The sequence below is a fragment of the Enterococcus sp. S86.2 genome, assembly GCF_059834485.2.
Window position 1 is genome coordinate 1,895,344 of sequence record NZ_CM206813.1, and the last position, 57,671, is coordinate 1,953,014.

Sequence of the window (57,671 nt, forward strand, 5' to 3'; positions counted from 1 at the left end):
CGTTCCAAGTTGGTTGTTGCATCTAAGTGAGCAAATGCTGTTGCTGGCGCAGGGTCAGTGTAGTCATCGGCTGGTACATAGATCGCTTGAATAGACGTAATAGAACCTTTTTTCGTTGAAGTAATCCGTTCTTGCAGTTGTCCCATTTCAGTTGCTAGTGTTGGTTGATAACCAACAGCAGATGGCATCCGACCTAACAAGGCAGATACTTCTGAGCCGGCTTGCGTAAAACGGAAAATATTATCGATAAAGAGCAATACGTCTTGACCTTCTACATCACGGAAGTATTCCGCAATTGTTAAACCAGTCAACGCAACCCGCATCCGGGCACCTGGTGGCTCATTCATTTGGCCAAAGACCATGGCAGTTTTTTCAATAACGCCAGACTCTTTCATTTCATAATACAAGTCATTACCTTCACGGGTACGTTCACCAACACCGGTAAAAACAGAAATCCCGCCGTGTTCTTGGGCAATATTATGAATTAATTCTTGGATTAAAACGGTTTTACCAACACCGGCACCACCGAACAACCCAACTTTACCACCTTTTAAGTAAGGGGCTAGTAAGTCGATAACTTTAATCCCAGTTTCCAAAATTTCTGTACTAGTGCTTAATTCATCAAAATCAGGTGCTTTTTTATGGATACCACTACGTTTAGCATCAGCTGGAAAAGGTGCTTCCAAGTCGATTGTATCCCCCAAAACGTTAAATACACGACCTAAAGTATCTTTACCTACTGGCACAGAGATTGAGCTGCCAGTGTCGACAACTTCCATTCCCCGCTGCAAACCATCGGTAGACTCCATGGCGATAGTTCGAATTACACCATCACCTAGTTCCAAGGCAGCTTCTAATACAATCTTGGTTTTTTGCTCGTCGTTTTTATAGACAACCAAGGCATTGTTAATGTCTGGTAATGATTGATCTAAAGAAAATTCCACGTCAACAACGGGACCGATTACTTGAACAATCTTGCCTGAACTCATCTGTTTTCCTCCATTCACTCACGAAATCATTAATCGAGTGCCGAAGCTCCCGCTACAATTTCGGTAATTTCTTGGGTAATTGCCCCTTGACGTGCGCGATTATAAGAAATCGTCAAATCACCGATAATATTTTTCGCATTGTCTGTTGCTGTCTTCATAGCTGTCATTCCGGCTGCATGTTCAGCGGTTTTCGCATCAACAATTGCACCGTAAATTAAACTTTCAGCATATTGTGGTAACAAGTGATCTAGAATTTCTTCTTTGGAAGGTTCAAACAAATATTCTTGTTCATAACTTTCCGCTTCTTCTGGATCCAAGTCAACAATTGGCAACATTTTTTCAACTCGAAACTGACTCGTTAATGAATTAATATGGTGATTGTAGCACACATATAATTCATCAAAGACTTCATTTTGATACATTGTTGTTGCCATGGTAACGATTTTACGAACCTCTTCAAAACTTGGTTGGTCAGACAAATTACGCAATTCATATGCCAAATTAATTCCCCGTGCTTTAAAAAAGTCAGCTCCTGTCGCGCCAATAGCTACCATCACGTATTCATCGGCTGATTGGTGGTCTTCTTTTAACATCGACATCATTTGTTTTAAAATTGAACTATTGTAGCCACCAACTAAACCACCATCAGAGGTAATCACGATGTAGCCGGTTTTTTTAACCGGACGGCTAATCAGCATGCTATTGTAATTCACCCCATCTTGTGGGCCGGCAGAATAAATATCATTTAACTGTTGTGCAGTCAAATGCGTTACTACTTCCCGAACTTTTGAGGCATAAATTTGAAACTGTTTTGAGTGAGCTTCAGACTTGGTCAATTTAGCCGCCGATACCATTTGCATGGCGTTGGTGATTTGACTGGTTTTCTTCGTTGAAGCAATCCGTTGCTTAATCTCGTTTAAGGAAGCTCCCATTTATCTCACCTCTTTTAAGAACGTTCGTTTTCGATTGAAGCGACAGTTTCTTTGGCAGAACCGCTACTACTATTGCCGGCAGCCATAAAGATATCTTTTGCTTCTTTAATTGCTGCATCCACTTGATCTTCAGCCGGTAAATCTTTGGTTGTACGAATAGTTTCAAAGATATCAGCATGGTTTGCATCAATATACTCAAACAAGTTTTCTTCAAAATCCAAGACACGGTTAACTGGGATACTGTCAATAAAACCGTGGGTTAAGGCATATAAGATGATAACTTGTTTTTCAACAGCTAATGGTGCATGTAATTTTTGTTTCAAAATTTCTACGGTACGGCGACCACGATTTAGTTTTGCTTGGGTCGCTTGGTCCAAATCAGAACCAAACTGTGTAAAGGCTTCTAGTTCACGATAACTAGCTAAGTCCAAACGGAGCGTTCCCGCAACTTTTTTCATTGCTTTAATTTGAGCAGAGCCCCCAACCCGTGACACTGATAAACCAGCGTCAATAGCAGGTCGCACACCAGAATAGAACAAATCATTTTCTAAGAAAATTTGTCCATCGGTGATTGAAATCACATTGGTTGGGATATAAGCAGAGATATCTCCGGCTTGCGTTTCCACAAATGGTAACGCGGTCATTGAACCGCCACCTAATTCATCAGAAAGTTTGGCCGCCCGTTCCAATAGACGAGAGTGCAAATAGAAAACATCCCCTGGATAAGCTTCACGACCTGGTGGACGACGTAATAGTAAAGAGAGTTCACGATAGGCAACAGCTTGTTTTGATAAGTCATCAAAAACAATTAATACGTGTTTGCCGTTATACATGAATTCTTCACCCATAGCCGTACCAGCATACGGTGCGATGTATAGTAATGGAGCTGGTTGTGATGCCCCAGCAGAAACAACGATTGTATAATCTAAGGCACCATATTTACGTAATGTTTCCACTTGTGCACGAACTGTTGAATCTTTTTGTCCAATTGCCACGTAAATACAAATCATATCTTGACCTTTTTGGTTGATAATTGTATCAATCGCAATGGATGTTTTACCGGTTTTTCGATCCCCGATAACAAGTTCCCGTTGACCACGACCAATTGGCACTAAAGCATCAATGGCTTTTAACCCAGTTTGCATAGGTTCAGAAACGGATTGTCGTTGCATAACACCTGGTGCTAATGTTTCCACTGGGCGTGTTTTATTGGTATCAATTGCACCTAGACCGTCGATTGGTTGACCTAATGGATTTACAACCCGACCAATTAAAGCATCCCCAACTGGTACTTCCATAATTTTCCCAGTACGTTTTACTTTATCGCCTTCGCGGATGGTCTCAAAGTCGCCTAAGATGATAATCCCGACGTCGTTTGTTTCTAAGTTTTGCGCCATCCCAAATGAACCATTGGAAAATTCTAGCAATTCACCACTCATGGCATTTTCCAAACCGTGAGCCCGGGCAATCCCGTCACCAACGTAAGTTACAGTCCCAATTTCTTCGACTGCTAGTTCACTCTGGTAATTTTTAATTTGTTCTTTAATCAGAGCACTGATTTCTTCTGCTTTGATGGCCATTTGTTTCACCTCTTTAATTAAACTTATCTACCAATCATCGATCGTAGTTGTTCTAATCGGCTTTTTACACTGCCGTCAATTACTTGATGGTTGGCTTCCACCACGACCCCGCCTAAAATATTGGGATCAACTTTTTCAACCAAATTTGCTTTTTTATAGCCCAATAAGCTGGCAATTTTTTCTTCTAATTGTCCTTTTTGCTCACTAGACAAAGTCACGGCGGTTGTCACCGTACCCAAAACTAGGCTTTGGGCTTCATCATAACGGCGTTCATATTCATCGATGATTAAAATTAAATCATCCATGCGATTATAACGGAAAACAACTTCTAAAAAGTTTTTGGTGATTCCGTCAAATTCGGAAACGATTTTGTCCATTAAAGCGCGTTTTGCTCCTAAGTTCAAACGAACATCACTCAGCATATTACCAAGATCAGGAATTGCTTCATAAACGTTTTTCAAACTAAGCAAATCTTGGTAGACAGCATCGGTAACCCGTTCTTCTGCCGCCAGCTCAAACAACGCTTTACCGTAGCGTTTGCCTACCGTGTATTTATCGAGTTTCATGGTTGCCCAATCCTTCAATATAGTGATTAATTAATGCTTCATGGGCTTCTGGCGATAGCTCTTTGTTCAAGATTTTTTCGGCAATTTGTAAAGAAAGTTCAGCTACATCGTCTTTAACACTTGTCATTGCAGCATCTCTTTCCATGGAAATATCACTTTTTGCCTTATCTTTCAAACGAGATACCTCTTCTTTGGTTTCGTTTAAAATATTTTGACGGCTGAGCTCGCCGCTGTCTTTAGCATTTTTGATGATTTCAGCTGCTTCGCTTTTGGAAGACATCAATTGAGTTTGACGTTCTTGTTCAAGCTTAGCTGCTTTAGTCCGGGATTGTTCAGCGGAATCTAAATCGTTAGCAATTTTATCTTCCCGTTTTTTCATCATGTCTGAAATTGCGCCCCAAGCAAAGTGCTTTAAAAGTGCAACTAACAATAAGAAAGAACCGGATACAACGACGATACTACTGATAGTTGTATTCCCGACTTCTGCTAATACAATATTTAGCATAAGCGTAAGCTCCTTTTCTACTATTTAAGGTTGCCGTATCATGGCAAAAAAGCAAAAACAGTTTGCATCCGTTTCTGCTTTTCTCGTGGTTTTAGCCCATGAACACAAGTAACAAAGCAATAACCACACCTAAAATAGGCACAGCTTCTACTAACGCAACCCCGATGAACATTGTGGAACGTAATTGACCAGACATTTCTGGTTGGCGTGCCATAGATTCGATAGTTTGTGAGATAACTTTCCCGTTACCATAACCAGCTCCGATAGCTGCCCCGACGATTGCGATACCTGCTGCGATAAAGTTCATAATTTTTTTCCTCCTAAATTATAAAGTTGAGACGACCGGATAAATGTTTTTTGCATTTTGTCGTCAAACCAGTTGATAAATGTCTTTTGAATCTACTCTTCTGTTTCCAATTTGTGACCCATAAATACCATGGATAAGGTGACAAATACGTACGCTTGGATGGCGCCTATAAATAATGAGAAGCCAATCCAAATCATCTCTAATGGAATAACTACAGGAAGTGTTAGCCAGCCAACATTGTTTAACATGTCAACAATTAAGCCAAGCAAAACTTCACCGGCGAAAATATTCCCGTAAAGACGTAAACCCAGGGTAATGATGTTGGTAAATTCTTCGATGATTTTAATTGGTAGCAAAAAGGCCACGGGTTGTAAAAATGATACTTTAAAGTAACCTTTCAACCCAAATTTTTGCACCCCGAAGAAATGGGTCATCGCAATCATCATCAATGCCAATGTCAATGTCACAAAGGGATCCGCGGTTGGACTTTTCCAAAAAGTTGTTTCACCGACAACAATTTTCGTCACAAGACCAATCTCATTGGCGACAAAAACAAATAGAAACAAGGCAAATGATAATAAATGGAAGTTGTTCACTTCGTTACTTGGGAGGTTATCTCCTAAGATACCGCGAACGAAATCAATTACCCACTCAATAAAGTTTTGTTTGCCCTTTGGTTTTAACTGTAAATTCCGTGTACAAACAAAAACTAGTGTAAAGACAATAACACACGTGATAAGTGTCATTAAAAGGATGGTGCCATCAAACCAGATGGGACCAATATTGAAAACGAGTGGTTTTTCTTTCAATATTTCTCACCTCTTTTCATACGTATGCTCCAGCTAAAAAAGCTGGTAAATAAGTGCTGCTAATGCTTTTGGCATGATAACCAATGGGTATCATACCACCACGGATAGAAAATTTCAAAAGATTTTCAGTAAGATTTGACAGTTTTAGCAAAATGACTAATAGAAATGTGTAATACCTATAATCAGTAAAACGAATCATTAACTAAAAAAGCGAAATTTGACACACCGTCTGAGTAAATGCTATCAAAAAGACCCAACTTTATAAAGCAATAGCCCCTGTTAAATGCAAATTTCTTCAATAGTTTTTTAAAACGCGGCTTATTTGTCTTTCTTGATCCTTACGTTTTAATGTTTCACGTTTATCATACTCTTTTTTCCCCTTAGCAAGGCCAATTAAGACTTTGGCAAAACCGTCTTTTAAGTAGACTTTAAGCGGGACTACGGTCATCCCGGCACTTTTCATTTCACCATATAAACGATCAATTTGTTTACGGTGTAATAAAAGTTTTCGTGTCCGCAGTGGATCATGATTGAATAAATTGCCTTGTTCATAAGGTGAGATGTGGACATTGTATAAGAATGCTTCCCCATTGCGAACACGAACAAAACCATCTTTTAAATTAATGCGGGCATTGCGGATTGACTTAATTTCTGTCCCTTGTAAAACAATCCCAGCTTCTAACGTATCAATAATTGTATAGTCGTGGCGGGCTTTTTTATTTTGAGCGATCAATTTACCTTCGCCTTTTGGCATATAAGCCACCTCCTGTGCTTTTTTATTTATAAAGGCCGCTAAAATTTCCCCAAGAAAAAACATTGATCTGACTGCCTTAGCACTGTCAGAGCTTTCTAACAAGGGCTGAGACATTCCTATAATACCTGCTTTTAATTACAGATAAGCCCAACGCCTTTGTCCCAACCGCTTTTCATTATTTATGTTTTTTCTTTTTGACTCCTTTATAAAACGGTTTTTTACCTTTTTTCTTCTTATTATTTCCTAAATCAACTTTTAGTTGACCTTTTTTATCACCGGTCTTAGCTTTAGTTGTAGAATTTTTCTTGCGGAAGTTAGCAGGATTCGTGGTTTTTTTACCACCGCGATTTTTCCGACTCGTTTGTGGACGTGGTAATTGGGTAACTTCTTCTGCTGAAACCAATTCAAAATCAATTTCTCTGGTTTCAGGATTTGCATTGGTCACTTTTACCCGTACTTTTTGGCCAATTTTAAAAGTCATTCCTGTTCTTTCGCCAACGAGTGCCAGCTGTTGTTCAACAAAATGGAAGTAATCATCTTTTAAATTACTAATGTGAATCATACCTTCAATTGTATTCGGTAATTCAATGAAGATACCAAATTTCGTAATCGAGCTGATAACTCCGTCAAAGTCTTCACCAATATGTGCTTGCATGAACTCAGCTTTTTTCATAGCGTCAACTTCACGCTCGCACAAAACAGCCCGACGTTCCATATCAGAAGAATGATGGGCAATTTCTGGCAGCTTTTCTTGCCATTTACTTTGCATCTTTTTATCCGTAGTGCTTGCATAACTTCTAATTAAACGATGCACAATTAAATCGGGATAGCGCCTAATCGGTGAAGTAAAGTGTGTATAATAATCTGCCGCTAAGCCATAATGGCCTGCATTGTGTTCAGAATATTTTGCCTGTTGCATACTACGTAACAACATCATGTTCACAACCATTGCTTCGGGACGTTCTGCCACATCAGCAACAACTTTTTGCAAATCTTTTGGTGTAATACTTCCTTTAGTATGTTTAACTACCATCCCCAAAGCGGCAGTAAAATCAAAGAAGCGTTGCAATTTTTCTTCTTTTGGATCTTCATGAATACGATAAATAAACGGCAAATGCAACTTATTATAGTGCTCTGCTACTGTTTCGTTGGCTGCTAACATGAAAGATTCAATTAAACGTTCCCCAATGCCGCGGCTCCGTAAAACAATATCTTTGGGATGACCATCTTCATCTACTAAAACTTTTGCTTCGCGATCTTCAAAGCTAACCGCTCCTCTTTGTATCCGGCGTTGTTCCAAAATATGGTGTAACTCCGCCATTTCAAAAAACATCGGTACTAATTTTTCATACCGTTGGGAGACTTCTGGGTCATGATTTTCAATAATCGCGTTCACTGCCGTATAGGTCATTCGTTCACTAGTTTGGATAATACTTGGAAAAATAGCGTGTTTGACAATTTTCCCACTTGAATCAATCTCCATTTCACAACTCATAGTGAGGCGAGGCACGTGCGGGTTTAGTGAACAAATACCATTTGACAGCCGTTGGGGAATCATTGGAATAACGCGATCGGTTAAATAGACACTAGTTCCTCGCTCATAGGCTTCTTGATCCAGCGGGCTACCTTCTGTTACATAATACGAGACATCTGCGATATGCACACCTAAGAAAAAATTACCGTTTGCTAATTTTTTTACAGTAACTGCATCATCTAAGTCCTTTGCATCTTCGCCGTCAATTGTCACGATCAATTGGTCGCTGCGATCAATCCGCTCTGGAAAATCAGCAGGGTTGATTGTCTCAGGTACTTTGTCTGCTTGGGCTAAGACATTAGCTGGAAAACTGGTTGGAATACCATGGCTGATAACGATGGATAAAATATCCATGCCTGGGTCGTTTTTGTGGCCGATAACTTGTTTTATGATACCTTCAATGCTAGTCGGATAGCCTTTTTCTGGGTAATGGGTAATCTCCACAATGACAATACTGCCGTCTACTGGTTTAATACCCTCAGCAGCAACTAAAACTCTTAGGCCGTTAAAATTTTTATCCTTTGGTTTCACGCTGCCGTACAAATCACTTTCTGCGATTTCACTTTCATCAAATAACGTGAATTCACCCACGATTTGTTTGACCGCCCGTTGTCTAATTTCGACGACTTGCCCTTCGGCACCACGATCAGAAAAAGGATCAGAGACCTTCACAATATCAATGGCAACTGTATCGCCATCCATGGCAAAACCTGTGGCTTCTTTTGGAATAAAAATATCATCTTCTTCAGGATCGATGGTCACAAAACCAAATCCCCGCTCATTGGCGCGAAAAGTCCCCTCCACCAATACTTTTTGAGGTGGTAATTTAATTTTACCTTTTTTATTAAAGACAATAGTCCCTTCTCGTTCCATCACAGCGATTGTCTGGATGAGCACTTTAAAATCATTACTTTTTTGCAGCTTTAAACCTTCGGCAATTTCTTCGGCAGAAAAACTTTTCTTATTACTTGTAGCTAGAGAAGTTAAAATCTGCTCTTTGATTGTTGCTTTCATTTTCTACCTCTTTTCATTTAGCTTAGTTAAGAAGTGGATAACATCTTTTTCAAATTGTTGGTGCACCGGATCAACGGTAATGACGTGACCACTTTGGGCGTACCAGTCCAATGTTACATCTACTTGTCTTAATGCTGCGGCAGTTTTATATGCCGTTTTTGCATCAATCATTTCATCGGCACCGCCTTGGGCCAAGTAAACCGGCACCTGTACAGAAGAAAGATTTTGACTAACTCGCGCTCCTAGCGCTTCAATATTTTGCAATTGTTTATTTACTAGTGGTCTTAGCTCACTGAGCTTTGCTGCTAGTATATCACCACTAATTTTTTGACGTTGATAAATTTGTTTAGCATATAATAGGAAGTTTTCTTCGACATTATTTTCTGTTTTAAATAAAGGCGAGCAAAAAGCACCACCTGCTACAATCTCTGGGTAGCCTTTGGTTAATAAGTCCATGGCAAAAATCCCACCCATCGATAGGCCAAAAACAGCAATTTCTTCAAAGCCTTCTTTAACTAATGTAGAAAAAGCATTTTCGGCATCTTCTTCCCATCTTTTAAAATCTGTCATTAAAATTTCTTTGGGCTCCATAGTACCGTGCCCCAAAAAAAGTGGTGCATAGACAGTATAGTTTTCTTTTTCCAATGCTCGTGACAGCATTCTGACGTCATTGGGGCTGCCAGAATATGCATGAAAGAGCAAAACAGCTTTCTTTCCTTTTTTTGTAAAAAATGATGCTGGTTTTTTTTCCACGATTTCTCACCTCAATAGCCCAATTTTACCATAAAAACAAAAGAAGGCTGAAACCTGACGCTGGATACGCCATGAGTTTCAGCCAAAAAATGATCGGTTTTATCCGTTTATTTTGATGATAAAAAGGCTAATACAAATAACAAAATTAACCAAATAGCGCCCAAAACTGCTGTTGTACGCTGCATCACGGCTTCAAAACCGCGGGCTTTTTGTTTACCAAATAATTGGTCGGCACCGCCGGTAAAGGCACTGGCTGCACTATTTTGTTTGCTCGGCTGCATCATGATAGCGATAATAATGATGATTGAAAGCACAATCACTACGCCTAATAAAAAATTATACATTCGCCGCTTCCTCCTTAAATACAATTCATCTAGTTTACTTTAGCATAAATACTGCTAGATTGCCACAAGGAATAGTTTTAAAAAAAGACTTTAACCTTACCTCCTCCACCTAAAAACAGCACAACGAAGATAACCTTCGTTGTGCTGTTTAATAGGTAAAGATTATTTGCGTAATACGTCACCGTATTCTGGTTTTTCAGCAAATTCTTTTTTGGCAAATGGGCATAGTGGAATAATCTTTAAATCATCCCGACGTGCACGTTCTACGCCATGCAATACCAATTGTTCAGCAATTTTTTGGCCACGATATGCTGGGTCAACAAAAGTGTGATCGATAATCATCATATTATCAGCAGGTGACCAAGTCATTTCACCAATTTCTTTTCCATCGTCATATACTGCAAAGCGGTCTTTTTCTTCTTTAAATTCCATTTTAAACATCCTTCCGAATAAATTTTAATGCCCCTGTCGGACATGTATTAATAACGCGTGCATCTTCATCGGCGCTGGCATTGTCTGCTAAAATCCACGGTCTGCGCCCGACTTCAAAGACTGCACCATTTCCGCGAACACAATTGCCAACATGGGCACAAATGTCTTTGTTATAATAAATATCGATATCTTTGCCGGAGTACTTACGATACCCATCAGCAACTAGCATTTCTTCTGTGACTTCTTGGCCACCGATTTTATTACCTTCCATCTGATTGCCTCCTTTAATTTAAGTGTCGCTACTCTAATTAATGCGTATTAATCAGAACTATAACCACTTACATTTTATCAGTAGTGTCATTTTTAGACAAATAATTATCCTTTTAAAAAGATCCTGTCACTTTTACGTTACACTACCCTAAATTTTTTTCAATAAATGACCAAATTGTTTGCCAATAAGCTTCAGGCTGTTCTTTTTTAGCTTTTAAGTGCCCTACTCCTGCAAAAATTTTAAGCTCTTTTTTATCGGCGGTGGCTTCCATTAAGGTAACCGTTTCTTTCACTGGAATAAATTGATCTTCTTGGCCATGAAGAAACAAAACGGGCAAATGATTGCTCCCCAACTGTCGGCTGACAGATGCCTCTAGTAATGAATAGCCATTCCTTTTTTTGGCATATTGATTTGCCAGACCCATAAAGCGATTAACCGGATAGTTGGTTAAGCGGTGGAGTTGATATTTAAATGCACTATAAACGGAAGTGTAACTACTGTCGGCAATTAATAGCTTTACTTGAGGCGGTAATTTTTCCCCACTGGCCATCAATACCGCAGCCGCTCCCATCCCTTCACCATGTAAGATGATTTCTGCTTGTGGGTTATTTTCTGTAATTAAATTAATCCAAGTAATTAAATCTAGACGGTCTAACCACCCCAGGCCGATAATTTTGCCACTGCTGCGGCCATGGGCTCTAAGGTCTGGGACTAAAACATTATACCCTGCTTCAAAATACGTTTTAGCTTGGGCTGACATTTCATCAAAGCCCGTGCTCCGATAACCATGGACACAAATGACCCACCGGCTACTATCTTGCAAAAAAGTTGAAGCCACTAATTTTTCTTGGTCAAAACTAAGTGCGCCCCATTCATATTCAGTTAACCAAAAATTGTAAAGATCATCGGTAGGCTCTTCTTTTTTTGCATCTGGATTTAATGACGGCTGTCCTTTTGACAAATACCAATGATTGTCTCTTTCGACAATGGCATCGACAAAAAAACGCGCCCAACGCCTTAAGTAATGGTAATAAAACAGCAACCCAATTACTATTATTCCTAAAACTATTCCAATAATCATCAACATCCACGTCACCTATTTCTATCTAAACTCAACAATTCAGCTGCCCGCATAAACTTTCTCTTTGCATTTAGTTTATCATTTCAAAAATCAAACCACCATAAATAACCCTCTTCTTTGTCAGAAGTTAACTTTTTGCCCAAAAGCAAGTTTGTCATATAATAATAATATGAATGAGGAAAGAAGGTTAGCAAATGAAATACAAATTAAGCTCTACTTCGGTTTTTCCCTTAGTGGATATTGCACTACAAGAAGGTGAAGAAGTTCAAATCGAACCAGGTTCAATGGTTTATCACAATGGTTTAGTTACACTTGAAGGTCACATGAATAGTAATGGTAAAAAAGGAATCGGCGGTATGATGAAAGCCCTTGGTCGCTCATTGTCCAGTGGTGAAAGCTTCTTTATTACTAAAGTAAAAGGAAATGCAGAGAATGCCCAAGTTACGATTGCGCCTTCGACTCCTGGTACTATTCGAGAATTGCCAATTGGTCCAACACAATGGCGTTTAAATACTGGGGCCTTTTTAGCCAGTGAGAGTAGTGTCTCTTATACGATGCAACGCCAAAAATTAGAAGGTGCCTTATTAGGCGGTACTGGTGGTTTATTCGTTATGGAAACCGCTGGTGAAGGGATGATGCTGATCAATGGATTTGGCGATCTCGTAGAAATCACGATGGATGGTAGTCAACAGTTTGTTGTTGATAATGAGCATGTCTTAGCTTGGAGCAAGTCCCTTGATTATCACATTGAATTTGCTTCTGGCACTTTTGGTTTTAAAACAGGTGAAGGGCTAGTGAATCGCTTTTCTGGTCAAGGAAAAATTATTATTCAAAGTCGAAATATTGAAGCTTTTGCAGGCTTAATTGCGCCTTTTATTCCCACAAGCAGTAATTAAGTAAATGATTGCAGGCGTTTTACTTACTTTGAGTAAGATTATTGGTAATTTTTTTTAATTGGCGGTAACATAAAGACAGGTCAATAAAACGAGCGTTCTTTAAAGCGCGCGATATAAATAAGAAAGAAGTGTTTAAAATGACAAAAATCAATGCCGGCGTCGCAATGTTAAAAGTCATGGAAGATTGGGGAATTGATCATTTATACGGATTACCTGGTGGTTCCTTCAACTCCACAATGGATGCTTTATTCGATGAACAAAATCATATCAAATATATTCAAGTCCGTCATGAAGAAACTGGGGCACTAGCCGCTGCAGCTGATGCAAAAGTAACTGGCAAAATCGGTGCTGTCTTTGGTTCTGCGGGTCCTGGTGCAACACATTTGATCAACGGTCTATATGATGCCCAAATGGATCACATCCCTGTTTTAGCCTTACTTGGTCAAGTTGCATCAACAGCTATGAACACCAACGCTTTCCAAGAATTAAATGAAAATCCAATTTTTGCAGATGTTAGTGTTTACAATCGGACGGTTATGAATGCTGAAAGTTTGCCATTTGTAATCGATGAAGCAATTAAAGCAGCTTATCGCCACAGTGGTGTCGCTGTCGTTACTATTCCCGTTGATTACGGCTATGCTGAAATTGAAGACAACTTCGTTTCAACGGCTGCAACATATCAAACTGCAACAATTCAACCAAATGAAGCTCAATTAAAAGCTGCCTTGCCACTAATTAAAGAAGCAAAACAACCTGTTTTATATATCGGCCAAGGAGTTCGCGGTGGCGCCGACGTGGTTAAAGCTTTTGCTGAACACTTTAGTATGCCGGTTGCAGCCGCAGTTTTAGCTAAAGGTATTATTAACGATGACTATGAAAATTATTTAGGCTCTGCTGCACGTGTAGCAACTAAACCTGCTAATGAAGCCTTACTTAGTGCTGATTTAATTATTTCAGTTGGTAGCAATTTCCCATTTGGTAACTTTATGTTCAACAAAGGCGCTAAATTCATTCAAGTAGATATTGATGGTTCAAAATTTGGACGTCGTCATGATGTTGACGTTGCGATTTTAGGTGATGGTATTTTAACTTTACAACGTTTAACTGAACTTGGAGAAGCGCGCTCTGCTGACAATTGGTACAAAGCAAACCAAGAAAATATTAAAAACTGGCATAATTGGCGTCGTAGTTTCTACGATGATGCCCGCAAACCAATGCGTCCAGAACCCGTTTACAAAGAAATTAATCGAATTGCTGAAGATGACGCAATTTTCGTTGTTGATGTCGGGAATGTTACGACACATTCTGTTCGTCATTTGGAAATGAATGGCAAACAACAATTTACAACTTCTGGTTGGTTTGCTACGATGGGCTATGCGGTGCCAGGTGCAATTGGTGCTAAATTAAGTTACCCAGATCGTCAAGTCTTCACAATCAATGGTGATGGTGGTTTTGCTATGAATATGCAAGATATCATCACGCAAGTAAAATACAAATTACCAATCATTAACGTGATCTTAACGAACGATTCACTTGGTTTCATTGAAGCAGAACAAGAAGAAACCAATAAAGCAATCTTTGGTGTTGATTTATATGACGTTGATTTTGGTAAAGCAGCCGAAGCAATGGGAGCAAAAGGCTTTACAATTACAGACTACGATCAATTAGCCCCCGCTTTTGATGCGGCAAAAGAAAGTGATCGTCCGGTTGTTATTGAAGTGAAAATTGCAAACGATCGTCCATTCCCGGTTGATGCAATGGAACTTGATCCAAATAACTTCTCAGCAGAACAAATCAAAGCATTCAAAGAACGTTATGAAATTCATGACATGCCAAACTTAGCTGACTTATTAAAAAAGTAAAGTGAACAAAAAAGCAGTAGCGAAATTTCGCTACTGCTTTTTTTACGTTTTAAGCAAGCGTAATAATCCAACCTGCCGGCGCCTTTTTATCACCAAATTGAATGCCAGTCAATTCATCATATAATTGTTGTGTAACGGGTCCGACTTCTTTTTCAGAATAAAAGACGTGAAAATCATCCCCAAATTGAATACCACCAATCGGTGAAATAACCGCGGCCGTGCCGCAAGCCCCAGCTTCTTTAAAACGGTCTAAGTTATCCATTGGCACATCTTCTTCTAAAGCTTCTAATCCCAAGCGCTCTTTTGCTAGATACAATAAAGAATATTTAGTGATACTTGGTAAAATCGATGGTGATTTTGGGGTTACAAACTCATTTTCTTTGGTAATTCCAAAGAAATTGGCAGAACCGACTTCTTCAATTTTTGTGTGCGTTTCGGGATCTAAGTAAATACAATCCGAAAAGTTACGTTCTTGTGCTTTTTCTCCTGGTAATAAGCTAGCCGCATAGTTACCACCAACTTTGGCAGCTCCGGTTCCATTTGGCGCAGCGCGATCATAATCAGAAACAATAAAATTCGTTGGCGTCAAACCACCTTTAAAATACGCTCCCACCGGCATACAAAAAACAGTAAAAATATACTCTGGTGCTGCGTGAACACCAATATTTGGTCCCACGCCAATTAATAATGGACGAATGTATAACGTACCACCAGTACCATAAGGTGGCACAAATTCACGGTTTGCTGCCACAACTTGTTTAATTGCACCAAGAAAAAGCTCTTCTGGTACCTCAGGCATCAACAAGCGCCGCGCACTCCTATTCATGCGGGCACTATTTTGATCGGCTCGAAATAAATTTACTTTTCCATCTTTTCTGCTGTAGGCTTTTAAACCTTCAAAACATTGCTGACCATAATGTAAGGCAGTAGAGCCTTCGTGAATGGGCAAATATTCATCTTCTGTTAATTGACCCCTGTCCCACGCGCCATTTTTCCAATGGGCGATAAAACGATATGGTAATTTAATATAATCAAAACCCAATTCATCCCAGTTTATTTTCATGCCAAACCACTCTCCTTTGACCTATTCTTAAGGTGCTTTTTGCTATGGTACAACACTTTCAGGATTTTGTCATGAATTTTTTGAAAATTTCAACAATTATCCAAAAATAATAAGCCCAATAGGAAAAGCTGAAGGAATCATAAAACAGAGCCCTTTGAAAGACCAGACAGCGCTAAAACGGTCCAATCAATGTTTTTCTTGTAAAAAAATACTACTTTTAGACAAAAAAAGAATCTAAGCAGTGCCCACCTTGCCACTGCTTAAATTCTTCTTACAGGTTTCATATTTAAAGCTTCTTCAGCACAACTTAAACGCCAACCCCACTTTTATTCAAACATCTTTTTAGCGGCTCGTAATAAAGTTGGTAAATCTTTGTCGTAACGCGGTGTTTTAACCAAACGACTCATTGGAATACCTGCAAAATGGAAAGCCGCAATTTCACCAGAGCGCACAGCACTTTGTTCTGTGAAAATCATTTGGTAAGGTTGTTCCACAAATTCACCCGTGAAAGCCAAGTTGGTACTGTGTTTAGGAATTACTTTAGGACGGTCAACTTTCGCCCGATTGTTAAATAAAGCCGAAGCATAAGGCATATAGACAGGGATATTATTAATGATACTGTCCAAAATCTCTGCTTCTCGTTCTTTAATATTGACCGGACCTGGATCAACTTTTGATAGTTGACCAATCAATTCTTGCGCCATTTCTTTGCCTGTCATTTTAATGTATTGTTTATCGACAAATTCACCTCTGCGGCGTGGATATAAGAAGTAGCCCCAAATTACGGTTTCATTTGGTTTTTGCGTCGTAAAATGCGGTTGATGGTGGACTACAATCGACATATTTACATCCACTTGATTTAACGGCGTAATCGGAGTTGTTGATAAGAAAGAATTCAAGGCATTACCAGGTTCTTGTGTAGTAATTCGCGCAATCTCATTTAATAGCAAATGGTCTTTTGTTGTCAATGTAAAGCTGACCCATTCACTAGCGTCACGATCGGCAAAAAATTTATCTGGATTTCCAAGATTATAAAAACGTTCAGCCGCTTTTTTCCAAAGACTAGAGGCTGCACCATAATCCATATTTTCAACAGCCGGAGTAGTATAGTCACCCATTGTAGCCGCATCGGTAATCGAACCATTCGTGAAAATGACCGCTGTATCGTCATCGACTGGGACAAATTCTTCTTCGTTGGTTTGAGTGTTTAGCATGTGCAGACCAGTAACAGTAATTTCATCTTGCATTGTTGTTTCTTTAAATTCCCAATCTGTTACCAAACGATCTAAAACAATGGTAACTCCTTGATCTTTTAAATAGTTGATTAATGGTAACATGATACTTTCATATTGATTGTAGCGCGTTCTATTCACCCCAACTAAATGTTCAATTTGAGTGAATTCATAAATCATTTGATGCATGTAACGACGTAATTCTTGGGCTGAGCTTTTTGTCCGAAAAGCAAAAGTAGTCTCCCACATATACCAAAAGTTTGTTTCAAAAAACGTCGGTGAATCTTTGAAATATTCTGCAATCGTCACATTATCCAATTTTTCTTCTTCTGAGTCTGGCATAGCAATGAGTTTTGTTAACAACATTCTATCTTTATTGCTAAAACCTAAATGGCCCCCATCGATAATCCCTTTGCCACCTTGCATCAGCCGTGCTTTGTCAAATGTACGATGTTTGGCATCAAAATCACGCGTATCTTCTGCAGCAGTCATATTTTCTTCTGTCACCGATGGCACGCGTTCTAAAAGATCCATCAAATCAACATACGTCCGATAATTCAACATCCGACCACCACGGGCAATATAACCTTTTTGATTTTCTAAAGGGTGGTTTTCATTCCAATATTCATCGGTTGCATCTTTTAAGGGTGAACCATCATTTGAGCCATGATCATCCAATGAATAAAAGGTAATTTTATCGCCTGACCAATTTCCTTCTTGAATTAAATAAACCGCAGCCGCCATATTAGCAAGTCCGGCACCAATCATAATCGCTTTGTTTTTTCTCATCATAATTCCCTCCAATCAAAACATTACAGCAGGTAAAGTGCCCCCTGTTATGCTTCAAATTCGTCATACAAATGACTATCATCTTCAAAAAAGCCTGTTTTCTTAGCAATATAGGCAACCCCAAGGGATAAAACTGCAACCCCAATGCCTAAACGTAGTAATCCTTTTTTCATCATTGTCACTTCCTCTCACTGAAACTTTAAACCGGTCATTTTTCCTCTGATTTAAGAATAGCCCTGAAGATTTTATTGTGCAAAAATAAACTACTTTTTCACCTTATTTTTTAGACATTTTTTACTCATTGTCCAAAAATAAAACTTTTAAAAGTGCCAATATGAATTCCTTTACACAAAAAAAGCGCAGACCTCTTTTGTCTACGCTTTGCTATATGATTGAAGTTTCGTTACTAATTTTTGATAGAGTTGTTTGGTTTTCTGTTCTTCTTTAAAAGTGAAGTAATAATCACGATTTTTAGTCGTAATCTTTAAAAAGGGCTGGGAACGGTTGTCTAAATAAAGGGTCGCCTTTTTATCAGCAACCATGTAATAACCAGTACTGTAATCCTCACCACCGTAACCGCTCGTACGCTCTACTGGACTTTTTAATTTGTCAACCAAGGTCACCTGTTGAATATCGGCTAATTTGACTTCACTAGTAGCAGCAAAAGGCGCCTTTAAAACTAATTCATCTTCTTTTAACGCTGCTTGAAAAGGATCTTTGGTAAAATCCATCAAATAAATTGGAATTAAAGTAGCAAATAATACGCCCACTACCAAGAGGACAATTGCACCCATAAAAATTTTACCCATCGGTCTACCTAAATTCATGGTCATATTCAACCCAATTCGGTCCGGTAATAATAACCGATGGTCGCTTTCGTTAATATAGACACCAAAGCGCCAGTACTGATCTTCTCCTTGATAGCGAAATTCTGTCACTTGGCTTAAAAGTGCATCTTGTTTTTTCCGCAGTGAAATTAAATAGGCCACCAGTAAAAAACTAAAGCCAACCACCAGAATTAAAAGTAGCCAAACCGTGATTTGGGCCCAAAATCCACTTAATTGACTTGCAAAAAAGGGCATTGCTAAAGCAACTAAGATACCATAAGCGCTGCCAACGGCAACAACTGACCAGTCATGCTTAGTTAAATCGTTATATTGTCGATTAATGGTTTCATCCTTCGTTGGTGCAGAGACGGGCAAACGTTTCACGCCGTACAAAAGACCTGCAGAAATCAGCCCTCCAACAACCAAAGAAATCGATAAAATCACAGCATTATCGTTTTGACTTTTCAACATGATTAAAGCCAAGACAACAGACAAAATAAAGGCAGGGATTAAATATTTAAAACCAAGCATTTTTCGATTTTTAGTCTGAGTTAGCTTAGTATCAACCAAAATAGGAGTTACTGGTAATTGCCACCCTTTTTTTGCTTTCAGTTGCGCCATTTGACGAATGTAAAAAATCTCGGTCCCATAAAAAGCGCCCATGGGAATAAGCAGTAACAGCCAAAATAAAGTCATTAAAAAAGATTCATACTGTGTCAAAAACATCGTAAAATTCAATAGACTAAAAATCCCTGCAATCTGCCATAAACGCAACCGATACTTTTTGGTTAAAACCTTGACTTCTGGTTTTTCCAAGACTTCTTTTGGTAATGTATTTTCCAAAATAACATTTTTGTGGGGTTTAGCTGCGAGTCCCAATGAAAAAGCCATAATGACATTCACAAAAATAAGTACCCCAATTAAAATCACAACAAGCATTTTTCATTCCTTCTTTCTATTAAGCAGATAAAGCTAGTCTTTTTTTTCCTCCAGTTCTGGAAAATCCGACCAGATATCAGCAACAAACGTTTGTAATTCCACTTCTTTTAGTTGGTGAATTTTGGCTTCTGCTAATAGCTGTGCCAATCGTTTTTTTAAGTCTGTTTTGTCTGCCTCTTGGTATGCTTGCGGCGAAGTCACAACGGAGCCTTTTCTGCGGTCGGTAATTAAATAGCCCGCTTCTTTTAATTGATTGTACGATTTTGAAATCGTCATCGTATTAACGCCTAATTCGTCTGCCAATTGTCGTACCGTTGGCAAACTTTCACCGATTGCAAGTTCGCCAGTTGCGATCCCCATAATTATTTGCTCGCTTAATTGTTGGTAAATTGGAATTTCAGAACGTGTGTTGATCTCTAATAACATGCTCTCACCCCTTTGTATTATAAATTATAATACAAACAATACAAATTCGCAATAATAAAAGCGCACCTTAGTGACAATCACTAAGATACGCTTTTTGAAGAGTATTAAAAGGCTTGATTGACATTTTCAAGCATGATTTTAACAGACTCTAAACCTGAACCTGCCAGATACCAAACGCTTGGATCTAAACTAATGACCTTTTGATTTTTGCCAGCATCTGTTTGTTTCACTAATTCATTAGCGGCAACGTTATTTTGACTATCATCCCCACCAATTGCCTTCGTGCGATCTACGACAAAGATAATTGCAGGATTTTTTTCCAATACATATTCATAAGAAACATTTTGTCCATGTGTTGAAGCTTTGATTTTATCATCAGCTTCTTTAAAGCCAAAGGTATCATGGACAATGCCAAAACGAGAACCTTTACCATAAGCTGAGATACTGCCTTCATTTGCTAATAATACCAATGCCTTTCCACTAGTAGAGGCTTTTTTATGTGTGGCATCAATTTTTTCTTGTAACAAAGCAATTTCTTTTTTCGCTTTTGCTTCTTTATCGAAGATTTTAGCAATGGCGTTTACTTGTTTTTGAATCGAGCCCCACGTATCGTTATTATCCGTTGAAAAGAAAATCGTGGGCGCAATTTTTTCTAAATCTTTTTGAAAATCTTGTTGCCGCCCTGAAATAATAATTAAGTCGGGCTTTAATGCGTTAATTTTCTCCAGGTCTGGTTCTTTAATTCCACCTGCAGATTCAACTTTTTTATAGTCTTGTAAGAAATCAGGCAAGTTATCTGTTGCAGCACCCACTACTTTATCGCCAACACCTAAAACATTCATCGTATCTAAAGCACTATTGTCAAAGACGACTACTTTTTTTGGCGCTTTGGGCACGGTTATTTTGCCATTAGCATCTTGAATTGTCACTTCACTCTTATCTTTTGCAGCCGTTGACTCTTTTGTATCGGCACTACTATTATTACTACATCCGGCTAATACCAACATCACCGTTGCTATCACCATTAAAACTGTTTTTTTCATCATATCCTCCCAAAAAAAGTTATTGATAAGCGGTTAACCGCTAATATCTGTTGCGTCAAAATACATGCAGACTCGTTTTCCCATCAACTCACAAACCCGTACTTCCATTTCATAAAGCTCACCTAAAACTTCAGAAGTAATGACTTCTGCGGCTGTCCCTATCTTGAATAACGCACCATCTTTCAAGGCGACGATGGTATCGGCAAAAGCGGCAGCAAAATTAATATCGTGAATAACTAAGAAAATCGTTTTATTTGTTTCTTTTACTAATTTTTTTAAAAGGCGCATCATCTGATTAGCATGGTTCATATCTAAATTGTTTAATGGCTCATCTAATAAAATATATTCTGTATCTTGTGCTAAAATCATGGCGATATAGGCTCTTTGTAATTGCCCGCCAGATAAATTTTGCAACTCAGCTGCCGAGAGATCTGTCAAAGACATGGCAGCAATGGACGTAGATACAATTTTTTTATCTGCTTCATTTAAACGACCACGACTATACGGAAAGCGACCAAACGCGACTAATTCGGCTACTGTTAAGCGTGCTTGAAGTTGATTATTCTGCTTTAAAATGGCCAGTCGTTTGGCTAATTCTTTGGAATGCCATGTTCTGATTTCACCATTATCAATAAAAAGTTCTCCGCTAAATTCGCCTTGCAGGCGGCTCATAATACTTAACAAGGTACTTTTGCCGGCACCATTGGGACCAATAAAGGCAACGAGCTCACCTTTAGGAAGTTGGAGTTCGATTTTATCTAGAACAATTTTTTGTTGATACACTTTACTTACTTCTTTAACTTCAATCATGCCTTTTTCCTTTCCAAAATAATTTTAATGATAAAAAATAATCCCCCAATAAATTGGATTAAAATGCTGATTGTCGTTTTTAAGCCGAATACTTGTTCTAATAAAAATTGGCCGCCAACTAAAAAGATTACCGCAATTAAACTGGCTCCTACAAAAAGCTGGCGATGGTTTTCCTTAGGGAAGACTTCATAGCTAATGGTTGCAATCACAAAACCTAAAAAGATTGTGGGGCCTACTAAAGCCGTAGCAATTCCAGTAGCGGCAGCAATCAAAAATAGCAATAACTTTTGTAAAAAAGCAACCGAAATCCCTAAATTGACAGCTAAATCGACTCCTAAGTGCAAGGCATCTAACTCAGGGGTAAAATACCAGAAAAACCCAACAATGATCAGCAATAATCCTGCGCTGATAACTAAATGATGGCTTGAAACATTACTAAAACTAGCAAAAAGCCGTCCTTGCAATAAATCATATTCATTTGGATCCATTAAAACCTGCAAAAAAGTACTAATACTTGAAAATAAGCTTGAGGCAACCATCCCCACTAGTAAGAGAGTAAATAAGTCTTTTCCTGATTTTCCTAGAAAAAAAACAATAAAAACAACACTGAGTCCTGCCATTAAGATAATGTTCAATAAAAACAATCCCGTTGACTTTTCTGCCAAGAGATTCACACCACCTAGTAGAAAAAACAAGCCTGTTTGCACCAGTACATATAACTGATCAATTCCCAAGATACCAGGGGTTAAAAACTTATTTTGCGTCAATGTTTGAAAAGTAATCGTGCTAACTGTGGTTAAAATCGCAACTAAGATGAAGGCTAAAAGCTTCTTTCCTCGCAATTCCAAGGCAAAAGACCAATTTCCATATGTCCCATAACTTAGATATAGTCCTACTAAAAGGCAGGCTAAAAGCGTTAGCAATAGAACTTTTATCCCATAAATTTTCATGCAAATTTGCGCCTCCTTATAATTAACGTTAGAAAAATAATGCCACCAATCACCCCGACGACAACACTAACTGGCAACTCGTAGGGGGCAATTAACACGCGGGCCAATAAATCGCAAATTAATAAGAAGTTTGCACCGAAAATGGCAGTAAAAGCCAAGGAGTGATTCAAATGATCTCCGAAATACCACGTCACAAGATTTGGCACGACTATCCCTAAAAAAGGGATACTGCCGACCATGATTAAAACAACACTAGAGCCTAATGCGACTAAGCCCAAGACGCAAAACTGCATTAATTTAACATTCACCCCTAAATTTTGCGCCAAATCATCACCTAAACTTAACACCATAATTTGTTGTAACAACAAAAAAATAATGATAAACACCGGGATCGTTAAATAAATCAAACGATAATCTTCTTTCATAATTGTCGCAAAATTTCCTTGTAACCAAGAAGACATATTTTGCACCAACTGAAATTGATAGCCAAAAAAATTGGCAAGTGCACCAATCACATTACCAAACATCATACCTGTTAATGGAACGATTAATGGGTTATTTTTTGGCAATAGCCGGGTCAAAAATAGGAAAGCTAAAACACCAATGTAGCTAAAAATAAAAGCAACAAAGGAACGTTGCCAGATACTACTGTTGGGCATAAATAACATGACTAGTAAGATTCCAAAACGAGCTGAGTCCATCATGCCAATCGAACTCGTAGAAACAAAACGATTTTGTAATACCTTTTGCATCACAAGACCACAAACACTTAGCATACTTCCCGCTAAAACAATACTGACAGTCCGAGGTAAACGCGTTTCTTCTAAAAGAAGCCATTGGCTCTTTGTTCCAGCTATCAAACCAGTAAGGTGCATTTCTCCCACACCAATAAAAATTGAAAACAGACATAAAATGACAAGTAAAAAGATTCCTATTTTTTTCACATGCACAATCCTAACTATCTAATTGATAATGATTCTCACTCGCAATTAACTATACGCAATTATCTTCAAAATGACAATAGAAAATTGATGTTTTTTTATCGTTTTTTTCAACCTTTTATTTTTCTCTTTCAAATCTTTTACGTTGGTACCGATAAAAAACATGCTATACTTACGCCAGAACATATTTTATTGAAGGTGAAAATTATGCAGCGTCAACAAGTACTGATGGGTCAACTGATGGATTTAACGAATGAATTAGTTTGGCTCAATCGACCAGAAATGCAAAGTGCCTTAAAAGGGTATAAACTAAACGAAATTGAGTTGCTTGAAAAAATCGGATTACTCACTCATCCCAACGTAACCAAGTTAGCCAATGCTACTTATATGACCCGCGGTGCCATTAGTAAACTAACTAAAAAACTAATGGAAAAAGAGTTAATCACCAGTTATCAATTACCTGAAAATAAAAAAGAAATCTATTTTCGTTTAACAACTCAAGGAGAACACATTAACCAAACCCACCAAATGCTACATCAGCGCTTTGCCAATCGTGATAAAGAAGTTTTTACGAATATGACCGATGAAGAATTTGACACTGTTTTTCGTTTTATCGGCCGCTACCGTGAACACTTGAAAAAATTGCCAAAATCCCGCTAATCCCCTAGCTTACTCTAATCAATAATTTGTAAAAGCCACACACTTGAAAGTAAATCATGCGTGTGGCTTTTTTTGTTGACAAAGAAACATAAAAGTTTTACACTCGTTTTTGTTAACAAAGAAACAAAATTACATTGGAGGAAATTTCGATGAACCACTCTTATTCAAATAAACATGCATTAATTTTTGGTTTTATTTCAGTCTTTTTAACCGGACTAGGCCTAACGATTGTAAATCCAGTCTTACCATTTTTAGTCGCACCTTATGTTAAGGTTAGTCAACAAGCAAGCGTTGTAACATGTTTAGCCGCAGCTTATGCAACCGCACTGTTTTTAGCAGCGCCGATTTTAGGTGCATTAAGTGATCACTTTGGTAGACGCCCGATTTTGATTTTCAGTTTAATTGGGGCCGCCATCGGTTATAGTATTTTTGGTGTCGGTGGCTCGTTATGGCTATTGTTCTTAGGACGCATCATTGACGGCATTACCGGCGGTGAAATCGCAGCGATTTTCGCTTACTTTGCCGATATTACGCCCTTTGAAAAACGAACACAATATTTTGGCTGGATTAGCGCCATTGTAGGTATTGGTACCGCACTAGGACCAGTTATCGGTGGCTTGTTAGCTAATTTTGGTAACAGCACCCCATTTTTTGTTGGGGCCGCAATTAGCTTATTGAATGCAGCTTATGGTTTCTTTTTTATGCCTGAAAGCTTGTCACAAGAAAGAAGAAGTCAAAACATTTCTTTTCAAAAATTGAATCCTTTAAAGCAATTGCTTACCATTTTAAAGTTACCCATCATTAATCGCCTTTTATTTACCGCCTTTTTACTTTGGTTACCTAATGGCGGCTTGCAGGCAATTTTTTCACAATTTTCAATCGATACTTTTGCTTGGAAACCGACAATTATCGGTCTGATGTTCTCGCTGATCGGTATTTTAGATATTCTATCTCAAACCTTTATTATGCCTTTACTTTTGAAACATTTTTCCGATCAAAAAATTATCTCCTTGGGTATGACAGCAGAAATTTTCGGCTATCTCTTTATTGGTAGCGCCTATCTTACCCATCAAGCAATCATTTTTGTTTTAGGCATGATAATTTTTAGTTTAGGCGATGCTATCTTTAACCCTGCATTTAACGGCCTGCTTTCCAAATCTGCTGATGAAAATACCCAAGGACAAGTACAAGGCGGTGCCCAAAGCATCCAAGCTTTGGCACGGATTATCGGTCCTATTATTGCCGGGCAACTTTATCGCTTTAGCCACTTTAGCCCTGCTGTTTTAGGCGTTGTCTTTATCTCTTGTGCAATCTTTCTACGACAAATAAAAATACCGCTTCCTGTTAAATAAGAATTAGAAACAGCTATAAGAAAAGCTGAGTATGAAGCAGACAGAAACCAACTTCTTTAAAATGACTATTCGTGTAGAATTTTATATTTTTGCATAGAGACAAAAAAAAGACCACAGACAAAACTGTCTGTGGTCTTAAACTAAGCAATGATTATTTGTTTTTCAAGTTGTAGAATGCGTTAACGCCTTTGTATTCAGCAACTTCGCCTAATTGGTCTTCGATACGTAATAATTGGTTGTATTTAGCAATCCGGTCGGCTTTACCTGTGATTTTTTTCTTCTATTATATAAAGAATATTATCACTTCAGCATTGGTGCAACAACCCCTTCAAAATAGAAAGTGGGTAGTATTGCTAACTAGGTGTAATTTTCTTTTTAGAAATACTTGTCTATTTAACTAAAATGAGTTTACACTACTCCTCATACCGTTTTTTCATCTCAGATATTCGTTTTTGTTGCTCCTCCACTATCCATCCATCAAAGGTTAATTCCCAGATTACATCCCCAATAAGCGCTGCATTTTCTTGATATCCTTCAACAGGGTAATTCAATAGTTCAATGAGTGGAATAAAATCTATTGCATACATATCATCATCTTCATCTATGAGAGAAATATGCCAATAAATACTCCTCTCATCGAAGTCGTCTGTTTCCTGGTAAATAGACAATCTATATTTGCTTATTTCAAATTTAGCTTCAATTGATAATTCAACAGTCTTTAAGAAAGAATTTATCCGTTCATAAATCCTATCCGTTGAATAATCTGGCATAAATTGCTTTTGAAGATAAGTAATGACTTGTTCCTTTAATGATGTTATTAGAGAATTACGTAACTTATCACCTAGCGTCTTCATAACAAAATTCCTTCCAATTGTATGCGTATTAAAAATTCAACCAGAAACTAAACTCCTTACACTACCGTAATATTCTCTTCTAGTATACTATTAGGTAACTTAAGTGAATTAGCTAAATCATTAAACTCATTTTCTGATGATACTAAGATCTCTTCCATGACAGATCGAATCTTTTCAAAATATTCAGCGGGAATATGATCTCCCCCATCTATTTGATAGCATTCATTTTCATCATCGGTCACCATTGAAAGATCCGAAATAGATTGAAAATGATATAAAAAAGCTCTTAACTCCGCTACCTTTTTACCCTTGTCTAAAAAAACTTTAGTGTTCTTTTCTAGTTTTCTATAGTCATCCCAAATATAATCATATATATCTTTACCATCCATCGTCTTTTTCGTTCCCATAGATTATATACCTCCTGTTTTTCCAACTAAAACACATCGAATGTATTCTATACTATTTAAATAGATTATCATTTCTCAAATTTTTTGTTCGTCTTCCTCTTGGTTCCAATACAAATAATTCAATCGGATTAAGCCGTCCTCCTCATTTGCAAGTTTAAAGATCTGAATTTTCTTCTCTAAAGGATCAAAGGTTTTAATAAATGTTGAAATTGTGTGCGGAACACTGTCTAACATTATAAAAGAATAGTCTACAGAGCGAATCCTTTCAAAAGTATATTTTTCTCCTTTTTCATAGGCATCAATATATTCGACACTTTTTACATATTTAGCTAGTTGATTAACAAAAGCTTTTACATGCTTGTTTCCAACTACCAATATTGATATTTCAGCAGCCCATTTTTGTACTTTCTCATTAGCAAATGGATGATTTATCTCTTTTCCTGCCCTTAACTCAGTTTTCTCTTTTTGGTTTTTCTTGCTTGAGTTAGTTTTTTCAACAATCGGGTAACAATATCCTAATGAGACAGAGTCAGGATTTTCCAATTTCCGAAATACTTGGATTGCCATGCCATCTATTAATAAATCTTTTCTTTTAAATCCTTTATGAACAGTTATTGGTAACATTATTTCATTGTTGATATCATGAAAATACAATGCATCGCCTTTTCTTACTTCCAAAAATCCGTATAGAACATCAGACTTATTATCACTAGGTTTCTGTGAATTATACTTAAATATCCATTGGTACTTCTCAAACAGCGTGTTCAATTGATTAAAGCTTCGAAAAGTACGACTATCTAATTGTTGGATTAGTTTTGGAATAACATCTTGTGCATTAGTACTTTTCAATCTATGAATGCTTTTTTGTAATTTATTATAACGAGCTTGCAGAGAATCTTTTTCCTTTTGTAATTTTTCAAATTGTCGATCTTTCCGAGCAACTATCTTCTGATACTCAATTTTGCCATCTTTTAAGTCTGATAATTCTTTCTCAATATTTCTAACTTTTTTATTGATATTTTGTTCACGATTTTGAACCTTACTTACATATTTACTGTTCTTTATCCGCTCATGTATTAAAAATAGTATTGCTTCATTTCTTAATTCAAGTTCCTTGATAGAATCATTATCACGATCCCAACCTGCAGCTTGCAACTCCTCCAATAATTGAGTTGCTTCTTCCAGCTCATGTCTAGCTTGTTTTCTGATATCATCAGCTTCTTTTAACACATCATTAATACGTTCAGAAGAAGCTTTTTCGAGTTCCTTTAAGTTAGATTTTGCAATTCTACATTTTTTCCTCTCGATTGCTGCCTCCTTTTTACAATTGTTGAGTTCACGCTTTAACTTAGAAATTTGATTATTAAGTCTAACTATCTCATCTTGCTTAGATTGGTCTAAAATCTTCTTATTATCTTTCTTGATTGAATCAGAGGAGCCTTTTGAACCTTCTGACTTTGCCCTATTTTTCTCCTTCGCTCTCATCCGCTCCAGCAAATTATCACGCTGATTATCTTGATTCTCTTTATTGGTATTTTCAACTTTTTTGATATGACTCGGTTTAATATCGTATCTCTTCACTGATTGATCACCACTTTCAAATAGTAAATGATTGAATCGATAGTTCGTTATCTTCCCAAGGATAGCCAATCGCATTCATATAAAAGACAACTCCCTGTTTTTCAAAACTATCAACTAAATGTTGATGACCACAGATCCATCGTTTCGCTTTAAAATCATTTACTGAAGAAACGTAACATTCATTAAATGGAAATAAACTCTTTATAGGTTGAACTGGAGGGATATGACTAACCATGACATCAATATCAGCTAATGAATTATAGAAAGACAAATCTTGATCATGGTATTCCTTCCAAACAGATGTAGAATTATCCCGACAAGAAAAAATAAATTGGCTGTCATTACTTTGATTTTTATAAAACTCAAAGCTCTTTGGTGAAGTTAAGTTGTACCATAATCTCGTCCCAGCAAATTTTACGTTATCAATTGTAATAACTTGATTCTGAAGAATATGAACATTAGCAATTTCACTAAAATGATTCTGTATTTCTAACAAGCGATTCTCTGAGCAGTAATCATACTTTTTCCTTTGCGACTGTGATGTAAGATAATGATCATGGTTTCCAAAGACAACCAATACATGCCGATAATACAAGGCAAAAGTTTCAATCATCGTAATAGTTTGCAAGTTGTACTCCGAATAATCTCCTGCTAGGACTAATACTTGACCCTTGGAATTAGAAATAAAGTATTTCTCAATAAATACTTGGACTTGATCAGACTGCTTCTGCGGATTCTTTTTTAGCGAAACGTAATGACTTAAATGTAAATCAGATACATAATCAATTTGCATAGGTTTTACCATCATATCGAAAGTTTTAATCCAGCTTTATTGGGGATCCTTTTGGTAACCGTTTTAATTAATTCATCAGGAACCACAATGGCTAGTTTTTCCTTTCTACCTTTCTTACTGATATCTACTACTTCAATTTCTTGCACTACTCATAACTCCAGTAAATTTTTATGGCGAGTGAATAAACCAACTTCCTAATTCTTGGCATAAAAAAATGAGCCTTTTCGAGAAAATCATCCCCCCATTTTTCTGAAGACTATTCATACGAATTATTTTCTTTTTAGGTAAAATCATGCTAGCATATTTAAAGAATAATATAGATAACAATTATAGTAAATATAAATTTAACAAAAACCTATATAAAACAATAAGCAAGTCAACGCTACGACTAGTTTAAATAACCAATTATCATTTATAAAATGTGGATTTTATAAATCTCCAGTAAAATAATAAAAACTCCTCCACTAGAATCAATATGTATATTATCCTGTTTAAATACAACTTACCTCTGACAATGAAGCCTCCAAATACCGATTATTAACCGATAAATGACCAAAATAAAAAGTGGTAGTTCCCTATTTGCTTTCTCACTAAAAGGAACTATCACTTTATCACTGTTTATTTTATGCTTCTTCAAATTAGCTTACTTCCACAATAGGACAAGCTACTTGATAATTTATTCTAATAACCAGTCAACGATATATTTAATCTCGATATCATTCTCTTGCTTTATCTCTTGATAATAGCTGCTAACCAACATCTTCTTACAATTGTCATTAATTTTATTGAAACCTTCCGTTGCATCAATAGCCTCTGACAAATCAAAAACTCTCCTAACATATACAGTCTCATCTAGCCGTGTAGCGACAAATCCTATTTCTCTATTATCCAAATAGCCAACATCAACATGATAGCCTCGTCGCTTTAATTCCATATATACAATGCTTTCCATAGAACTAATGTTATCAGCAGCTTGTCCAAGCGTACTTCTATTCAAACCAGAATCAACCACGAAATACTTGCTATTTGTTTTTAGATACTCATGATTCTCAATGTCATATTTCTTTACTTTATCAAACAGATAGCTTGTTTCCAAGAGATTTAGGTATCGTCTTACTGTAGGGACAGAAGTTACTACTCCTCTATCATTCAAAGTATTCGAGATTTTAGATGCATTCAAAAATGAGCCAATATTCGTTAACAAAAAACTGATAACACCTTTTAATGATGCTGAATCTTTGATAAATGATTTATATACAACATCTCTTAAAACACTACTAGCAAATATTCCTTGAAGGGCTGTATTTTTTGATTCTTCATGTGTTAGCAAGACTGCTGGCATCCCACCATACTTCTCAAATTCATCATAAACTTCATCGATGGTCTTTGAATCTGATGACATCTGTTTCACCTGTAAAAATTCTTTGAATGACAACGGATGAACTGAGATCTCACTACAGCCACCATATAATTCGTCTGAAAGGACATCAGAATTTGAGCCAGCTATCATAACATCACAATCAGAATTGGCTTTTAGATCATTTATCACTTGTTGCCAACCAGTTACTAATTGTATTTCATCAAACAACCAGTAGATTCCATCTTGGATTTGAAGGTTCAATTTGTTTAAAGCTGTTCTTAACCTCTCTTGATTGTTGATAGATTGACAGTCATAACTTTCGAAATCCATATAGACAATATTCCTATCTGGTATCCCTTCATTGATCAAGTGTATTTTATATAACTTCATTAAGGATGATTTTCCCGAACCACGAACTCCAGTCAAAATTTTGATGGCATCAGAATCTTTGAGCTGTATCATCTTATTTAAGTAGATAGGCCTTTCGAACACAATTCTCCACCTCAATGCTTCCTTGATTCTATTCAACAGATTTAAAGTTTCGTTTAAATTATCATGAAACTACACTATTTATAAAGATAACTTTCAATTGCTGATAATCGTTGAGCTCATTCAATCTTGGACAAATAACGATAAATTGTTGTACGTGATACATTCCATTTTTCAGCAATCGTTTTTATTGGTGTTCCGTTGTCAACAAGAGTTTTTAATAACTCTAAATCCTTTCCAGTTAGCTTTTCAGGTCGGCCACCTACTCTTCCTCTCGCCCTGGCGGCAGCACGTCCAGCTTCGGACCTTTCCAAAATAAGATTTCGCTCAAACTCAGCAAATGCTGCGAAAAGGTGAAACATTAATTGCCCCGTAGAACTGGATTTATCCATCGTAATTGACTCTTGGAGACTATGAAAACTCACGCCTCGTTCATTCATTCTATTTACCAAAGTAATTAGATCTTCCATATTTCTACCTAACCTATCTAACCGCCAAACAACTATCTCATCTCCACTACGAGCAAAATCTATAGCAGATTCCAATCCAGGACGATGGCTTTTTGCTCCACTAATATGGTCTGTAAAAACTTTCTCACACCCAAATTTATTCAAACTATCAAGTTGTAAATCTAAATTCTGTAATCCAGTTGATACTCTAGCGTACCCTATTTTCATTATGTCATCTCCTCGATATCCCTAGTGTAACATAACTTAATTAAAAGTATATAACTGAACATAGATTTTATTACGAGTTTATGAACACTTTTTGTATAAGAAATACTACTATTTAAACAGATATGCGAAATGTCCAGAAAATGGTCATTTTCTGGACATTTTGGTTATGCCACATTATTTGTTTCGCGATCTTCATATAATACAGCAATTTCTGCCTTTTCTTCACTTTCTTCTTTACTTTCAGAAAATATTTCTAACCAAGCAGCACTCTTTTTGAAAGCAGATCCCCCTTTTTTATGATAAGGCGCTCGTGGCACTTCCTTACATTCTATGCTGTTAAATCTTTCTTCTTCTCGTTTTCGTCTCTTTAGTTCATTTTCACGGTCATCATAATACCCTTTAAGTGATTTCACTAATACGTTCATAGCAAAACTTGCTGAGTCAAAACTATTCAATATATATCTTTCATTCATTTTTCCACGAAGTATTGCTTTTTTTTCAACTATACACTCAAAAAAGAATCTTATTTTATTACTTTTGCTTTCAACATCTTGCCACTCTTTTTTACTAACAAACTGTTTATTATCAATAATGCCTCGCAATTTTCCCAGCAAACTATTATAAAGTTTCGATCCTTCGATAAATTTCCCATGATAAGTATCCAACACATTTTCTATCAAATAAATTGCACAATCTTCAATATCAACATCACTATCCTCATTTAAAAACTGCTTTATTCTATTATTTTCCTCAAATTTTTCAAGACAAGAACGATGCCAACTTTTTATTTTATTTGTAAAATATATTTCATCATGATCGATTGCATGTCCACATTGATCACATACACTTTCTTCAATTAAACTTGTATTTGTCATTTATTTATCCGCCCCTATTTTTTAATTTCCATATCTATCAATTATTTTCTTATCCTAACTATTCATTTAATACAATCCAATATTTTTCAATAGTAATCAGAGGTACTTAAAGAAGGGTACTTAAAAAGAAGAGTACGAAGACTATGCCGTACATGATCGATTGCTTGTTCACATTGATCACATATACTATCTTCAATTAAACTTGTATTTGTCATTTATTTATCTACCCCTATTTTTTAATTTCCATATCTATCAATTATTTTCTTATCCTAACTATTCATTTAATACAATCTAATATTTTTCAATAGTAATCAGAGGTACTTAAAGAAGGGTACTTAAAAAGAAGAGTACGAAGGCTATGCAGCTAAGGAAGAAATCAATTCTTCAATTGTATCTGGGAACAAATCATTATTGCTTTTTGAAACGTATTCAGGTTCGGGTCTAGGCCGAACAACATCAATAAACTCTTTTCTACTCAAAGATTCCTTCAACCTATCTACAAATTTATTTCTATGTCTAAATAAGGATGTGCATCGCTGTTCTATATACTTATCTGAAGGGCAAACAACAGACACTGAAATGAGGATATTTTTGTTTTCCAATTCCTTTAGTCTGTTTGAAACTGTCGTGCTAGATAGATTCATTGCATTAGCTATTGAACCAAGTGAATCAGTAGCTCGATAATTGCTATTATCAGTTTCAAATATCCTATACGCAATAGCTAAATACACTAAGAGGAGTGAGATTCGTTTACTTTTATGATTTGTCAAATTCATAATTTTAAAAAAATCATTATACCAAATTTTGGTAAAGCTAACTTTCTCATCATCATTTTTAAAATCAATTGTTGCTTTATACAAACCTAAAGAAGATAAAAAATCTATTTTGATGAACTCTAAATTGTTTAGATTTTCTATTGCTTGTAATGTTTCTTTTTTATAGCCGTTTAGTTCAGATCTTTGACTTTTATTACCGTATACTAGTAGCGTGATATCATCTATAGAGAAAAGATTTGTTTCGAGTTTACCAGCTGTGTAATCCGCTATTAACTTCTTAGAACAGATAGCCATCAAAACTGCGATTTCATCAGTGTTATCAGATAACAATTCTATTATTTTCATTTTTCTATTTTCAAATATTTGATTTGGAACAATGAAAAAAGTATCCTCATAGTCCTGCTCAGTATATTCAACTGACAGTTTTTTATTAAAAAAATTACTCCATCTTATTTTCTTTTCTTCTATTGTTTCAATGATTTTAGGATTATCTGTTTTTAGATTTGGAGGAGCAGATCTATCCATTTTATCACTCTTCTTCTTCGGCATGTGTATCTCCCCCCTTACTATAAAGTTTGAAATCAATCTCTTCGAATATAGAAATTTTCACCAATGAATCCAACTTAAATTTTGTATTAGGTACTAACTTACCACTAGGAGCCTTAATCCTCGTATACGCCCCTACCAAAATCTTTTCATGATTTTCAATCGATAGAGCTGGACCAGTACGCTTTCGTTTCCCAGCATAAAAGCTTATCTCTCGATCAAACTTAATTATCAACTTGTTTTGAAATAATATTATAACCATCCTATCTTTGCAGAAATCATATAGACAAGTTAGAAACCTTTCTTCCATTTTGCTCATTTCATAACCTAACTTATTTATATCATCGGAAAAAAATGGATTTGATTTCTTTTTCTTATTATAAGTTATTTTTTTCATCTGATATCCCTCCTTTTCGAGACAATTATAGCCTTTGAAACACTTATATATCAACACATTTTTCTGTTTTCAAATGCGTAATTTTACGCACTTAAAAGATATGGTTTTTAAAAAAATAAAGTTACTGAACTTATAGGGAAAAAGACTTATCTAATAAAAGTCTTTTTTATTTTTGAAAATTTGGAGTGTTTTTATCACAGAAACTTATTTAGTAATAGATCCTATTTCATTATCATCAGTCACATAACAATCATAGGACTGGAAAATATACGATTACGTTTATATTATTTGCAAAACAAATAGCATACCAGCAATTCTGATATGCCAAATTAGTCTATTTAAAAGCATGCCTATTAAGCTTAGAATCTCGTATTAGCTAATCTACGTTATCAAACTATTTTGAAATCCATACTTTATTGATTTATAAAATACTCATTTTACATAACAGATATCAAACAATAACTATTCCTAGTTGTTAGACAAAGTGTATCATGGTTCAATAACATCGATATTTTGACGTTTTTGAACCACGGTAGCATCATTAACAAATATTACCCTGTAATGCAGGAAAAAACTTAAATAGAAAATACTACATCCTAATTTCTGACTCATCTCTGACACGTTTAAATCAAATATCTGTATTTATAGCTTTAAAATATTTTTCACCTGCTTTTATTTTAGCTCTTTTATGTGGCCGTAGCTATCTAATCAGGTCCCAAACACGATTAGCTGGAATTTTTCACTCACTTTTCTTATTTTTCTTCCATGATTATTTTTGCTCCAGTTACGTCACAGATACCGATGGCCGCACTTGCCAGCGTCTTACTTATCACAAGCTGGCGGATTGCTCCACAATCAAAACGATGATTCTCAAAAAAAATCGAACCTAGCTGTTGCTGTTTTCTGTTACGGTGTTGAGTACGATCGTTTTTGATTTAAGTATCGCGATTGTTATCGGCATTATTTTCAGCTGCATTTTCTTTATCACTAAAAGCGAAAAAATCTCAATCATCACAGAAGAGATCGAGTGGCAAAGAATTAATTTGCCAGCTTCTACTGTCGGTTCTGATTGGCAATTATCTATATTACTGGATCATTATTCTTCATGTCTACCAATCAATTAAAACAAGAACTCGATCAAAGAAGGCCTCATCTTTTCACTTCGTGGTGTACCTAGTATCGACTTGACCACGTTAGATACTTTTGCTGATTACTTTTCAATCGCCGCATTGCACGAGCAGAAATTAGTCTTTACTTCGATGCAGCCAAAAGTAGAAAAACAATTCCAATAACTTTGGCAAAAAAATACGGATCGTCCTATCCAACCTCCAACCGTTGCTCATGCACTTCATACATTGCATCAAGAATATTAGATCCTAAAGCTATAAAGAAAATTCTTCATAGCTTTTTTGTGCAAGTTTAACGCGGCCATCAGGAAAAGTCGGTAAATGATAACGAAAGAATTTATCCACTTTGACTGAAATTATTTAAGTATCGATAGTCGGTCAATACTTTCCACGCAACCACAAAGATATTTTTGACGTGGTCGTTAATAAAATCTTTAAAAATAAGTACCTTGCATTTTTCAGTAGATTACTTTATATTATTTAGTAGTTAAGTACTTAATAATATTTAGTAAAGGAAGAAAACTATGAACCTCATACATTTTAAAAAGAAAGACATCCATTCAGCATTATTCTGTTTATTGATTTTTACTATCACCTCTAGTTTGATTTGGTTACAAAATAAAACGATTCTAACGATCGATTCCTTTTTAACCAATCAGATTCAGCATATTTTCGGCCACCCACAAATGACTTATCATGGAAACTTTTTTAACGATCTGATGACTTTTTTTGCTACTTACGGCGATGCGACACCGCTGGTACTACTTTCCTTCATACTATCCATTCCATTATGGATCAGGAGCTATCATTTCTTAGTCATTTGGTTTTTAGGTGTTATTGCGACAGGCGGGATTGTCGGCGTGATAATGAAATTATTTTTTCAGCGAGAACGTCCTCTTGGCCACTTATTAGAAGACGATGGTGGCTCTTTTCCAAGCGGTCATGCTGTCGGCAGTACTTTGGTTTGTTTGACACTGCTAGTTGTTATCATCCCGTTACTGAAACAGCCCGCACTCAACTTCATTGCCAAAAACCTTGTTTGGGTCAGCTGGATTAGTATTTTAATTTCGCGCTTATATTTCAGCGCCCATCATTTTAGTGATCTCATCGGCGGTGTCTCGCTAGCAGCTTTTTGGTTTTTTTCGGCAATAGTTATCTACAGTTTGACAGCCGATTGGTTCAAAAAATATCTCTTCAAAAAAAGCAAAATCTAAAAAAACAATTGCGTTGGTAATTTGATAAATTCTTAGGTATGATAGGAGAAGAGTTTATAAAAAACGTAGGAGTAGCCCATGAATAAAGAAATGTTAAAAGGAAATATCGACCTACTTGTTCTGGCTGTTTTGAAAGAACAAGACAGTTACGGTTATGAGATTTCTAAGATCCTATCTGATAAATCAGGCAATATTTTTGAGATCCAAGAAGCAACCTTATATTTAGCTCTAAAAAGATTGGAAAAACAAGAAGTGATTCAGTCTTATTGGGGTGAAAAAACGCATGGCGGAAAAAGAAAGTATTATCATATCACCGAAAGCGGCTTAGCACATTTTGAGGAAATAAAGAACGATTTTAAAACATTGTCTGCTATAGTAAAAAAAATAATTTGAGGTGAGTCATTTTGAAAGTGCACATTATTGATTTTAAGGAAATACGGTATCGAACCCTTCTTTTGATTTCAATTCTTTTATTTTTTGGTTGTTACCTGCTCGATATTCTTATCGGACCAAGAGAAACTGGCTTCATTTTTATTTTGGTGTATTTTACAGCGATACTCTTAGCAGCCTCTTGGGCGATTCTAAATTATATTGATAATTTGCGAATAAACCCATTATATAAAAATTATCATACAATTGCCACATTCGTTGCATCCTTAACCGTTTCAAAAGATGAGCGTGAAGAAGTCAAACAGTTGATGAACGATTATGTTGAAGATCAAGTCCAAAATGGTGCTAAACGAGAAACCGCTGAAAAAGAAATAATCGAACAATTCAGAACTAGCGAACTCCAACACAATCCCGCATTTTTCTATATTCATTCTTTTAAATATCTAATCAAGCTGGGAATCTTATTTATTGTGATTGGACTCATCCTTGCATTGATTGATCTGGCGATGCCCGATGCCCATCTCCCCGCAATCGATGCTTTAGAAATCACATTGATTGGCTTTGGATTTGGTTTCTGGCTAACATTTGCCCTGTACCGCTTATTAAATCAAATTTTGATGAAGAAATAATTTTAAAGTCGAGTTGAACAACTCGACTTTTTTTGATATATTCTCTTACGTTATCAGCTGCGGTCGAATCGAATTACTCATCCTCTGTAAAAAAATCCAAGTCAATTGCATGAATTTCAACAACTTGCTTAACATTAACTCCAACTTTATGACGGATCATTTCTTTAGCCAACCTTTCACCATCTATTAGCATAATTTTAGCTAGTTTCAAATTATTAACGTATTCTTTTGCCTCATTAGAAAATTTAGCTGTTGTAATAAATACACCTTGATTTAAGCCTTCATATTTATCATCCATAGCACCTTTGAACTTCTGAATTTCAGGCCGTCCAACAGTGCTACTGGGATTCCAACGTTTTGCTTGGACATAAATATTATGAAATCCTAATGGATCTTCATTGATGATTCCGTCAATGCCCCCATCACCACTCTTAGCAGTTAATAAACTACCATCACCATACCCCATTGCATTTAGTAGCTTCAGCACAATTTTTTCGAAATAAAAGGGAGAGTTTTCAAGAATTTTCGCAAGAATATCTTCTCTGAGTTCTGCATCGATTAACTCTACCTTACTAATAATTGCTTCTTCTGGGGTTTCTTCATCATTATTAATATCTTCTGCGCTTTTTTCCTCATGAGATTTATTCTTAAATTTTCTAAATGACTCAAATTGCATTAATTTGCTATTATCAATGAAATCCAATTTCAACAATTTATAACCTACATCAGTAATACGATAAGTTCCACGATTAGGACTTGTAACTGCACCAGCTTGCTTCAAGTAGGATAATGACCAAGCTATTCGATTATTATACTGAATAATTCCAGATTCCAAACGAAAGTTTATTTGTTCTTGAGTCAATTTCAAATCATTGGCAACTTCTTCTCGGATTTCTTTAATAGCTTTTGGTAATCCATCAGATAATGATTGTAAAGTATATGGATACAACTCCTCATATGTTGGTAAACTCACTGATATCTACTCCTCAAAAATAATAACAAACTACAATTTTTAATTCTCCACAAAAATAATACAAGTGTATCATGGTTCAATAACATCGATATTTTGACGTTTTTGAACCACGGTAGCTATACCGTACTTGCCATTAACTCTGCCTGCTGCACAATCTTATCTACGGCCATCTTCTGCAAATCAGGTAGATACCCATACTTCTTCAACAATCTACGTACAGTCACTCGCATCTTGGCACGGGCACTTTCCCTAACCGACCAATCGACACTCATATTATTTTTGATTGCAACAGTCAGTTCGTGGACAATTGCTTTTAGAGTATCATCCCTTAAAATAAAACAACAATCAACTTTGTTCAAAAAAACTACTGATTTTATTGTGTATTTACTTTATATTAATTTTTCTAAACTTTCCCCATCGTTTACTACTTCAGAAAGGTCTTCTATAAAATCATCACGTTGTAGTTCATTGAAAAATTTCACCCCTGATAACCTTACATTCTCATCCTCGCCAAGAATAGTAATACCTTCTCCTACTTGTATTTTTTCAAGTAAGGTTTGCTTCCACATATCAGTCGCGACAAGATGATCACCTTTCGGTTCAATATAAACTTGTAAAATATGCTCTTCATTTTGAAGATAAAGAATAAAGTCAGGCATAAATCCTCTGACACTATCAAATTCCCTAATGGTTAAACGTGTACTCCTTTCATCATTCCTTATTAGAAATACCGTTGAATACTTCTCTCGTATCGTATTATAAAAGCTATCTAGCAATTTAAGTAAAGAATATTCTAAGTTATTCATGACTGCCCTATCATAAATATACCAGTTCAAACTATTAGTCGGTTCATTTACTATTCTTTGGCTAATTCGTTCATGATTATAATCTTTATCTGTTGCCAAGATAGTATAGTCTTTAACTCTATCTCTAATTGGAATTGGTTTAAAAGTTTTTAAACCGTGAATCTTATGATAGTTTAGTCTTATCTTATCTTCTACATAAGATAAATATTTTTCTGTAATTATTAATTTATCTTTTTTTGTTAATTGACTTGGTGGCATATGATTCGGAAGGTATACTCTTATTGATTTATTTCCTAAAAATTTTTCATTTTCCATAAAATCTTTTTTACTGCTTAGTATAGGTACATATTCCTTTAGTCTATCAAAATGGAAAAATTTATTTCTCTGCATTGCTTTTCTAACAATAGTTTCTTCTAATGACATTAGATAACTTATGTTACTACTTGCCAATTGATCCATTTGATTAGTTAATAAATTTTTCTCTGCTACTCGTGAGATATATTCTATTTCCCATGTTCCTTCTATTCCATATGAATATAGCGAATCATAGTCATTTGCTGTGGTCTCTTTAGTTTCATTTTCATATAAGTTACCAAATTTAAAGACATCACTTTTCTTGAATTTTTCTTTCAACTTAGCTTCTAATACTTTCTGAGTCCCATCTACATTTGTATCTAAATTAATAGCATCTAATGATTTCTCTAGATTCTTAAGATAAGCCGATTCATTAGTTGTATGATAATAAAGAGTTTCTAAAACACCTAATTCTGTTGACTGAAAATCAAATCTTCTTCGATAAGATTTGTTTTTATTGTAGGTAAAAGGATAGTATCTTGCCCCACGTCCAATTAATTGTGCTTCACTATCCGTTGCTGACTTAGTTGTAGACGAGCCTTCACCAACTCTAACAATATCGTAAAGGTTTAAAACATCCCACCCTTCGTTAAGCTTGGCTACCGCAAAAATAACACGAATAGGATTATTTGGTTCCTCTAAAGTATTTAATAATGTTGCATTATCAACACTTAACAATTCTTTTCCATTAGCATTTAATATATTTAAATAATGGAAATCCACTTTTATTTCAATAATAATCTTATTTATCTCCAAAGTTTCCTTTTCTAAATAATAACTGTACATGGTGTTTAGAATTGATCCCTTTGATACAGATAGTAACCTTTTTTTTACATGCTCAAGCATATTTTCAACGGATAGATCACCTATCAGACGCTTGAACTCTTCTTCTTTATTATTGGACACTTTGATAGTGTTAGATTTAAACATTAATATTGGCTTTATATAGATACCGTTCTCTCTCGCAAGAAGTTTACGGTATTGACTCATTAATAAGGCGTCCATCATTTTGACGTCATCTGTTTCTGTTGCTTGGAGTCTTACAACATTTTTAGAATATTTATCTTCCATAAATTCTTTTAAATCATAAGAATAAATAATTTTATCGACATATTTTTCAAATATACTTTTATTCTCCATATCTAATGTAGCAGTAAACTCAAACAACTTATTATTTATTACCTGTCCTTTATCATTCCTCAGATAAAGAATATCATTAATAGTTCTCTCCCAGGATAAGGCTTTTACTTCTTCTTTAGACAATTTCTTTTTTTTAGTATCAGCGTTAAAATGATGAGCCTCATCCCCCAACATGACTATCTCATTTTGTTTCAAACTATCATAGGTAATGGTATTTTCTCTAGGATTGTTCAATTCCTCATGTAATCCCTGAATAGAGGTTAATTTTAAATAAATCGTATTTTTATTTGGATTGATTGGAAAATCGTTTACTTCCTCAATGATGATATATTCTCCATCGATCATAATACTGTCTTTTGAAAAGAGATATTTAGAAGAGGTAGGATTTAAAAGATTTTCCCTTGTTTTAGTAATAATTGCATCAGTATTAACGAAGAAGAGAAAATTTTGATATCTATACTTATAATACATATAAAGAATGATACTTGCCATAACCATTGTCTTGCCTGAACCAGTCGCCATATTAAATAGTAAATGTTTATTTTGGTATCCTGCATTGATTATTTCACTTGAATAATTTTCATTTAATAAAAATTCCAGTGCTTCTAGAGCTCTTTTTTGATAGGGTCTTAATTTATCATTCAAATTATCTTGAATATATGATGGAATTGATTCACTATTCTTCTCATAGAAGATACTATTAAGTTCTCCAGTAACCATCACTTTCTTATTTTTATCTTGTTTACCAAACAGCCATTCAAATAGTTTTAACTGTGCCATTAGATATCACCTTCCTCATAAAAACAATGATTAAAGGCTTTATCTTGTTCTGATATTTGATACATTGAGTCATTTATTTCAGAATAGCTGACATATAGCTGATTAATGTCCATCACATCAATTAGTATTTCTCTTTGTTTTTCTAAGGGTAATTCCTCAAAAGATAAGCTTTCTTTAGACTCCTCGTCAATAGTAATAGAACCATTTGTTAATTTTTCTAACTCTACTAAGTAGTTTAAATCGGCATATTTCTTAATTCTTTCAAGAATATCTAATAATTCTGTAGAATCCCGGGCCTCTTGTATTTGGTTAATATAGGTATTATTTAAATCCATTAATTCTGTGTAGATGAAACTTCCTCCACCTTGCCAATTAACGTCTTTTGAAATCCCTCCTTGTTCCCCTTCTATAACCTTTTGAAGGCGAGGAACAGATACCGTATTAATATAGTCCATTTGTTCAATTCCAATAAATTGACGATTCATTTTCATAGCAACAGCTTGCGTTGTAGCAGACCCCATAAAAAAATCTAAAATTATATCGCCTTCATCGGAAGCAATATGAATAATTCTCTGGATTAATTTCTCTGGTTTGGGAGTGGAAAATATAATATCAACATTCAATTTTTTTATTTCATCCCTTGCTTCATGATTATGTCCAACCTCATCAAACCTCCATACAGTTCTGCTTGGCGTTCCATCATTCTTTAAATCACAGAGAAATGTCTTTTTTGAAGGAATACTATGTCCATCTCTTCCAAACCAAATTTCATTATTCTCATCTAATAGTCTTAATGTATCTTTTGAAAATCTGGGATATGTTCCTTCAGGTGGAGACCATATAGTTCCATTTGAAAATTTGTACTCAAATTTCTCCGCTTTATCAGAACCACTTTTTGCATGCAAGGGTGTCGCTTTCCATACTCCTTTTGGATGATTGTCTGGATTTTTATATGCTTGATTCATTTTTTCTGTTCTTGGAAGTTTATTAGGTATCCATGAAAATTTAGATTTTCCGTAAACAAGAATTAAGTCATGATTATCGGAAAAAAATTTAGCATCATTTGATACAGTATATTTTTTTTCCCAAATGATAGTATTAATAAAATTTTCTCTGCCAAATACACCATCTGCTAGAACTTTTAAATAATGTCCTTCATCATCATCGATGTTAATCCATATGCTACCTTCTTCAGAAAGTAATTCTTTTGCAATTTCAAGTCTATTCTTCATAAAAGTCAACCATGTAGAATGATTGAATCTATCATTATACTTAAAACCATCGTTTCCAGTATTGTATGGAGGGTCAATATAAATCATTTTGACTCTCCCAGTAAATCTTTCCTTGAGTGAATACAAAGCTAACAGATTATTTCCTTTTATAATTAGGCTATCTGTATCATTTATTTCTGTTACTAAAAGCTCACTATCTTTAGTGTATTTTTTACTGTTAGTGAATACTTTAGGAGCCAATAAAGTGTCAACTTCATCACGAGCAATGATTTTGTTATAGTAAACTTCTTTTTTGCCTACCTCTTCTTTAGTCATACCACCTTCTAAAATACAATCTTTAAATGGAAAGTCTAGCACTAAGTCTGAATTATAATCCAAATATTTTTCGTTAGCTGTTAACCCGATTTTGTTGGAATATTTTGTATAGCTATTTTCCCAAAAATCTTTATAAGTAAGTAATTGGATAAACTCTTCTATTTTGAATATGCTTGTTTCATTGATAGATATTTCAAATTGTGATTTTATATTTTCGTTAGATAATAAGGCTGTAATTAATCCAGGTTCATAATTTCTTAAATCTTCTGAAACCTTGTTTTTCATCAATGTTTCATTATCCCAATATTTACTAAATTGAGATAATACCTGTTTAATTTCTTTCAGCAAAAACGTTTCTGACATGATAGTCCTCCAATTTATTACTCCATATCATTATATCTTAGGTAGATAACTTTTCAATAGACTGACTAAATAATCAAGTTTATACGGACTTCTTATTTATTTCAAATTCATCAATGTACTTATTTTGTATACTTATCGATAAATTTATCACTGATTTGACTACTTAAATATTTCCAAGTTACACTAATGGATCTTATTATGCCTATATTTAGACTGATTGTGAAAATAACTAGACCATCAGCACCAATTTACTCAGATACATATAACGAAACATAATGGGGATGCACGAATTTCCTACTCACTTTCTGATCCAGTAGCGGTCTTAGAATTTCTCAAATTATTTTTATTCAAATGTTGTTGTAATCAAACATTTCTTCATTCCCATCACATCTTCCCCTCTCTTAATAACCGTTCCAATGGTGTGACTTTTGTATTGTCCAAAATATCCGCATCGCTCAAGGAATTGAGATAGGTTTGTGTTGTCTTAATATTGGAATGTCCTAATAAGCGACTAATTGTATAGAGATTAACCCCACTCTTCAATAGTTTCTGTGCATAATAATGTCTTAAGCTATGACAACTTCTTCGTTTGACTTCATCTCTAACCCCAATTCCATTTGCTGCATCTTTGACTATCTTCTCCAAAAGAACATTATTAGTTATTTTCTTACCAGATTTATTGACGACAAGATAATCATCTATTTCACGATAATTGCGCAAATTATTAAAGTAACCTCGTTTTGTTTTCTGGTATTTTTTGATGGACAATTGCAGATATTGCGAAATAGGAACAACCCGTTCTTTACGACCTTTTCCCATTAATTGAAAGAAAGTACCCTTAAAATTATCATTTGATAAGCAGCGGACTTCTTCTGCACGTAGACCACAATCAGCCATAATTTCAATAATTAGTCGATTCCGTTGATTGACAAATCCTGAATGATCGTAGAAGCCAATCATCGCTGCTACCTCTTGATCGTTAAAAGTATTGATTAAGCGTTTCTCTGATTTCAAATATTGAATGTCTAGCATAAAGTTACGATCAATATATTCTTCCGTAAAAAGGTACTTATAGAAGGTTCTGAGAGCTTTTAGAATCTGATTAATATAATTTGCACTGCGTTCTTCTTTCATCCATAAGATAAAACTCTTTACATGAGGTTTCTTGATCTCTTCCAACTTATCTAGTTCGAACTCTGAAAATATGTAACTACTAAAAACCCGTATTTGGGATCGATACGTTTCAATCGTCCTTTTAGACAAATTTCTTACCCGACAATCCAACAAAAATTCTTCTACGCCTTCTTGAAATAGCATTTTTTACGCCCCTTTTCTTAAGAAAAACAGAAGAAAGTTAAATCACCAGGTATGACGAATTAGACGCTTTTTGTACTTAGCAATACTTGAAAAACGGCAGTACGCAAAAATTGGTATACCTCACAAATTATCTAACTGCATAAGAAAAAGCCTGCAAGGATTTCTCCTCACAGGCTTTTCCAATCAAGTAAACAAGCGTAGTAATGGCTTATTTATTTTTCAAGTTGTAGAAAGAGTTAACGCCTTTGTATTCAGCAACGTCACCCAATTGGTCTTCAATACGAAGTAATTGGTTGTATTTAGCGATACGGTCAGTACGTGAAAGAGAACCAGTTTTGATTTGGCCAGCGTTTGTTGCAACAGCGATATCAGAGATTGTTGAATCTTCTGTTTCACCAGAACGGTGAGAAACAACTGCTGTGTAACCAGCTTCTTTAGCCATTTCAATAGCATTGAAAGTTTCTGTTAATGTACCGATTTGGTTAACTTTAATTAGGATTGAGTTACCAACGTTACGTTCGATACCTTCAGATAATTTTTCAGTGTTTGTAACGAACAAGTCGTCACCAACTAATTGAACTTTGTCGCCTAGTTCAGCTGTTAATTTTTCCCAGCCTTCCCAGTCGTTTTCGTCCATACCATCTTCAATAGTGATGATGAATGGATATTTTTCAACTAATTCTTTCAAGTAAGCTACTTGTTCTTCTGAAGTACGTTTTGCTCCGCCTTCACCTTCGAATTTAGCATAGTCATATACGCCGTTTTCGTAGAATTCAGAAGCTGCACAGTCAAAACCTAAACGTACATCGTCGCCGATTTTGTAGCCAGCTTTTTCAACTGCTTTAACGATTGTTTCAACAGCATCTTCAGTACCTTCAAAACGAGGTGCAAAACCACCTTCGTCACCGACTGAAGTTTCTAAGCCGCGTTCAGATAAGATAGATTTCAATGCGTGGAATACTTCAGCACCCATACGCAAGCCTTCTTTAAATGTAGGTGCACCTACAGGTAAGATCATGAATTCTTGGAATGCGATTGGCGCATCTGAGTGAGAACCACCATTGATGATGTTCATCATAGGAGTTGGCAACACTTTAGTATTGAAACCGCCTAAGTAGTGGTATAAAGGTACTTCCAAGTAATCAGCAGCTGCACGAGCTACAGCGATTGAAACGCCTAAGATTGCGTTAGCACCTAATTTACCTTTATTAGGAGTTCCGTCTAATTCGATCATTGCTTTGTCGATAGCCATTTGGTCACGAACATCGTAGCCAATGATAGCTTCTGCAATAATGTTGTTTACGTTGTCTACGGCTTTTTGAACGCCTTTGCCGCCATAACGAGATTTGTCACCATCGCGTAATTCAACGGCTTCGTATTCACCAGTTGAAGCGCCTGAAGGAACCATACCGCGACCAAAAGCACCTGATTCTGTGTATACTTCTACTTCGATTGTTGGGTTACCACGTGAATCAAGGACTTCGCGTGCGTAAACATCAGTAATAATTGACATGTTTGTCTCTCTCCTTTGATTTGTATTTCAAAAGGGTTAAAACCCTTCATCCACAATTTTAGTGAATTTTATGCATTTCTGCAAATTAAAACTCATTTTTTTAATGTTGTTGTTAGATTATTTAACTGCATCTAATAAGGCTAAGAATGAATCCGCTTGTAAGCTTGCGCCGCCGACTAATGCGCCGTCAACGTTTTCTTTGGCCATGTATTCTGCAATGTTTTCAGGTTTAACTGAACCGCCGTATTGGATACGTACTTTATCAGCAACTTCTGAACCGTATAATTTAGCAACTGTTTGACGTACAACACCACAGATTTCGTCTGCAATGTTAGCATCAGCAGATTTACCAGTACCGATTGCCCAGATTGGTTCATAAGCAATCACCATACTTGAAACTTGTTCAGCAGATAAATCAGCTAAACCAGCAGTGATTTGACCTTCGATCCATTCAGCAGTTTTACCTGCTTCGTAAGTTTCCAAAGTTTCACCACAGCACAAGATTGGTGTCATACCGCTGGCAAAAATTGCTTTTGCTTTTTTGTTAATTTCTGCGTCTGTTTCGTGGAAATATTCGCGACGTTCTGAGTGACCAATGATCACATATTGTACGCCAAGGTCTGCGATCGCAGCTGGTGAGTTTTCACCAGTGTAGGCTCCTTCGTTTTCCCAGAAACAGTTTTGAGCAGATAATTGTACTTCAGAATCTTTCAAGCTCCAAGCTAATGGTGCTAAGAATAAAGCAGGTGAACCGATCACAGAATCTACCAAATCTTTTGAAGGAACCGCAGTTTTCACTGCTTCTGCAAAGCTTTGTGCTTCTGATAAGGTTTTGTTCATTTTCCAGTTTCCGGCGATAATTGGTTTACGCATTTTGTGCAACTCCTCTTTTAAAAATTTACTCGTAAAATTAGCTCAAAAGTTTCCCCTTTCAAGACTATTTCAACTTTAAATTATTTGTCGTTAATAGCAGCTAAACCTGGTAATGTTTTACCTTCTAATAATTCTAGAGAGGCACCACCACCAGTTGAAATGTGCGTGAATTTGTCAGCAAAGCCTAATTGTTCAGCTGCTGCTGCAGAATCACCACCACCGATGATTGTTGTTGCATCTTCAAGGTTAGCAATTGCTTCACAAACACCAATTGTACCATTAGCAAAGTTAGACATTTCAAACACACCCATAGGTCCGTTCCAAACAACAGTTTTTGCTCCAGCTAATGTTTCAGCAAATAAAGCAATAGATGCAGGGCCGATATCTAAAGCCATAACATCGCCTTTTATTTCGCCTTCAACAGTTTCAGTTGGCACATCATTTGAAAATTCTGCGGCACAAATATTGTCGATTGGTAAAACTAATTTGTCGCCAGCTTTTTCGATTAAGCTTTTTGCTAATTCGATTTTGTCTGTTTCAACTAATGATTTACCAATTGCCATACCTTTAGCTGCGTAGAAAGTATATGTCATACCGCCGCCGATTAAAATCTTGTCCGCTTTTGGAATCAAGTTTTCAATCACACCGATTTTATCAGACACTTTAGCGCCACCTAAGATAGCGATCATTGGACGTTTAGGATTTTCAACAGCTTCACCGATGAATTTGATTTCTTTTTCCATTAAGAAACCAGCAACAGTTGGGATACCTGTTGAAGCAATACCAACGTTAGAAGCATGGGCACGATGAGCAGTACCGAATGCATCGTTTACGAATACATCGCCTAAAGATGCCCAGTATTTGCCCAATTCAGCGTCATTACCGCTTTCTTTTTTACCGTCGATATCTTCAAAACGTGTGTTTTCAAATACTAAAACATCGCCGTCTTGCATATTTGCAATGGCGTCTTCTAATTCTTTACCACGAGTTTCAGGTACGAAAGTTACTTCTTTACCTAATAATTCGCCCAAGCGTTTTGCAACGGGTGCTAAAGATTTGCCAGCTTTATCTTCTTGTGTTTTCACACGACCTAAGTGTGAGAACAAGATTGCTTTGCCGCCGTTGTCGATTACATATTTGATAGTTGGTAAAGCAGCTTTGATACGTGTATCATCACCAATTACACCATCTTTTAACGGCACGTTAAAGTCAACACGGACTAAAACTTTTTTATCTTTTAATTGAATGTCTTCGATTGTTTTTTTAGCCATCTGTAAGTTTGCCTCCTAAATTTATCTCATAAAAAAAGCGGAGAAGCGCGTCGCTTCCCCGCTTTAAAAGTACTACATTAGATTACGCGTAAGCGAATCTTATAATTTAGCGAAGTATTCTAAAGTACGAACTAATTGAGCAGTGTAAGACATTTCATTGTCGTACCAAGCAACAGTTTTAACTAATTGTTTGTCGCCAACTGTCATTACTTTAGTTTGAGTTTCGTCAAATAATGAACCGAAAGTCATACCAACGATGTCAGAAGAGACGATTGGGTCAGCAGTGTAACCAAATGATTCGTCTGAAGCTTCTTTCATTGCTGCATTTACTTCGTCAGCAGTAACTTTAGTATCTAAAACAGTTACTAATTCTGTTAATGAACCAGTTGGAACTGGAACACGTTGAGCAGCACCGTCTAATTTGCCGTTCAATTCAGGAATTACTAAGCCGATAGCTTTAGCAGCACCAGTTGTGTTAGGTACGATGTTAGCTGCAGCCGCACGCGCACGACGGAAGTCGCCTTTAGGGTGTGGAGCATCTAATGTGTTTTGGTCACCAGTGTAAGCATGGATAGTTGTCATCAAGCCTTCGATGATACCAAATTTGTCTTGTAAAGTTTTAGCCATAGGAGCTAAGCAGTTAGTAGTACAAGAAGCACCAGAAATAACTGTTTCGTCACCTGTAAGTGTTTCATGGTTAGTGTTGTAAACGATTGTTGGTACATCGTTACCACCAGGAGCTGAGATAACTACACGTTTAGCACCAGCTTTTAAGTGTAATTCAGCTTTTTCTTTAGAAGTGAAGAAACCAGTACATTCTAATACGATTTCTACACCTAGTTCGCCCCATGGTAATTCTTCAGGGTTACGGTTAGCTAAAACTTTAACTTCTTTACCGTTAACGTTGAAAGAACCATCGTGAACTTCAACTGTACCGTTGAAACGTCCTTGAGTTGTATCGTATTTTAGCAAGTGTGCAAGCATGTTCGCATCTGTTAAGTCGTTGATTGCAACAACTTCAATTCCGTCTACGTCTTGGATGCGGCGGAATGCCAAACGGCCGATACGTCCAAATCCATTAATACCTACTTTAACTGTCATATTGCGATTTCCTCCTTATGAAAATCAGGTTTTTTATTTTAAAGGGTTACCCCTTTTAAAATCTCATTTGCAGCAGCTTCATCAGTTAGAAGCCACGTTTGTTTTGGTGCATTTTGCATATACGCATTAATTGCTTTAGCTTTAGTTTTGCCACCAGCAACAGCTAAAATAATTGGCACCTTTTGTAAATCTTTTAATTGTAAACCAATCCGTGGCACTTTATAGACCACTTTACCAGTTTCATCAAAGAAATAACCAAATGATTCAGCGACTGCATTGGCTTGTTTTAGCATCAAGATTTCATTTTCAGTCATCTTGCGTCTAGCCGCCATATGCAAAGCACGCCCAATACTATGAATAACACAGTCAGCATGGCTTATCAAGTTTAACACCTCAAGGATTGAGGGTTCCTTCATAAGGGAACGATACGTGTCAGAACTTAATTGTTCTGGGACATAAAGTGCCCGATGTTCACCATTTGACCTCATTGCCATCATAGCAGAAACTGAGTTGGCTTGTACAGTCAGAGCCTCTCCAATACCACCTCTGGCCGGTACAAAAAGGTTATGTCGTTCATCACTTTCAAGGTTTGTCAGACATTCGGCAACTTGGGCCATTGTTGTCCCACCCATTACCGCGATGACGTTCTTGCCTTCAGGTAAAAGTAAATCTAACGATTCATTTAAACTCTCACCAAAGTTTTTCACGACTTTTTCTTGTCGGTCACTATCACCAGCAGATATTACACAGCGGGCAATGCCAAAATGATTGGCCAACTGTTTTTCTAATTGATGCATGCCAAAAAGTTGATCCATTACTTTGCCTAAATCGGTAAAAACTTTTTCACCCGTTTTAGTTAAGCTCATACCACTTTTTGAGACATCAATTAAAGCTAATCGTTTTAATAAATCCGTTTCGGTACGTAAAATCCGTTCGGTCATATTCAAACTATCTGCTAAGTTTCGGCGACCAATAGGCTGCATCCAGTAAATATTTCGCAAGATTTTATAACGTTCTTGCAAAACATGCAGGATATCAGGAGCAACTGCTTCAATCAATTTTAAGTCATCAAGCATGATTACTCTCCTTTTTTGACAATGGACGGTTTATGTCCATCGTAGACCTATTTCGACCCATCGAGACCAAAAAAAATTTACTGCAGGTCAAATTCCTTTAACCTTACGGAAGTAATAGTACCATTTTCCATTCTATTGTGCAACTAAAAAGCTAAGAAAAATACTTCTGAAAACTGTGCTATTACGTTAAATCGCTTTACTAATTAATCTAACGCCAAGTGATAAATTGCACAACGAAAACAAAAGCCTTGATTTCTAATTGATCCTTTATTTGCGTAAGGGAAAAATTAAATTATCACTTTTGAAGCATTCATTTCCAACAAAAATCGTGTTAAAATAGCTCAGTAGCTGTTTGATAGCGTTTTTTCACCGCAATAAAAAAGACACCTTCTTAGCTAGAAGATGTCTTAACGCGCTCTAAGGGAATCGAACCCCTGTCTCAAGAACCGGAATCTTACGTGATATCCACTACACTAAGAGCGCCGAACATATGTTAGTTTAGCTAATAATCAGAATAAAATCAAGAGGAAAATACATGAAATTTCAACAAAGTTTTTCACAAAAGCAAAAACAATCGCAAAAGCTTGCTATGACACAGTCATTGCAACAATCAATTCAAGTTTTGCAATTTTCAATTGATGAATTAGCCGAATTTGTCGAAACAAAAGCAATGGAAAATCCTTTAATCGAAGTATCAGAAGCTAATTACGCCTTAAGCTATTCCAAGCCCCGTTCTTCCAGTGGCGAAGAATTGAACTACTTAAGCCAAATTCCGGATGATCGTATTTCGTTGTTTGAATATCTCATCGACCAAGTTCACTTGAATTATCGCGATACGTTTTTACGTGACATTGTTTTATTTTTAATTGAATATATTGATTTAAACGGTTTTTTAACAATTGATTTAGATGAAGTTGTTACAAAAATGCAGGCCACAAAGATACAAGTTTTAGACGCTTTAACTTTAATTCAGCAATTGGACCCTGCTGGGGTTGGTGCCCGTAACTTACAAGAATGTCTCATGCTGCAAACTGAAAGAGATGATTTAGCGCCTAATTTGGCTTATCTTATCTTAGAAGAACATTTTGAGGACTTGGTAAATCGCAAATGGCCTGAACTAGCGAAAAAGTTAGCTATTCCAGTTAGCGAAGTACAAACAGTCTTCGACTATATTCAAACGCTAACCCCTACGCCAGGAGCAAGTTTTGGCACCACCGATGGCTTATACATTATCCCGGATTTGACAGTCAAAATAAGTGACGGAAAAAAAATTAAAATCACCAGCAACCGGCGGGGCATGCCAGAAATGCACTTCCAGCAAAGCTACTTTGACCAAATGGCAAAAAAAGCCGATGACGAGACCAAAAAATATCTAAATGAGAAAAAACAAGATTTTGAATCCCTGCAAAAAATGGTACAACAACGTGGTGATACAATTTTACGCGTGGGACAAGCAATTATCGCCCACCAACAAGAATTCTTCCTAGATGAAAGCCGACCGATTAAACCTTTGATTTTAAAAGATATCGCAGAAGAGCTGGAAATTCATGAGTCCACCGTCAGCCGGGCGGTCAATGGAAAATACTTGGAAACAGATTTTGGAATATTTGAATTAAAGCACTTCTTCAGTCAAAAAGTCGGGATTCAAAATGATAGCGGCGAAGATTTGTCGACTGATAACGTCAAAGTCCGTCTTCAAGCCCTCGTTGAAGAAGAAGACAAAGGTAAACCACACTCTGATCAAAAATTAGTCGACTTACTAAAAGCAGAAGGCATTACTATTTCCCGCCGCACGGTTGCCAAATATCGCGACGCCTTAAAAATCCCAAGCTCCAGCAAGCGAAAACGCTTTGACTCATAACACTATCTTTTATAGAAAAATTACAAGAAATAATAGAGAAAATCCCCAATCAGAATTGATTGGGGATTTTCTCTATTATTTACTTTTTATCAACTTTTTTTCCGTTCTGGGCTCACCCATGTGCCACTACCATAGCCTAAAATTGTCTTGAAGGCGGGAATTAGCGTTGTTAAGATGGTGAGGGCATTCATCATCCAATAAAGCAACATGTAAAATGGAGCAAAGACGAAATAGCGTAATTTATGACCGCGATCGTCTAAAATTAGTGCCGAACCCAATTGCAAAAAGCCGGCAATCATCTGAAAATTAACAAAGATAAACGCCATTGCAAACATATGAAAAATTCGTTCATAATTTTGCGTTACAAGAAAATAAATCAATGTCACAATAAATATAAAACTTGAAAACCAAAAGAAAAGCGACCACAAAATACTTAGGGTTTGGTCAATAAACATAACGAGCTGATTAAAGTGTTTGATTGGATGTAAGGCAACTTTAGGAAAATTGGTCAACCAAACTTCCGTGCCGCCTTTAGCCCAACGTTTGCGTTGCCGATAAAGCATTTTTAAAGTATCTGGGACCATCATGTAAAACATAATATCTGGAGCAAAAACCGGTAACCATCCTAAGAGCTGTTCATCCCAAGCAATGCTTATATCTTCAGTGGCGCGATCTTGGCGAAACAAACCCGCATCAAGTAGCGCCGTTTTACGATACATGGTATTGGCTCCACTAAAAGCATACATGGTATTTAGCGTTCCTTGCTGGCTCCGCTTAATGACACCGACAATACTAGAAAACTCAACCGTCTGGGCCTTTTCAATAATTTTTGAGCGATTTAAAACATCCATATTCCCAGTTACTGCCCCGATATTGGTTTCACTGGACTCCATAAAATAATTCATATACTTAGTTAAAGCATCTGGTTCTGGGATTGTATCTGCATCATTACTTAAAATATATTCACCTTGTGCAAAAGCAAAGCCAACATTAAAAGCATGCGCTTTTCCTTTGTTTTTTTCAATTGTGATAACCCGCAAGCGCGCTTCTTTACGAGCCAACTCGGCCAGAATTTGTGGGGTATCATCGGTGGAACCATCATTTACTACTAACACTTCATAGTTTTCATAAGATAATTGATGCAATAAATAAGCCAGTGTTTTTTCAATTACTGCCTCTTCATTATGTGCAGGCACCATGATCGTAATAAAGGGCTGCTCTTCTTTTTTAATTTCTTTAAACTTTTTAATTTGATATTTAAATAAAAAGCGATAGCAGATAACCCCAATAAACCACATAAAAGCCCCTAAAATAGGATAAGTAAATAAAACAAACAAAATAACGTTCAAAACAATATCTAAAAATTCATAACCAGTCTGAATAATGTTCACTTACTGTCCTCCTTTTTAAAGACAGCTTGTAACTCTGCTTTTGAAATATTTTTTTCTTCCGGCACAGAATACGTTTTTGTATTTATACGCTTGTCACTGGGACCAAATCGTGCCGTATAAAAATCATCCAATTCGTGCCGTTTTTTTTAACATATCATCAAAATCGTACGTAAAATTTTTACTATAATTTTCTTTTATTTCGCGATTACTTCGTAGTGTCATGATCACAGTGAAAACCGTTGCCCCAATAAAAAAGAAGACAAAAGCTTTTAATAAGAAGAAGTAAGTATCGATTCCTTCTTGATAACTCCAAACGGCTTTTACTTTGACATGATTGCGCAACAAAGTAGAAGTGAGCGTCCAATAAATGGGTATAATTACGCCCAACCAGGCGAGAATAGTTAAAATAATCGTGCGTAGTTTTAACCAGAGATGGCCTTTTTCAAAAAATTTGTCTTCATAAACAGTTTCTTGTTTTTTCTTATCCTCTAATTCGTTGTTGGTGGTGTCTTTTTTATTTTCCATATGCTCCTCCTTTTTTTTAGTATTTCGTATTTAACCAAGATTTGCAAATTAAACGATTTTTTTCACAAGCACTAAAAAAAAGCGTAAAGACACTACACTAAAAAAACGAGGATGAAAGTCATCTGACCTTCACCCTCGCATTTTTTAGTTTTATTCGTCTTCATCTTCGTCATCAAAGTCGTCTAAATCATCATCGTCATCGTCGATAATGGTTAAGTCTTCTTCGATATTTCCGGGTACTTCTTCTTCGTCATCAGAATTATCATCGGCGCCAATTTCTTGTAAGTCGCTGTTATATGCAGAGATTTCTTCATCATCGTCATCATCGTCATCGTCGTACAATTCTTTGTCGTCTTCATCTTCTGGATCGGCATCTTCTGGATCGTCATCGTTGTAATCGATGGCATCCTCATCATCGTTAATAAAGGCATTAACCTTTTTACGTTTACGTTTACGAGGTGTGTCTTCTTCGTCTTCATCAAGCCCATGAGACAATTCTTCATCAATTGAGTCAATGGCATACCATGAACGCAATCCCCAACGGTTTTCACCTAATGAGATAAAGCTGCCGTCAATGTTTAAGTCGGTATAAAATTGTGCCAATGAATCACGAATCTCGCTATCTGATTTACCCAAATACGTTTGGATTTGGTTTACTAAATCCGAAAAATCCATTACGTCGCCACGTTGCTCTAAAATCGCATGGGCCACTTCAATCATGGACAACTCGTTTTTGTTTGCCCCTTCAAATACTGTAATTTCCAAAATAGGACACGTCCTTTCGCAGTCTACGCTTTATCATACAAAAATGTACTGAAAAAATCAATTTATTTCGCAAAATTATGCTGTGAAATCTAAGCTGATCTGATATTCCCCTACGCGTTCATCGGCCATATACAAATCATAGTCAATAAAAATTGTGCCAGACATTGGGCGATCTTTCAAGCTAACATGAAGATTACGCGTAAACGTCCCAAAATACATCACCCCATAAGGTGTTGTGTAGCTGGTTTCCAATTTTTTCTTATAGTCAAATTTTAGCCGTAATCGCATTTCTCCAGATCGCGTTAATTGCACGGTTCCATCTGGCATAATTTTAATAATAACAGGAATTTCTTCGCCACTTTCTTGTACTTCTTGATAACGAATGTACAGCTTATCACCAATGGTTACCAGCTGACCTGGTAAATCAAAAGTAAATTCTTGTATTTCTTCATGTTGTTTGACTTTGGTTTTCAAATGAATGGAAACTGGTACGCCATTTTTTAAATCCATTTTTATATCCTCCACTTCACACTATCCTCACAAAAAGTGCTGCTTACTATAAGCAGGCTTTTCATCTTTAGTTTCATTCTTCACAGTTTTACCCTTTTTGTCAAACATTGCGTCTATTTCAAGGCCTTCCGTTATTTTTTCAGAGCTTTTTCGTATATAATGAAGGAAACGTGATTTAGAAATGCTTAACAAAAAAGCGCCCGGGGTAAGACGATTATCCAAATTAGACTTACCTGTAACAAAAAAGCGTTATTTAGGAGTTAGACGATGAATTTAAGTTTAGATCAAACCATTTATCCCAATCAGCAGGCGCTATTGCCTTTTGCCTTAACTGACGTCTTAATTGAACATGTCAGTCAAACAAAACAGCCCCTATTGCATTTTTGGCAATTGGAAAAGACCATGATTTTAGGTATGAAAGATACGCGGGTGCCTCATTTAAAAACTGGCGTTACAACGCTACAGCAGGCTGGTTATCCACCGGTTGTCCGCAGCGCTGGCGGTTTAGGCGTCATTAGTGACCCTGATATTTTAAATATTTCCCTTATTATTCCCCGCGATATGCAGACGACCGATTCTGCTTATGAGAAGATGTTCCAACTAACACAGCACGCTTTTCCTGAGCTTTTGATTACCACTGGGGAAGTTTTTGATTCTTATTGCCCGGGGACTTACGACTTAAGTTGCGCGGGTAAAAAAATTGCCGGTATCGCCCAACGAAAAATTAAAGACGGTATCGCCATTATGATGTATCTCAGTGTTAGTGGCCCGCAAAAAGAGCGTGGGCAAGTGGTTAAAGATTTTTATCGTGCAAGTTTAGCAGAGAAGTTTGGACAAGACGGATATCCGCCGGTAAATCCTGACAGCATGACGACTGTCGGTTCCGTAATGAAAAATAATTTAACGATTGAGCAAACAAAAACACGCTTTTTAAATGCTTTTTCACAACTTACCAAAGAAGAAATCACTCAAGTTGATAGTCAGAATTGGTTGCGTGCAACAAAAAAAAGAACTGACTATACAGAAAAGCTAAGCCGTATGATTACCCGTAATGAAATTCTTGCTTCCTTATAAATCAATTTTTCCAAAGAGTGGGCAGACTCAGACAATTTTGCCAAATCAAACAAAGGAGTAAATCGATGATGACCTTATATAAAGATCAAAAATTACCAATTGAAAAAGTATTTAGAGATCCTGTTCATAATTATATTCACGTCCAACATCAAGTAGTTTTGGATTTAATCAACTCAAAAGAAGTACAGCGCCTAAGACGCGTGAAACAATTGGGGACGTCTTCTTTTACCTTCCACGGGGCCGAGCATAGCCGCTTTTCCCATTCATTAGGTGTTTACGAAATCACCCGCCGCATCTGCGATATCTTTGAACGAAATTTTTCTGTTGCTAAAATTGGTGCTGGCGGCTGGGATGATACTGAACGCTTGGTCGCTTTATGTGCGGCACTGCTTCACGATGTGGGCCACGGTCCTTTTTCCCACACCTTTGAACATATTTTCCACACAGATCATGAGAAGATCACTGTCGAAATTATCACTTCGCCAGAAACTGAGGTTTACCAAATTTTGAATAAGGTTGCGCCGGGTTTTCCAGAAAAAGTCGCCAGTGTCATTACCCATGATTATCCCAATCCGCAGGTGGTACAAATGATTTCAAGTCAAATTGACGCCGATCGAATGGATTATTTATTACGAGATGCTTATTTTACCGGCAC

General features: G+C 36.3%; 58 protein-coding genes, 1 tRNA gene and 2 pseudogenes (2 of these 61 only partly in view). 11 read left to right on the plus strand and 50 right to left on the minus strand.

What is annotated here, in order from left to right; genetic code table 11:
* The 14 genes from atpD to AC6R0T_RS08980 form a co-directional block, all read right to left on the minus strand.
* On the minus strand, positions 1-989 hold the 5' portion of the coding sequence (atpD, locus tag AC6R0T_RS08915) for a F0F1 ATP synthase subunit beta (RefSeq protein WP_206904937.1). It extends 418 nt beyond the left edge of the window; only the first 989 of its 1,407 coding nucleotides appear in the window; it begins with the start codon at positions 987-989; its stop codon lies off the left edge, out of view.
* A 29-nt stretch (positions 990-1,018) separates the two neighbouring features.
* On the minus strand, positions 1,019-1,921 hold the full coding sequence (locus AC6R0T_RS08920) for a F0F1 ATP synthase subunit gamma (protein WP_206904940.1): 903 nt from the start codon (positions 1,919-1,921) through the stop codon (positions 1,019-1,021).
* A gap of 14 nt (positions 1,922-1,935) precedes the next feature.
* Positions 1,936-3,501 (minus strand): F0F1 ATP synthase subunit alpha, encoded by a 1,566-nt coding sequence (gene atpA / locus AC6R0T_RS08925; protein ID WP_206904943.1) that lies wholly within the window; start codon positions 3,499-3,501, stop codon positions 1,936-1,938.
* Positions 3,502-3,524: 23 nt separating this feature from the next.
* Positions 3,525-4,067, minus strand: a complete 543-nt coding sequence (gene atpH, locus AC6R0T_RS08930) for an ATP synthase F1 subunit delta (protein WP_206904947.1) — start codon at positions 4,065-4,067, stop codon at positions 3,525-3,527.
* Entirely contained in the window at positions 4,054-4,572 is a 519-nt protein-coding gene (atpF, locus tag AC6R0T_RS08935; protein ID WP_206904950.1) for a F0F1 ATP synthase subunit B, read from the minus strand. The genes atpH and atpF overlap by 14 nt, the downstream gene beginning before the upstream one ends.
* A 91-nt stretch (positions 4,573-4,663) precedes the next feature.
* Positions 4,664-4,879: an ATP synthase F0 subunit C gene (gene atpE / locus AC6R0T_RS08940; protein WP_016171491.1), complete on the minus strand. Its 216-nt coding sequence runs from the start codon at positions 4,877-4,879 to the stop codon at positions 4,664-4,666.
* A gap of 92 nt (positions 4,880-4,971) precedes the next feature.
* A complete protein-coding gene (gene atpB / locus AC6R0T_RS08945; RefSeq protein WP_071865630.1) occupies positions 4,972-5,688 on the minus strand; it encodes a F0F1 ATP synthase subunit A in 717 nt (238 codons plus the stop codon).
* A 295-nt stretch (positions 5,689-5,983) separates the two neighbouring features.
* Positions 5,984-6,442 (minus strand): SsrA-binding protein SmpB, encoded by a 459-nt coding sequence (gene smpB, locus AC6R0T_RS08950; protein WP_206904952.1) that lies wholly within the window; start codon positions 6,440-6,442, stop codon positions 5,984-5,986.
* A 175-nt stretch (positions 6,443-6,617) separates the two neighbouring features.
* Positions 6,618-8,990: a ribonuclease R gene (gene rnr / locus AC6R0T_RS08955; protein WP_303754694.1), complete on the minus strand. Its 2,373-nt coding sequence runs from the start codon at positions 8,988-8,990 to the stop codon at positions 6,618-6,620.
* A gap of 3 nt (positions 8,991-8,993) precedes the next feature.
* Positions 8,994-9,743 carry an alpha/beta hydrolase gene (locus tag AC6R0T_RS08960; RefSeq protein WP_206904961.1) on the minus strand — a complete coding sequence of 250 codons (750 nt, stop codon included), beginning with the start codon at positions 9,741-9,743 and terminating at the stop codon, positions 8,994-8,996.
* Between the two features lie 107 nt (positions 9,744-9,850).
* Positions 9,851-10,087, minus strand: a complete 237-nt coding sequence (secG, locus tag AC6R0T_RS08965; RefSeq protein ID WP_071865626.1) for a preprotein translocase subunit SecG — start codon at positions 10,085-10,087, stop codon at positions 9,851-9,853.
* A 162-nt stretch (positions 10,088-10,249) separates the two neighbouring features.
* Entirely contained in the window at positions 10,250-10,519 is a 270-nt protein-coding gene (locus AC6R0T_RS08970) for a GNAT family N-acetyltransferase (RefSeq protein ID WP_230709167.1), read from the minus strand.
* Between the two features lies 1 nt (position 10,520).
* A complete protein-coding gene (locus AC6R0T_RS08975; RefSeq protein WP_206904966.1) occupies positions 10,521-10,790 on the minus strand; it encodes a (4Fe-4S)-binding protein in 270 nt (89 codons plus the stop codon).
* A 142-nt stretch (positions 10,791-10,932) separates the two neighbouring features.
* Entirely contained in the window at positions 10,933-11,877 is a 945-nt protein-coding gene (locus AC6R0T_RS08980; protein WP_282462309.1) for an alpha/beta hydrolase, read from the minus strand.
* Between the two features lie 188 nt (positions 11,878-12,065).
* On the opposite strand from AC6R0T_RS08980, the gene AC6R0T_RS08985 reads away from it, so the two are divergent.
* On the plus strand, positions 12,066-12,767 hold the full coding sequence (locus AC6R0T_RS08985; protein WP_303754693.1) for a TIGR00266 family protein: 702 nt from the start codon (positions 12,066-12,068) through the stop codon (positions 12,765-12,767).
* A gap of 137 nt (positions 12,768-12,904) precedes the next feature.
* A complete protein-coding gene (gene spxB, locus AC6R0T_RS08990) occupies positions 12,905-14,629 on the plus strand; it encodes a pyruvate oxidase (protein ID WP_303754692.1) in 1,725 nt (574 codons plus the stop codon).
* Positions 14,630-14,678: 49 nt separating this feature from the next.
* On the opposite strand, the gene AC6R0T_RS08995 is transcribed toward spxB, so the two are convergent.
* The 9 genes from AC6R0T_RS08995 to AC6R0T_RS09035 form a co-directional block, all read right to left on the minus strand.
* Complete coding sequence (locus AC6R0T_RS08995) at positions 14,679-15,692, minus strand: branched-chain amino acid aminotransferase (protein ID WP_303754691.1); 1,014 nt, start codon at positions 15,690-15,692, stop codon at positions 14,679-14,681.
* A gap of 326 nt (positions 15,693-16,018) precedes the next feature.
* A complete protein-coding gene (locus tag AC6R0T_RS09000; protein ID WP_230709174.1) occupies positions 16,019-17,713 on the minus strand; it encodes an oleate hydratase in 1,695 nt (564 codons plus the stop codon).
* A 47-nt stretch (positions 17,714-17,760) separates the two neighbouring features.
* The gene (locus tag AC6R0T_RS09005; protein ID WP_206904973.1) at positions 17,761-17,886 is read right to left on the minus strand and encodes a methanol dehydrogenase; all 126 of its coding nucleotides are present in this window, start codon (positions 17,884-17,886) and stop codon (positions 17,761-17,763) included.
* Between the two features lie 201 nt (positions 17,887-18,087).
* The gene (locus AC6R0T_RS09010; RefSeq protein WP_303754690.1) at positions 18,088-19,479 is read right to left on the minus strand and encodes a PH domain-containing protein; all 1,392 of its coding nucleotides are present in this window, start codon (positions 19,477-19,479) and stop codon (positions 18,088-18,090) included.
* A 33-nt stretch (positions 19,480-19,512) separates the two neighbouring features.
* Positions 19,513-19,905, minus strand: coding sequence for a GntR family transcriptional regulator (locus AC6R0T_RS09015; protein ID WP_303754689.1), 393 nt, complete (start codon positions 19,903-19,905; stop codon positions 19,513-19,515).
* Between the two features lie 104 nt (positions 19,906-20,009).
* Positions 20,010-20,948, minus strand: coding sequence for a siderophore ABC transporter substrate-binding protein (locus AC6R0T_RS09020; protein ID WP_303754688.1), 939 nt, complete (start codon positions 20,946-20,948; stop codon positions 20,010-20,012).
* 33 nt (positions 20,949-20,981) lie between these two features.
* A complete protein-coding gene (locus AC6R0T_RS09025; RefSeq protein ID WP_303754687.1) occupies positions 20,982-21,758 on the minus strand; it encodes an iron ABC transporter ATP-binding protein in 777 nt (258 codons plus the stop codon).
* On the minus strand, positions 21,755-22,708 hold the full coding sequence (locus tag AC6R0T_RS09030; RefSeq protein ID WP_303754686.1) for an iron chelate uptake ABC transporter family permease subunit: 954 nt from the start codon (positions 22,706-22,708) through the stop codon (positions 21,755-21,757). The genes AC6R0T_RS09025 and AC6R0T_RS09030 overlap by 4 nt, the downstream gene beginning before the upstream one ends.
* A complete protein-coding gene (locus AC6R0T_RS09035) occupies positions 22,705-23,652 on the minus strand; it encodes an ABC transporter permease (RefSeq protein ID WP_303754684.1) in 948 nt (315 codons plus the stop codon). Before AC6R0T_RS09035 ends, AC6R0T_RS09030 begins: the two co-directional genes overlap by 4 nt.
* 204 nt (positions 23,653-23,856) lie before the next feature.
* On the opposite strand from AC6R0T_RS09035, the gene AC6R0T_RS09040 reads away from it, so the two are divergent.
* Complete coding sequence (locus AC6R0T_RS09040) at positions 23,857-24,309, plus strand: MarR family transcriptional regulator (RefSeq protein WP_230709512.1); 453 nt, start codon at positions 23,857-23,859, stop codon at positions 24,307-24,309.
* A 149-nt stretch (positions 24,310-24,458) separates the two neighbouring features.
* A complete protein-coding gene (locus tag AC6R0T_RS09045; protein WP_303754683.1) occupies positions 24,459-25,661 on the plus strand; it encodes an MFS transporter in 1,203 nt (400 codons plus the stop codon).
* A gap of 151 nt (positions 25,662-25,812) precedes the next feature.
* Here AC6R0T_RS09045 and AC6R0T_RS09050 read toward each other — a convergent pair.
* The 11 genes and pseudogenes from AC6R0T_RS09050 to AC6R0T_RS09100 all read right to left on the minus strand — a co-directional run.
* Positions 25,813-25,923: pseudogene (locus tag AC6R0T_RS09050) on the minus strand (hypothetical protein); the annotation flags it as partial.
* A gap of 151 nt (positions 25,924-26,074) precedes the next feature.
* Positions 26,075-26,515 carry a DUF6557 family protein gene (locus AC6R0T_RS09055; RefSeq protein WP_303754682.1) on the minus strand — a complete coding sequence of 147 codons (441 nt, stop codon included), beginning with the start codon at positions 26,513-26,515 and terminating at the stop codon, positions 26,075-26,077.
* A 56-nt stretch (positions 26,516-26,571) separates the two neighbouring features.
* A complete protein-coding gene (locus AC6R0T_RS09060) occupies positions 26,572-26,922 on the minus strand; it encodes a hypothetical protein (protein WP_231453407.1) in 351 nt (116 codons plus the stop codon).
* Between the two features lie 75 nt (positions 26,923-26,997).
* Positions 26,998-28,503, minus strand: a complete 1,506-nt coding sequence (locus AC6R0T_RS09065; RefSeq protein WP_303754680.1) for a coiled-coil domain-containing protein — start codon at positions 28,501-28,503, stop codon at positions 26,998-27,000.
* A 16-nt stretch (positions 28,504-28,519) separates the two neighbouring features.
* Positions 28,520-29,296: a metallophosphoesterase family protein gene (locus AC6R0T_RS09070; protein WP_303754678.1), complete on the minus strand. Its 777-nt coding sequence runs from the start codon at positions 29,294-29,296 to the stop codon at positions 28,520-28,522.
* Positions 29,297-29,307: 11 nt separating this feature from the next.
* Entirely contained in the window at positions 29,308-29,442 is a 135-nt protein-coding gene (locus tag AC6R0T_RS09075) for a hypothetical protein (protein ID WP_016171464.1), read from the minus strand.
* Between the two features lie 530 nt (positions 29,443-29,972).
* Complete coding sequence (locus AC6R0T_RS09080; protein ID WP_303754677.1) at positions 29,973-31,148, minus strand: ATP-binding protein; 1,176 nt, start codon at positions 31,146-31,148, stop codon at positions 29,973-29,975.
* A 116-nt stretch (positions 31,149-31,264) separates the two neighbouring features.
* Positions 31,265-31,822, minus strand: coding sequence for a recombinase family protein (locus AC6R0T_RS09085; protein ID WP_071868677.1), 558 nt, complete (start codon positions 31,820-31,822; stop codon positions 31,265-31,267).
* Between the two features lie 164 nt (positions 31,823-31,986).
* Positions 31,987-32,697 (minus strand): hypothetical protein, encoded by a 711-nt coding sequence (locus AC6R0T_RS09090; RefSeq protein WP_303754676.1) that lies wholly within the window; start codon positions 32,695-32,697, stop codon positions 31,987-31,989.
* 356 nt (positions 32,698-33,053) lie between these two features.
* Positions 33,054-34,022 (minus strand): hypothetical protein, encoded by a 969-nt coding sequence (locus AC6R0T_RS09095; protein WP_139900955.1) that lies wholly within the window; start codon positions 34,020-34,022, stop codon positions 33,054-33,056.
* Entirely contained in the window at positions 34,003-34,416 is a 414-nt protein-coding gene (locus AC6R0T_RS09100; RefSeq protein ID WP_303754675.1) for a hypothetical protein, read from the minus strand. Before AC6R0T_RS09100 ends, AC6R0T_RS09095 begins: the two co-directional genes overlap by 20 nt.
* 914 nt (positions 34,417-35,330) lie before the next feature.
* Between AC6R0T_RS09100 and AC6R0T_RS09105 the strand changes: the two genes are divergently transcribed.
* The 4 genes from AC6R0T_RS09105 (at position 35,331) to AC6R0T_RS09120 (ending at position 37,776) form a co-directional block, all read left to right on the plus strand.
* Positions 35,331-35,540 (plus strand): hypothetical protein, encoded by a 210-nt coding sequence (locus AC6R0T_RS09105; protein WP_303754674.1) that lies wholly within the window; start codon positions 35,331-35,333, stop codon positions 35,538-35,540.
* A 527-nt stretch (positions 35,541-36,067) separates the two neighbouring features.
* The gene (locus AC6R0T_RS09110; protein WP_303754673.1) at positions 36,068-36,757 is read left to right on the plus strand and encodes a phosphatase PAP2 family protein; all 690 of its coding nucleotides are present in this window, start codon (positions 36,068-36,070) and stop codon (positions 36,755-36,757) included.
* Positions 36,758-36,835: 78 nt separating this feature from the next.
* Positions 36,836-37,150: a PadR family transcriptional regulator gene (locus AC6R0T_RS09115; RefSeq protein WP_303754672.1), complete on the plus strand. Its 315-nt coding sequence runs from the start codon at positions 36,836-36,838 to the stop codon at positions 37,148-37,150.
* Positions 37,151-37,161: 11 nt separating this feature from the next.
* The gene (locus tag AC6R0T_RS09120) at positions 37,162-37,776 is read left to right on the plus strand and encodes a hypothetical protein (protein ID WP_303754671.1); all 615 of its coding nucleotides are present in this window, start codon (positions 37,162-37,164) and stop codon (positions 37,774-37,776) included.
* Positions 37,777-37,849: 73 nt separating this feature from the next.
* Here AC6R0T_RS09120 and AC6R0T_RS09125 read toward each other — a convergent pair whose 3' ends face one another.
* The 12 genes and pseudogenes from AC6R0T_RS09125 to AC6R0T_RS09180 form a co-directional block, all read right to left on the minus strand.
* A complete protein-coding gene (locus AC6R0T_RS09125) occupies positions 37,850-38,749 on the minus strand; it encodes a restriction endonuclease (protein ID WP_303754670.1) in 900 nt (299 codons plus the stop codon).
* Between the two features lie 116 nt (positions 38,750-38,865).
* On the minus strand, positions 38,866-39,108 hold the full coding sequence (locus tag AC6R0T_RS09130) for a type I restriction enzyme endonuclease domain-containing protein (protein ID WP_303754669.1): 243 nt from the start codon (positions 39,106-39,108) through the stop codon (positions 38,866-38,868).
* Between the two features lie 30 nt (positions 39,109-39,138).
* Entirely contained in the window at positions 39,139-41,829 is a 2,691-nt protein-coding gene (locus AC6R0T_RS09135) for a DEAD/DEAH box helicase family protein (protein ID WP_303754668.1), read from the minus strand.
* Positions 41,829-43,739: a site-specific DNA-methyltransferase gene (locus tag AC6R0T_RS09140; RefSeq protein ID WP_303754667.1), complete on the minus strand. Its 1,911-nt coding sequence runs from the start codon at positions 43,737-43,739 to the stop codon at positions 41,829-41,831. Before AC6R0T_RS09140 ends, AC6R0T_RS09135 begins: the two co-directional genes overlap by 1 nt.
* Positions 43,740-44,123: 384 nt before the next feature.
* Positions 44,124-44,771, minus strand: a complete 648-nt coding sequence (locus AC6R0T_RS09145; RefSeq protein ID WP_526159886.1) for a tyrosine-type recombinase/integrase — start codon at positions 44,769-44,771, stop codon at positions 44,124-44,126.
* Between the two features lie 27 nt (positions 44,772-44,798).
* Positions 44,799-45,056: pseudogene (locus AC6R0T_RS09150) on the minus strand (phage integrase N-terminal SAM-like domain-containing protein); the annotation flags it as partial.
* Between the two features lie 208 nt (positions 45,057-45,264).
* On the minus strand, positions 45,265-46,569 hold the full coding sequence (eno, locus tag AC6R0T_RS09155) for a phosphopyruvate hydratase (RefSeq protein ID WP_303754665.1): 1,305 nt from the start codon (positions 46,567-46,569) through the stop codon (positions 45,265-45,267).
* A gap of 117 nt (positions 46,570-46,686) precedes the next feature.
* Positions 46,687-47,442 carry a triose-phosphate isomerase gene (gene tpiA, locus AC6R0T_RS09160; RefSeq protein ID WP_303754664.1) on the minus strand — a complete coding sequence of 252 codons (756 nt, stop codon included), beginning with the start codon at positions 47,440-47,442 and terminating at the stop codon, positions 46,687-46,689.
* Between the two features lie 80 nt (positions 47,443-47,522).
* A complete protein-coding gene (locus AC6R0T_RS09165; RefSeq protein ID WP_206905058.1) occupies positions 47,523-48,713 on the minus strand; it encodes a phosphoglycerate kinase in 1,191 nt (396 codons plus the stop codon).
* A 99-nt stretch (positions 48,714-48,812) separates the two neighbouring features.
* Positions 48,813-49,814, minus strand: a complete 1,002-nt coding sequence (gene gap, locus AC6R0T_RS09170; RefSeq protein WP_206905069.1) for a type I glyceraldehyde-3-phosphate dehydrogenase — start codon at positions 49,812-49,814, stop codon at positions 48,813-48,815.
* A 38-nt stretch (positions 49,815-49,852) separates the two neighbouring features.
* On the minus strand, positions 49,853-50,890 hold the full coding sequence (locus tag AC6R0T_RS09175) for a sugar-binding transcriptional regulator (protein WP_303754663.1): 1,038 nt from the start codon (positions 50,888-50,890) through the stop codon (positions 49,853-49,855).
* A 411-nt stretch (positions 50,891-51,301) separates the two neighbouring features.
* Positions 51,302-51,373: transfer RNA gene (locus AC6R0T_RS09180), tRNA-Arg, on the minus strand.
* A 52-nt stretch (positions 51,374-51,425) separates the two neighbouring features.
* Between AC6R0T_RS09180 and rpoN the strand changes: the two genes are divergently transcribed.
* The gene (rpoN, locus tag AC6R0T_RS09185) at positions 51,426-52,751 is read left to right on the plus strand and encodes an RNA polymerase factor sigma-54 (protein ID WP_206905074.1); all 1,326 of its coding nucleotides are present in this window, start codon (positions 51,426-51,428) and stop codon (positions 52,749-52,751) included.
* Between the two features lie 89 nt (positions 52,752-52,840).
* On the opposite strand, the gene AC6R0T_RS09190 is transcribed toward rpoN, so the two are convergent.
* The 4 genes from AC6R0T_RS09190 to AC6R0T_RS09205 all read right to left on the minus strand — a co-directional run bounded on the left by AC6R0T_RS09190 (position 52,841) and on the right by AC6R0T_RS09205 (position 55,942).
* Positions 52,841-54,142: a glycosyltransferase family 2 protein gene (locus tag AC6R0T_RS09190; protein ID WP_303754662.1), complete on the minus strand. Its 1,302-nt coding sequence runs from the start codon at positions 54,140-54,142 to the stop codon at positions 52,841-52,843.
* 123 nt (positions 54,143-54,265) lie between these two features.
* Positions 54,266-54,667 carry a hypothetical protein gene (locus AC6R0T_RS09195; protein ID WP_303754661.1) on the minus strand — a complete coding sequence of 134 codons (402 nt, stop codon included), beginning with the start codon at positions 54,665-54,667 and terminating at the stop codon, positions 54,266-54,268.
* 150 nt (positions 54,668-54,817) lie between these two features.
* A complete protein-coding gene (gene rpoE, locus AC6R0T_RS09200; protein WP_206905082.1) occupies positions 54,818-55,432 on the minus strand; it encodes a DNA-directed RNA polymerase subunit delta in 615 nt (204 codons plus the stop codon).
* Positions 55,433-55,507: 75 nt separating this feature from the next.
* Entirely contained in the window at positions 55,508-55,942 is a 435-nt protein-coding gene (locus tag AC6R0T_RS09205) for a YwiB family protein (protein WP_206905085.1), read from the minus strand.
* A 267-nt stretch (positions 55,943-56,209) separates the two neighbouring features.
* On the opposite strand from AC6R0T_RS09205, the gene AC6R0T_RS09210 reads away from it, so the two are divergent.
* Both AC6R0T_RS09210 and AC6R0T_RS09215 read left to right on the plus strand, forming a co-directional pair.
* Positions 56,210-57,016, plus strand: coding sequence for a lipoate--protein ligase family protein (locus AC6R0T_RS09210; protein WP_303754660.1), 807 nt, complete (start codon positions 56,210-56,212; stop codon positions 57,014-57,016).
* A 65-nt stretch (positions 57,017-57,081) separates the two neighbouring features.
* Positions 57,082-57,671, plus strand: partial view of an HD domain-containing protein gene (locus AC6R0T_RS09215; RefSeq protein ID WP_277988653.1) — the 5' end (the start) only. The gene runs 769 nt beyond the window's last position; the window shows 590 of its 1,359 coding nt (coding positions 1-590); its start codon is at positions 57,082-57,084; the stop codon falls past the right edge of the window.

Bases quoted from the DNA above. Each gene is read 5' to 3' on its own strand.
- AC6R0T_RS08970 (WP_230709167.1), bottom strand. From the start codon at position 10,519: ATGGAATTTAAAGAAGAAAAAGACCGCTTTGCAGTATATGACGATGGA.
- smpB (WP_206904952.1), bottom strand. From the start codon at position 6,442: ATGCCAAAAGGCGAAGGTAAATTGATCGCTCAAAATAAAAAAGCCCGC.
- AC6R0T_RS09095 (WP_139900955.1), bottom strand. From the start codon at position 34,022: ATGCCGAAGAAGAAGAGTGATAAAATGGATAGATCTGCTCCTCCAAAT.
- AC6R0T_RS09175 (WP_303754663.1), bottom strand. From the start codon at position 50,890: ATGCTTGATGACTTAAAATTGATTGAAGCAGTTGCTCCTGATATCCTG.
- atpA (WP_206904943.1), bottom strand. From the start codon at position 3,501: ATGGCCATCAAAGCAGAAGAAATCAGTGCTCTGATTAAAGAACAAATT.
- atpF (WP_206904950.1), bottom strand. From the start codon at position 4,572: ATGCTAAATATTGTATTAGCAGAAGTCGGGAATACAACTATCAGTAGT.
- AC6R0T_RS09055 (WP_303754682.1), bottom strand. From the start codon at position 26,515: ATGAAGACGCTAGGTGATAAGTTACGTAATTCTCTAATAACATCATTA.
- AC6R0T_RS09110 (WP_303754673.1), top strand. From the start codon at position 36,068: ATGAACCTCATACATTTTAAAAAGAAAGACATCCATTCAGCATTATTC.
- AC6R0T_RS09090 (WP_303754676.1), bottom strand. From the start codon at position 32,697: ATGACAAATACAAGTTTAATTGAAGAAAGTGTATGTGATCAATGTGGA.
- tpiA (WP_303754664.1), bottom strand. From the start codon at position 47,442: ATGCGTAAACCAATTATCGCCGGAAACTGGAAAATGAACAAAACCTTA.
- AC6R0T_RS09195 (WP_303754661.1), bottom strand. From the start codon at position 54,667: ATGGAAAATAAAAAAGACACCACCAACAACGAATTAGAGGATAAGAAA.
- eno (WP_303754665.1), bottom strand. From the start codon at position 46,569: ATGTCAATTATTACTGATGTTTACGCACGCGAAGTCCTTGATTCACGT.
- spxB (WP_303754692.1), top strand. From the start codon at position 12,905: ATGACAAAAATCAATGCCGGCGTCGCAATGTTAAAAGTCATGGAAGAT.
- AC6R0T_RS09210 (WP_303754660.1), top strand. From the start codon at position 56,210: ATGAATTTAAGTTTAGATCAAACCATTTATCCCAATCAGCAGGCGCTA.
- AC6R0T_RS09005 (WP_206904973.1), bottom strand. From the start codon at position 17,886: ATGAAAAAAGGATTACTACGTTTAGGCATTGGGGTTGCAGTTTTATCC.
- AC6R0T_RS09040 (WP_230709512.1), top strand. From the start codon at position 23,857: ATGCAGCGTCAACAAGTACTGATGGGTCAACTGATGGATTTAACGAAT.
- AC6R0T_RS09205 (WP_206905085.1), bottom strand. From the start codon at position 55,942: ATGGATTTAAAAAATGGCGTACCAGTTTCCATTCATTTGAAAACCAAA.
- rnr (WP_303754694.1), bottom strand. From the start codon at position 8,990: ATGAAAGCAACAATCAAAGAGCAGATTTTAACTTCTCTAGCTACAAGT.
- AC6R0T_RS09060 (WP_231453407.1), bottom strand. From the start codon at position 26,922: ATGGGAACGAAAAAGACGATGGATGGTAAAGATATATATGATTATATT.
- AC6R0T_RS08920 (WP_206904940.1), bottom strand. From the start codon at position 1,921: ATGGGAGCTTCCTTAAACGAGATTAAGCAACGGATTGCTTCAACGAAG.
- AC6R0T_RS09030 (WP_303754686.1), bottom strand. From the start codon at position 22,708: ATGAAAATTTATGGGATAAAAGTTCTATTGCTAACGCTTTTAGCCTGC.
- AC6R0T_RS09140 (WP_303754667.1), bottom strand. From the start codon at position 43,739: ATGTCAGAAACGTTTTTGCTGAAAGAAATTAAACAGGTATTATCTCAA.
- secG (WP_071865626.1), bottom strand. From the start codon at position 10,087: ATGTATAATTTTTTATTAGGCGTAGTGATTGTGCTTTCAATCATCATT.
- AC6R0T_RS09100 (WP_303754675.1), bottom strand. From the start codon at position 34,416: ATGAAAAAAATAACTTATAATAAGAAAAAGAAATCAAATCCATTTTTT.
- AC6R0T_RS09015 (WP_303754689.1), bottom strand. From the start codon at position 19,905: ATGTTATTAGAGATCAACACACGTTCTGAAATTCCAATTTACCAACAA.
- AC6R0T_RS08985 (WP_303754693.1), top strand. From the start codon at position 12,066: ATGAAATACAAATTAAGCTCTACTTCGGTTTTTCCCTTAGTGGATATT.
- gap (WP_206905069.1), bottom strand. From the start codon at position 49,814: ATGACAGTTAAAGTAGGTATTAATGGATTTGGACGTATCGGCCGTTTG.
- AC6R0T_RS09000 (WP_230709174.1), bottom strand. From the start codon at position 17,713: ATGAGAAAAAACAAAGCGATTATGATTGGTGCCGGACTTGCTAATATG.
- AC6R0T_RS09165 (WP_206905058.1), bottom strand. From the start codon at position 48,713: ATGGCTAAAAAAACAATCGAAGACATTCAATTAAAAGATAAAAAAGTT.
- AC6R0T_RS09020 (WP_303754688.1), bottom strand. From the start codon at position 20,948: ATGAAAAAAACAGTTTTAATGGTGATAGCAACGGTGATGTTGGTATTA.
- AC6R0T_RS08975 (WP_206904966.1), bottom strand. From the start codon at position 10,790: ATGGAAGGTAATAAAATCGGTGGCCAAGAAGTCACAGAAGAAATGCTA.
- AC6R0T_RS09010 (WP_303754690.1), bottom strand. From the start codon at position 19,479: ATGCTTGTTGTGATTTTAATTGGGGTACTTATTTTTGTGAATGTCATT.
- atpE (WP_016171491.1), bottom strand. From the start codon at position 4,879: ATGAACTTTATCGCAGCAGGTATCGCAATCGTCGGGGCAGCTATCGGA.
- AC6R0T_RS08995 (WP_303754691.1), bottom strand. From the start codon at position 15,692: ATGAAAATAAACTGGGATGAATTGGGTTTTGATTATATTAAATTACCA.
- AC6R0T_RS09145 (WP_526159886.1), bottom strand. From the start codon at position 44,771: ATGCTAGACATTCAATATTTGAAATCAGAGAAACGCTTAATCAATACT.
- AC6R0T_RS09070 (WP_303754678.1), bottom strand. From the start codon at position 29,296: ATGCAAATTGATTATGTATCTGATTTACATTTAAGTCATTACGTTTCG.
- AC6R0T_RS09115 (WP_303754672.1), top strand. From the start codon at position 36,836: ATGAATAAAGAAATGTTAAAAGGAAATATCGACCTACTTGTTCTGGCT.
- AC6R0T_RS08980 (WP_282462309.1), bottom strand. From the start codon at position 11,877: ATGTTGATGATTATTGGAATAGTTTTAGGAATAATAGTAATTGGGTTG.
- AC6R0T_RS09135 (WP_303754668.1), bottom strand. From the start codon at position 41,829: ATGGCACAGTTAAAACTATTTGAATGGCTGTTTGGTAAACAAGATAAA.
- AC6R0T_RS09025 (WP_303754687.1), bottom strand. From the start codon at position 21,758: ATGATTGAAGTTAAAGAAGTAAGTAAAGTGTATCAACAAAAAATTGTT.
- AC6R0T_RS09045 (WP_303754683.1), top strand. From the start codon at position 24,459: ATGAACCACTCTTATTCAAATAAACATGCATTAATTTTTGGTTTTATT.
- atpH (WP_206904947.1), bottom strand. From the start codon at position 4,067: ATGAAACTCGATAAATACACGGTAGGCAAACGCTACGGTAAAGCGTTG.
- AC6R0T_RS09085 (WP_071868677.1), bottom strand. From the start codon at position 31,822: ATGAAAATAGGGTACGCTAGAGTATCAACTGGATTACAGAATTTAGAT.
- rpoN (WP_206905074.1), top strand. From the start codon at position 51,426: ATGAAATTTCAACAAAGTTTTTCACAAAAGCAAAAACAATCGCAAAAG.